This window comes from Enterobacter sichuanensis (assembly GCF_009036245.1).
GTDB classification, from domain to species: Bacteria; Pseudomonadota; Gammaproteobacteria; order Enterobacterales; family Enterobacteriaceae; genus Enterobacter; species Enterobacter sichuanensis.
The window spans coordinates 744,023-801,693 of sequence record NZ_CP027986.1; the positions used below are offsets into that span (position 1 = coordinate 744,023).

Genomic DNA, 57,671 nt, shown 5'->3' on the forward strand with positions numbered 1-57,671 from the left:
AGGCACAGACTGACGGCAAACGGATAAGCTACGTTGATTTGCGCTATGACTCAGGCGCAGCAGTCGGTTGGGTACCGGCTCCGGTCGAGGAACCTAATCAGCAACAGAATCAGGCACAGGTACAGGCAGAACAACAATGATCAAGGCGACGGACAGAAAACTGGTAGTTGGACTGGAGATTGGCACCGCGAAGGTTGCCGCTTTAGTAGGGGAAGTTCTGCCCGACGGTATGGTCAATATCATTGGCGTAGGCAGTTGCCCGTCCCGTGGTATGGATAAAGGTGGGGTAAACGATCTTGAATCGGTGGTGAAATGCGTCCAGCGCGCCATCGATCAGGCTGAATTGATGGCCGATTGCCAGATTTCTTCTGTCTATCTGGCCCTTTCTGGCAAGCACATTAGCTGCCAGAACGAAATCGGTATGGTGCCGATTTCCGAAGAAGAAGTGACGCAGGAAGACGTTGAAAATGTTGTGCATACGGCGAAGTCCGTGCGTGTGCGCGATGAGCATCGCGTGCTGCATGTGATCCCGCAGGAATACGCGATTGACTACCAGGAAGGCATTAAAAACCCGGTCGGTCTCTCCGGCGTACGTATGCAGGCAAAAGTGCACCTGATCACATGTCACAACGATATGGCGAAGAACATTGTAAAAGCCGTTGAACGTTGTGGCCTGAAAGTTGACCAACTTATTTTCGCCGGTCTTGCAGCAAGTTATTCCGTGCTGACCGAAGATGAACGTGAACTGGGCGTCTGTGTGGTCGATATTGGTGGTGGTACAATGGACATGGCCGTGTATACCGGCGGTGCGCTGCGCCACACCAAAGTGATCCCTTATGCCGGGAACGTGGTGACCAGCGATATCGCTTACGCTTTTGGTACGCCACCGAGCGATGCAGAAGCGATCAAAGTGCGCCATGGCTGTGCGCTGGGGTCTATCGTTGGCAAAGATGAGAGCGTTGAAGTGCCAAGCGTCGGTGGTCGTCCACCGCGTAGCCTGCAGCGCCAGACGTTGGCAGAGGTCATTGAGCCGCGCTATACCGAGCTGCTCAACCTGGTCAACGAAGAGATTTTACAGTTACAGGAACAGCTTCGTCAGCAGGGCGTGAAACATCATCTTGCGGCGGGGATTGTATTAACCGGCGGTGCAGCGCAAATTGAAGGTCTTGCGGCCTGTGCGCAGCGCGTGTTCCATACGCAAGTACGTATTGGCGCGCCGCTGAATATCACCGGTTTAACGGATTATGCTCAGGAGCCGTATTATTCAACGGCTGTTGGCCTGCTCCACTACGGGAAGGAAACGCATCTCAGTGGTGAAGCAGAAGTGGAAAAACGCGTCTCAGTGGGGTCGTGGGTCAAACGACTGAACAACTGGCTGCGAAAAGAGTTTTAATTTTTTTAAGAGACCGGAGAGAATTAGCGGTCTCGGGCGACAGGCACAACGGAGAGAGAAATTATGTTTGAACCTATGGAACTGACCAACGACGCGGTGATTAAAGTCATCGGCGTCGGTGGCGGCGGCGGTAACGCCGTAGAGCATATGGTGCGTGAACGCATTGAAGGTGTTGAATTCTTTGCAGTTAACACCGATGCGCAGGCACTGCGTAAGACGGCTGTAGGCCAGACTATCCAGATCGGCGGTGGTATCACCAAAGGGCTGGGAGCCGGGGCTAACCCGGAAGTGGGTCGCAATGCGGCTGAAGAAGATCGCGAAGCGCTGCGCGCTGCACTGGAAGGTGCAGACATGGTCTTCATCGCAGCAGGTATGGGTGGCGGTACCGGTACCGGCGCAGCACCTGTTGTGGCTGAAGTGGCGAAAGATTTAGGGATCCTGACCGTTGCTGTCGTGACCAAGCCTTTCAATTTTGAAGGCAAGAAGCGTATGGCCTTCGCGGAGCAGGGTATCACCGAGCTGTCCAAGCATGTGGACTCACTGATCACCATCCCGAACGACAAACTGTTGAAAGTTCTGGGCCGCGGTATCTCTCTGCTGGATGCGTTCGGTGCAGCAAACGACGTGCTGAAAGGCGCGGTGCAGGGTATCGCTGAACTGATTACCCGTCCTGGCCTGATGAACGTTGACTTTGCTGACGTTCGCACCGTGATGTCCGAAATGGGCTACGCGATGATGGGCTCTGGCGTGGCGAGCGGTGAAGACCGTGCAGAAGAAGCGGCTGAAATGGCTATCTCTTCTCCACTGCTGGAAGATATCGATCTGTCTGGCGCGCGCGGTGTGCTGGTCAACATTACCGCTGGCTTTGACCTGCGTCTGGATGAGTTCGAAACCGTGGGTAATACCATCCGTGCGTTCGCCTCTGACAATGCGACAGTGGTAATCGGTACGTCTCTTGACCCTGAAATGAACGACGAACTGCGCGTAACTGTTGTGGCGACCGGTATCGGCATGGACAAGCGTCCTGAGATCACCCTGGTGACCAACAAACAGACTCAGCAACCGGTAATGGATCGTTACCAGCAGCACGGGATGTCTCCTCTGACTCAGGAGCAGAAACCGGCCGCGAAAGTGGTGAACGACCCAACGCCGCAAACGGCGAAAGAGCCAGATTATCTGGATATCCCGGCGTTCCTGCGTAAGCAAGCTGACTAAGAATTGGCTGGAATTTGGGGATTTGCGCTCTTTGTGCTAAACTGGCCCACCGTTAGTGATATACACTCTCGGTTGGATAGTTAATTTGGCGAGATTATACGATGATCAAACAAAGGACACTTAAACGTATCGTTCAGGCGACGGGTGTCGGTTTACATACCGGCAAGAAAGTCACACTGACGTTACGCCCTGCGCCGGCCAATACCGGGGTCATCTATCGTCGCACTGACTTGAATCCACCGGTAGATTTTCCGGCCGATGCCAAATCTGTGCGTGATACTATGCTCTGTACTTGTCTGGTGAACGAGCATGACGTGCGGATTTCTACCGTAGAGCACCTGAACGCCGCCCTGGCGGGGCTGGGTATCGACAACATTATTGTTGAAGTCGATGCACCAGAAATCCCGATTATGGATGGCAGTGCTGCTCCGTTCGTTTATCTGTTGCTGGATGCCGGCATCGAAGAACTGAACTGCGCGAAGAAATTTGTTCGCATCAAAGAGACCGTTCGCGTCGAAGATGGCGACAAATGGGCTGAATTCAAACCGTACAATGGTTTCTCGTTGGACTTTACCATCGACTTTAACCATCCGGCGATTGATGCAAGCACCCAACGCTATGCGATGAACTTCTCTGCCGATGCGTTTATGCGTCAGATCAGCCGAGCCCGTACATTTGGCTTCATGCGTGATATCGAATATCTGCAGTCCCGCGGCCTGTGCCTGGGCGGCAGCTTCGATTGTGCCATCGTTGTTGACGATTATCGCGTACTGAACGAAGACGGCCTGCGTTTTGAAGATGAATTCGTTCGTCACAAAATGCTGGACGCTATCGGCGACCTGTTCATGTGTGGTCACAACATCATTGGTGCATTTACCGCGTTCAAATCCGGTCATGCACTGAACAACAAATTGTTGCAGGCCGTCCTGGCTAAACAGGAAGCCTGGGAATATGTGACCTTTGAAGACGAAGCGGAACTGCCGCTGGCTTTCAAAGCACCAAACATGGTTCTGGCGTAACGGTTCATCCCGTTTCGTAAAAAAAATCGACTGGTTAACCTGGTACTCTCTCCGACCAGGAAGACCAGTCGTTTTTATTTTTACCCTTCGTTGATTGCCCCCTGCGTTATCCCTTATTTACTCTGCGCAGAAAATGTGTGCGTTAGCTGCATTCTTGACCGTTTTTCCCCGCGGCGGCACCTCATTCCTGCTGATGTGTATTGGCTTTAGTGGTAATATCTGGGCGCTTAAAAAAATAACTGAATTCAGCCTGTACCGGGCTGGCTTATGTGGTGGAGCAAGTGAGCGGAATACTGACGCGCTGGCGACAATTTGGCAGACGTTACTTCTGGCCGCATCTCTTATTAGGGATGGTCGCGGCGAGTCTCGGCTTGCCTGCGCTCAGCAACAGTGCCGAAGCGGCGACGCCGGCGAAGACCTCCACAACCAAACACGATCTCAACACGCGAGTTAACTTTACTAACCTTGCGTGGCTTGAAGCCAATCGCCGCCCAAATTTCTCCGTTGATTACTGGCACCAGCATGCAATCCGAACGGTAATTCGTCATCTGTCATTTGCAATGGCACCGCAGGCGATGCCTGTTGCTGAAGAGACGCTGCCGGTGCAGGCGCAGCATCTTGCCCTGCTGGACACGCTTAACGCGTTGCTCACGCAGGACAGTCAGCCGCCGCTCATGGTTCGCCAGTCAGCGCAACGTGCGCTCGTTTCTCCCGTCTTATTCTCTGTCACAACATGGATTAGCCAGGCTCACGGCATTCGCGCCGGGCCTCAGCGCCTCAGCTAAATTAACTTTTTCAATACCTTAATTTATCTGCCCACAATGGGGCGTTTGAGAATTTATTATGCTAATCAAATTGTTAACTAAAGTTTTTGGTAGTCGTAACGATCGTACCCTGCGCCGTATGCGCAAAGCTGTTGCTGTCATCAACGGTATGGAACCGGCGATGGAGAAACTCTCTGATGATGAGCTGAAAGCGAAAACGGCAGAATTCCGCGCGCGTCTGGAAAAAGGCGAAACCTTAGAAAGCCTGATCCCGGAAGCGTTCGCCGTGGTGCGTGAAGCGAGTAAGCGTGTATTTGGCATGCGTCACTTCGACGTTCAGTTGCTGGGCGGTATGGTGCTCAATGAGCGCTGCATCGCGGAAATGCGTACCGGTGAAGGTAAAACCCTGACCGCAACGCTGCCGGCATACCTGAACGCCCTGACCGGTAAAGGCGTACACGTCGTCACCGTCAACGACTATCTGGCACAGCGTGACGCCGAAAACAACCGTCCACTGTTCGAATTCCTCGGGATGACGGTGGGTATCAACATGTCCGGTCTGCCCGCGCCAGCTAAACGTGAAGCGTACAACGCGGATATCACCTACGGCACCAACAACGAATACGGCTTCGATTACCTGCGTGACAACATGGCGTTTAGCCCTGAAGAGCGCGTCCAGCGTAAACTGCACTATGCTCTGGTGGATGAGGTGGACTCCATCCTGATCGATGAAGCGCGTACACCGCTGATCATCTCCGGCCCGGCTGAAGACAGCTCTGATATGTACCGTAAAGTCGACAAAATCATTCCACACCTGCTGCGTCAGGAAAAAGAAGACTCCGACACCTTCCAGGGTGAAGGCCACTTCTCCGTAGATGAAAAAGCGCGCCAGGTGAACCTGACCGAACGTGGTCTGGTGAAAATTGAAGAACTGCTGGTGGCTGAAGGCATCATGGAAGAGGGAGAATCTCTCTATTCCCCGAGCAACATCATGCTGATGCACCACGTGACTGCCGCCCTGCGCGCCCATGCGCTGTTCACCCGCGATGTCGACTACATCGTGAAAGACGGCGAAGTGATTATCGTTGATGAACACACCGGCCGTACCATGCAGGGACGTCGCTGGTCTGACGGTCTGCACCAGGCCGTTGAAGCCAAAGAAGGCGTGGATATTCAAAACGAAAACCAGACGCTGGCCTCCATCACCTTCCAGAACTACTTCCGCCTTTACGAGAAGCTGGCAGGGATGACCGGTACGGCTGATACCGAAGCGTTTGAATTCAGCTCCATCTACAAGCTGGACACCGTGGTCGTTCCAACCAACCGCCCAATGATCCGTAAGGACATGCCGGACCTGGTGTACATGACCGAAGCGGAAAAAATTCAGGCCATCATCGAAGATATTCGCGAGCGTACCGCGAAAGGCCAGCCGGTGCTGGTGGGGACCATCTCCATCGAAAAATCCGAAGTGGTCTCTCACGAGCTGACGAAAGCGGGTATCAAACACAACGTTCTGAACGCTAAATTCCACGCCAAAGAAGCGGAAATCGTTGCACAGGCGGGTTATCCGGCTGCGGTGACCATCGCCACCAACATGGCGGGTCGTGGTACCGATATTATGCTGGGCGGTAGCTGGCAGGCGGAAGTGGCAGAGCTGGAAAACCCAACCCCTGAACAGATTGCGCAGATCAAGGCCGACTGGCAGGTTCGTCATGACGCGGTTCTGGCCTCCGGTGGTCTGCATATCATCGGTACCGAGCGTCACGAATCTCGTCGTATCGATAACCAGCTGCGTGGTCGTGCTGGACGTCAGGGGGATGCCGGTTCTTCCCGCTTCTACCTGTCGATGGAAGATGCGCTGATGCGTATTTTCGCCTCCGACCGTGTGTCCGGCATGATGCGTAAGCTGGGTATGAAACCTGGCGAAGCTATCGAGCACCCGTGGGTCACCAAAGCGATTGCTAACGCACAGCGTAAAGTGGAAAGCCGCAACTTCGATATTCGTAAGCAGCTGCTGGAATATGACGATGTGGCTAACGATCAGCGTCGCGCAATTTACACCCAGCGTAACGAACTGCTGGACGTGTCTGACGTAAGCGAAACCATCAACAGCATCCGTGAGGATGTGTTTAAGGCGACAATCGATGCGCATATTCCACCGCAGTCTCTGGAAGAGATGTGGGATATCGAAGGCCTGCAGGAACGTCTGAAAAACGACTTTGACCTCGATCTGCCAATCAAAGAGTGGCTGGACAAAGAGCCTGAACTGCATGAAGAAACCCTGCGCGAACGTATCTTTGAAACCGCGCTGGACGTATACAAGCGTAAGGAAGAGGTCGTTGGCGCTGAGATGATGCGTCACTTCGAAAAAGGTGTGATGCTGCAGACCCTGGACTCCCTGTGGAAAGAGCACCTGGCCGCGATGGACTATCTGCGTCAGGGGATCCACCTGCGTGGCTATGCGCAGAAAGATCCTAAACAGGAATACAAGCGTGAATCCTTCGCTATGTTTGCCTCTATGCTGGAGTCGCTGAAGTATGAAGTGATCAGCACCCTGAGCAAGGTTCAGGTGCGTATGCCGGAAGAAGTGGAAGCGATGGAGCAGCAGCGTCGTGAAGAAGCTGAGCGTCTGGCACAGATGCAGCAGCTGAGCCACCAGACTGACGACAGCGAAGCCGCCGCAGCGATCGCCGCGCAGACCGGGGATCGTAAAGTGGGTCGTAACGATCCGTGCCCATGTGGATCCGGTAAAAAGTACAAGGCGTGCCACGGCCGCCTGAACTAAGTTCATAAAAAAACAAAAAGGCGCAGACATCTGCGCCTTTTTTATGGAAGTGACAATATGAAAATACTGCAAATTGCCGTCGGGATTATTCGCAACCCGCAAAACCAAATCTTCATTACCCAGCGCGCTGCCGACGCCCATATGGCAAACAAATGGGAGTTTCCCGGCGGAAAAATCGAGTCAGGTGAAACGCCGGAACAGGCGCTGGTTCGCGAGCTTCAGGAAGAGGTGGGGATCACTCCGCTTGGCGCCACGCTGTTTGATAAGCTCGAGTACCAGTTCCCGGACAGGCACATCACGCTGTGGTTCTGGCTGGTGGAAAACTGGGAAGGCGAACCCTGGGGAAAAGAGGGGCAGCCGGGTAACTGGGTTGAACTTCAGGCAAGTGATGCCGAAAAATTCCCGCCGGCCAATGAGCCTGTGATCCTGCGGTTAGTCGCACAACCGTAGGCCTGCTAAGCGAAGCGCCAGCAGGCTTTACAGACTACTGCTGGTTTTCACTCCAGTCATCGCTGTCCGAGAGATCGCCTTCGCTTGGAATACGTTTCTCTTCCGCCGCCCATTCACCCAGATCAATGAGCTGACAGCGTTTGCAGCAGAATGGGCGGAACGGACTCACTTCGCCCCAGACAACGGTTTTGCCACAGGTTGGGCAGTTAACGGTGGTGATATCAGACATCGGCACTCCTTAACAACAGGCCAGTTCAAAATCGAGACGTTCCGGCACGGTGCCATTCTCACTGTCCAGCGGCATAAAGCGAATTGCAAAACGGCTCTTATGCCCGGAAATCTGTGGGTAAAGCTGTTCGCCAAGCGATACATTCAGGCGCAAAAGATCGGCATCATCGCCGTTATCCTGGTAGAAACCATTCAGGCTGGTTTGTTTGCGGAACGGCGCTGAGTTACGGATCAGATCGAGGATCAGCGACAGCGTCTGTTGCATGGGCTCCAGGCTTTTCAGCCAGCTGTTTACCTGTGCGTCACGCTGCGCTTGCGGCATATGTAGCCACATGTGAAGCGTCGGCAAATCGAAGCTACAGCAGCCGCCAGGGATGCTCAGGCGCTGGCGCACCAGACCGATCAGACGATCTTCACGCAAAAACTGCCCGACGCGCGGCGCAGCCATCAGGTTGCTGCTGCTGGTTTTAAGCTGCTGACGAAGGGAATCGATACGGCTTACATCCACTCCCGGAACTTCAGCCCATGCCTGCAATTTACGCTGCTGGCGCTCCAGTTCTTTGAGCAACTCTGTGCGGACATCGCCGCGCTCAATCACATCCAGTAGATCGCCCACGTTGCGGAAGAAGTGCAGCGCCGTGGCATGATCGTTAACAGGCAAATGTTGTGAAAGCTGTTGAATGAGGAATTCGATGCGCAGCCAGGTACGCATTTTTTCGTTGAGCGGATGCTCAAAAAGGATGTGTGTCGACATTATGGTTTTTCCTGTGCAACGGCCTGCGCGGCGAACGTCAGATACTGCGCGTGCAGACGGGCAACATCCGATGCAATGGCATCTGGTGCGCCGTTATTATTAATGACATCATCCGCAACGGCAAGGCGCTGAGCGCGCGTGGCCTGGGCGGCAAGAATTTGTTCAGCATGCTCACGTGAGACGTGGTCACGCGTCATGGTTCGCTGGATCTGCGTTTCGGGAGAGACATCAACCACCAGCACCCGATCGGCTCTCTTCTGCAGCTGATTTTCCACCAGCAGTGGAACGACCCACACTACGTAGGGAGAGTTGGCCGCAGCAATCTGACGCTGGGTTTCCTGGTGGATAATGGGGTGGAGCAGGGCATTAAGCCAGCGCTTTTCCGACGCGTCAGCAAAAATACGCTCACGAAGCTGGCGGCGATTAAGCGTGCCATCCGCAGTGAGGATGCTCTGACCAAAGTGGTTTTCGATAGCCTTTAGCGCGGGTGTACCTGGTTCTACCACCTGACGGGCAATGATATCGGCATCAATAATCGTGATACCCAGACGAGAGAACGCGTCCGCAACGGTACTTTTACCACTACCGATGCCGCCGGTTAATGCAACGATATACCCCATTAAATCAAATCCTGGGAATTATTCATTATTAAAATCAGTTGATTAAAACTCTAAGGTGCGCCAGCAACTGTTTAGCCCTGTTTACCGGCTTTTTACCAGGTAAATTTATAGGATTGTAGCGTAAAAAAAGAGAATTTCGCAGTCTTGCGGAGCAGGTATTAGTGCGTATGATAACGTCACTGGAGTTGTGCTTTTAACATATTTGCCTCTAACCCCAGGAATCCGCACATGCGTATCGAAGAAGATCTGAAGTTAGGTTTCAAAGACGTTCTCATCCGCCCTAAACGCTCTACACTGAAAAGTCGCTCAGACGTTGAACTCGAACGTCAGTTCACCTTTAAGCATTCCGGTCAGACCTGGTCTGGCGTGCCGATCATCGCTGCCAACATGGATACTGTGGGAACCTTTGAGATGGCAACCGCCCTGGCACAGTTCGACATTCTGACTGCCGTACACAAACATTACAGCCCTGAAGAGTGGAATGCATTTGTTGCGTCCGCGTCTGCTGATGTGGTGAAGCATGTAATGGTCTCCACCGGTACCTCTGATGCCGATTTCGAAAAGACCAAACAGATCCTGAATGCGAACCCGGCACTCAGCTTCGTTTGTATTGATGTGGCGAATGGTTACTCCGAGCACTTCGTGCAGTTCGTCAGCAAGGCGCGTGAAGCCTGGCCGACGAAAACCATCATCGCGGGCAACGTGGTGACCGGCGAAATGTGTGAAGAACTGATCCTCTCCGGTGCAGATATCGTGAAAGTGGGCATTGGTCCGGGCTCCGTGTGCACCACGCGCGTTAAGACCGGCGTCGGTTATCCTCAGCTCTCCGCGGTCATTGAATGTGCCGATGCGGCGCACGGGCTGGGCGGCCAGATCATCAGCGACGGCGGGTGCACCATGCCGGGTGATGTGGCAAAGGCCTTCGGCGGCGGCGCGGACTTCGTGATGCTCGGCGGTATGCTGGCAGGTCACGAAGAGAGCGGTGGTACCGTGGTTGAAGAGAACGGCGAGAAATTTATGCTGTTCTATGGAATGAGCTCTGAGTCTGCAATGACCCGTCATGTTGGTGGCGTGGCAAAATACCGCGCGGCAGAAGGCAAAACCGTTAAGCTGCCCCTGCGCGGCCCGGTTGAAAATACCGCACGTGATATCCTCGGTGGCCTGCGTTCCGCCTGCACCTACGTGGGGGCATCCCGCCTGAAAGAGCTGACGAAACGCACGACGTTTATTCGCGTTCAGGAACAGGAAAACCGCGTTTTCAACAGCCTGTAAGGGCTTTTGCTGGCGCATCTCCGTGCGCCAGCACGTCAGCACTATCCCGCACTCATCGCATCCCCCAGATGGAAAATCGGCAGGTACATGGCGACCACCAGCGTGCCGATGATGACTCCCGTTACAATCAGAAGCAATGGCTCCAGAAGCGCCGCCAGATTATCGGCCCGTTGCAAGGTCTGTTCCGTGTGATGGCGGGCCAGGTTTGCCAGCATGCTGTCCAGCGCGCCAGACATTTCACCGGTTCGTAAAAGCTGGATACACAGCGGGGTAAACATGGCCGCTCTCTGAAAGGATGACCAGACGGGGAAACCTTTTTCAACGTCCTCCCGAATCGTGCGGAGTATTCCCTGCCAGTACCGACTATCAACGGTCTCCTCTGCGCTCTCCAGCCCCTGCAAAAAGGCGATCCCCGCCTGCTGCGTGAGCGACAGAACGGTAAAAATGTGTCCCAGCTTTTGGCCCTGTGCCAGCGTCCCCATCACTGGCATATGCATCAGAATGCGCTGCCAGCGAGGGTTCTGCCGCAGAGCCCACGCGCCAGTGACGGTTGCCAGTATCACGGCAAACAACGCGAGGGCGTAGGACTGCATAAATGCTGCCATTCCCATGACCTTTTGTGTCAGCCACGGGAGTGGAGTGTTAAATGTTTTGTAGATCGCGGCGAACTCGGGCAAGACCAGGGTGACCATCGCCAGCACGACGAGGACGGCCAGCGTCAGAACGATCGCCGGATAGCGCAGCGCCTTTTTCACTTTCGCACTGAGTTGCTGCTGCGCTTTTTGTTGCTGCGCGAGTTGACGACAGCACGCCTCAAGCTTCCCGGTTAGTTCTCCGACCTTTACCATCGAGACATGCAGTGGGCTAAAAACCGCAGGCCATTTTTTGAGTGACTCAGAAAAGGGGCATCCTTCACTGAGTTCATCAGCAAGACTTTGCAGCAGCGCCTGCCAGGGTTTTGACGGATGCTGGTCTGCCAGCATTTGCAGGCTGTGGGACAACGTCAGCCCAGCCTGCAGCAGCGTGGCGAGCTGGCGAAACATCTCATAGCAGTGATGTGGCTGCCAGCGGTGTCTCTCTGTGCAGCGGGTCAGCGTCAGAGGATGAAGATCGTGACGCATCAACCTGCTGTAGGCTGCATTGCGGTCTGTAGCCCAGAGCGTCCCGCTTCGGGGTTCTCCTTCTTTGGTGAGCGCCCGCCAGCGCCAGAGTCGGTTAGCAGGCATCGGGCATGCCCAGGACGCGAATCAACTCTTCAATCGTGGTCAACCCTTCTTCAACAGCCATGCAGCCGTGCTCAAAAAGAGAAACCATTCCCGCCTGCCGGGCGCTCGCCTCGATTACCTCTGTTCCCGCTCCGCGGGCAATGGCCTGTCGCAGGTCATTGTCGATCGCGAGCACTTCAAAAATGGCCACCCGGCCATAAAAACCGTGATAACAGCGATCGCAGCCGGTGGGCTGCCAGCGGGGAAGCGGTCTGGGCCACACTGCGCGAGGTAAATCCGCATGCTCGCTGGCTTCCCGACGACAATGGGGACACAGACGCCGGACCAGCCGCTGGGCAATTACCATCGAGAGTGCGGAAGATATCATCCAGCGCGCCACGCCCATCTGCTCCAGACGCGTCAGGGCTTCCGTTGTTGAGTTCGTGTGCAGTGTCGACAGCACCAGGTGTCCGGTCTGCGCGGCGTTAATGGCAATCCCGGCCGTTTCACCGTCACGAATTTCACCAACCATAATGATGTCGGGATCCTGACGCAGCAGCGCCCTGAGCACGCTCTGAAAGGTTAAACCCGCCCGGGGATTTATCTGTGTCTGGTTTAACCCCGCCAGGGGGATCTCAATGGGATCCTCCACGCTGCAGATGTTGACCTCCGGAGTATTACGCGCCTGCAACGCGCTGTAGAGCGTCACGGTTTTGCCGCTGCCGGTGGGGCCGGTGACCAGAATCAACCCCTGCGGCTGGTGGAGTACCCCATTAAAACGGGCCAGTTGTTCAGCGCTCATGCCGAGCGCTTTCGGTTCCAGCGCCTGCTGAACCTGATGCAGAAGACGCAGTACAATTTTCTCGCCACCGCTGCAGGGAAGTGTGGCAATCCGAAATGAGACCGGCTCGTTTGCCAGCTCAATCGTGAACTGACCGTCCTGCGGTAAGCGGCGCTCTGCAATATCCAGATTACCCAGCACTTTTAAACGTGCGCTGAACTGGCTGACCAGCGAGGCGGAAAGCGGAGGTTGTGGGTAAAGCACCCCGTCGATACGTAAACGGATCTGGCAGGCATGCTCTCCCGGTTCGATATGAATGTCGGATGCGCGCTGGTTTATTGCCTGCTGCAGCGTGTGGTTGAGGATATCGACCGTTGAGTGTGTTTGCGAAACGACGGGCAGATGCGATTGCGACATGAGCTGCCGGTGTTTTTCCATGCGCTCTGCGCTCCAGCACTCGATATCAATCCGTTTCTGGGTCGCGAAGCGCAGGGCTTCCATCAGTTCACTGGCGGGGGTTCCCACGACGGCGATGCTTACCCTGTCACTGTCGCTGGTGAGCAGCAGAGCATGATGGCGCAGACAAAGTGCCACCAGTTGATCGGTTTTCATTAGCCGCTCCTCAGTTATTGTCGAAGCGGAAAACGTCATCGCAGGCCTGTTTGAGCTCGCTGTCGTTACTGATATTGCAGCTACGTTTCCAGCCCGTCATACCGTTGCCGCTGCTCCACTGGGGCGTCATCACCACCTCCAGCCCGGTCAGGCTCTCCTGGCCCGTTAATGACACGACGCCCTGCGTTACGCTCATTCCCGAGATATAACGTGTTGTCGTCGGGGAAGGGATGCCGTTGCTGCCGCCGTCACAGCCTGTCACGCCGCCATGATCCAGTGCGCACAGCTCAATGGCGGTGCGGTAGGGGACGAAGGTTTGCAACATATCGGTCAGCGCCGCTTTGCGCAGGTAGTTCTGATAGGCGGGGACGCCGATGGCGCTCAGAATCGCAATAATGCCAATGACCACCATCAACTCAATGAGCGTGAATCCGTGTTGTTTGTCCATATCTGCTCCTTAGGTTAAGTGGCGCTACTCTGTCAGCGCGAAAGGGCAGAAACGAGGGGCAAAAAAGGGAACGGGAAAGGGGCTTCAGAGAATTCATTCTGCGTTGCAGGGAGGTACAACGGAATTGCGAGCGGGGCAGACATTCCCCTCTCCGGGTGGAGAGGGGTGCCATCATTATTTGAAACGCATGGAGAGGTCGAGAGCGCGAACGTGTTTGGTCAGAGCCCCGACGGAGATGTAATCCACGCCCGTCTCGGCGAACTCACGGATCGTGTCGAAGGTGACGTTCCCGGACACTTCAAGCTGTGCCTGGCCGTTGGTGAGCTTGACGGCTTCGCGCATCTGCTCTGTTTCGAAGTTATCGAGCATGATGATATCAGCCCCGGCCTTAATTGCCTGGTCGAGCTCCTCCAGGTTTTCGACCTCCACTTCAACGGGCACGTCCGGGTGCAGCCAGAAGGCTTTCTCCACCGCCTGACGCACGGAGCCAGAGGCAATAATGTGGTTTTCTTTAATCAGGAAGGCGTCAGATAATCCCAGACGATGGTTTGCGCCACCGCCGCAGAGTACCGCATATTTCAGCGCTGTACGCAGACCCGGCAGCGTTTTGCGGGTGTCCAGCAGCTGGGTACGGGTGCCAGCCAGCAGGTTAACGTAGCGACGGACTTCACTTGCCACACCGGACAAGGTCTGGACGAAGTTAAGGGCGGTACGTTCGCCGGTCAGCAGCACGCGGGACGGGCCGTCGAGTTCAAACAGCGGCTGGTTTGCGGCGATCGCATCGCCGTCTTCAACATGCCAGACGATCTGCACATCATCGCCCGCCAGCTGGGTAAAGACCTCTTCAACCCAGCGCTTGCCACAAAAAACGCCCTCTTCACGGGTGATAATCACCGCGTGAGAGCGTGTCTCTTTTGGCAACAATTGTGCGGTAATATCCTTTTCGGCATTCACGTCGCCGCCCAGGTCTTCTTTCAGGGCATGGGCGACGCTTGCCGGAATATCCATATTAATACGTTCCAGAAGCGCTTCACGTCGGTGGTCGGGGTTGTAGCGGCGAGGCGGCATGATAAAACTCCAAATTGGTAACGAATCATAATATTGAAACATGCTACTCTGAACCGAGTAACAGCACCATACATAAGGAGTTCCAGCATGTTGTTAGAAAACGGATGGCTGGTGGATGCGCGGCATGTACCCTCGCCGCACCACGACTGCCGCCCGGAGGATGAAAAGCCCACACTGCTGGTTATTCATAATATTAGTCTCCCGCCGGGTGAATTTGGCGGTCCATGGATCGACGCGTTATTCACGGGAACGATAGATCCCGATGCGCATCCTTTCTTCGCTGAGATTGCGCATCTGCGCGTGTCGGCTCACTGCCTGATTCGCCGTGATGGTGAAGTGGTTCAGTACGTTCCTTTTGATAAGCGCGCCTGGCATGCCGGGGTGTCGTTGTATCATGGGCGCGAACGCTGCAACGATTTCTCCATCGGCATCGAACTGGAAGGCACGGATACCACGCCCTACACCGATTCACAGTATCAACAATTAGTGGCCGTAACCCGCGCGCTTATCGGGCGCTATCCGGCCATCGCCGACAATATTACGGGACACAGTGATATTGCCCCGACGCGAAAAACCGATCCTGGCCCGGCCTTTGACTGGCCCCGGTTTCGCGCCATGCTCAACGCGTCGTCAGAATAAGGAGATACCATGACGTTGTTTACCATGCTGCTGGTTATCATCGCTGAACGCCTGTTCAAACTCGGCGAGCACTGGCATCTGGACCACCGGCTGGAGGTGTTTTTCCGCCGGATTAGGCACTTTTCTATGCTGCGTACGCTGCTGATGATGGCCGGGGTGATGGTCATTACCTTCCTGCTGCTGCGCTCGCTGTACGGGCTGTTTTTCAACGTGCCGCTGCTGGTGGTGTGGATCCTGCTCGGTGTCCTGTGCATTGGCGCAGGGAAGGTGCGTTTGCACTATCACGCTTATCTTAAAGCCGCATCGCGTGATGATGCCCACGCGCGCGGTGCCATGGCGAGCGAACTGACGCTGATCCACGGCGTGCCGCCGGATTGCGATGAACGCGAATTCCTGCGCGAGCTGCAAAACGCGCTGCTGTGGATTAACTTCCGCTACTACCTGGCTCCGCTGTTCTGGTTTGTGGTGGGCGGGCCGTGGGGACCGGTCCTGCTGATGGGTTATGCTTTTCTTCGCGCCTGGCAGACCTGGCTTGCCCGTTACCTGACGCCGCATGAGCGTTTGCTGTCCGGGATTGATGCCATCCTGCATGTGCTCGACTGGCTCCCGGTGCGTCTGGTGGGCGTGGTGTATGCGTTAATTGGCCACGGCGAAAAAGCGCTGCCCGCATGGTTCGCTTCTCTTGCTGACCGCCATACCTCACAGTACCAGGTGTTAACACGTCTGGCGCAGTTCTCCCTGGCGCGCGAGCCGCATACCGACAAGATCGAAACGCCTAAAGCCGCCGTCTCAATGGCGAAGAAGACCTCGTTTGTGGTGGTGGTTGTGGTGGCGCTGCTGACGATTTACGGCACGCTGGTGTAAGCCAGCGTGCCGTAACGATTAAAGCGTATCCGCAGGCGGGATGCCGAAATCAGGCATCCCGTTTTCGTTCCAGCGAACGCGCTTCAGGCGGGTGTGGCGGTTGGGATCGTATAGCGGATCGCCTTCTATTTCGGTGTAGTTTCTGGCGTGATACACCAGCACATCTTCCCCGTCTGGGGTCTTCGTGAAGCTGTTATGGCCCGGCCCGTACTGGCGGTTTTCATAGCTGGTGGCGAATACCGGGCGCGGAGATTTGTGCCAGTTCGCCGGGCTTTGCGGATCGGCGTTGCGGTTTATCCACACCAGACCCATGCAGTAGTTTTCATCGGTGGCGCTGGCGGAATAGCTGATAAACAGCTTATCGTCGTGAACCAGTACCGCCGGGCCTTCGTTGACCCGGAACCCACGGCATTCCCAGTCATATTCCGGCTTGCTGAGCATCACCGGCTCGCCTTTCAGCGTCCACGGGTTCGCCATTTCGCACAGGTAGAGGTTGGAGTTTCCGTTGATATCCGGCGCTTTTTGCGCCCACAGATACCAGCGTTTACCCTGATGAACAAAGGTGGTAGCGTCCAGGGCGAAGGTATCGAACGGGGTTTTGATTTGCCCTTTTTCCACCCACCTGCCGGTAAGCGGATCGCGGTCGGCACATTCAATGGCAAACATGCGGTGCTGGAACATCCCGAGCGCATCGAGCGCCTGCGTGTGCGCCGCCGCAAAATAGATGTACCACTTGCCGTCGATGTGGTGCAGTTCCGGGGCCCAGATGAGCTGACTCATTGGGCCGGTCTCGGGTTTTCGCCAGACCGTCACCTCTTCAGCGTCGCGTAGCCCTTCCAGCGAGTCCGCGCGACGGATCGCCAGTCTGTCGTACTGCGGCACGGAGGCGATAAAATAGTATTGCCCCTCGTGGTGCAAAATATACGGATCGGCGCGTTGTTCAATAAACGGGTTTGGCCAGGTTTGCATGCGACTTTCCTTATTTTGTCTCAGCGACGCTGAGTTCCTGATACTCGTTCAGCTCGCGATAGTTGTTGCGACGCTTCTCCAGGTCCTCCTGGATCCGCTTCATCGTTTCACGGTCAACCTTCAGCAGACGCACCACGCCTGCGGTAATGAGATACCCGACGCCCGGAATGACGGTAAACAGCAGGACAATACCGTTAATCGCATCTGCGCTTTGCGCTTTCGCCCCGGCATCGTAGCCGTACCAGGAGAGCAGGAAGCCGACCATTGCCCCGGCAATCGCCAGGCCCAGCTTCAGGAAGAAGATGTTGCCGGAGAAGCTGATCCCGGTGATGCGTTTCCCGGTTTTCCACTCGCCGTAGTCATCGACGTCGGCCATCAGCGACCAGTGCAGCGGAGATGGGATCTGGTGCAGGATATTCAGCAGGACGTAGAGCACCACAATGGTTAGGGTGGCTTTTGGGTCGAAGAAGTAAAAGGCCGTTGAGAAAATCGCCAGCACGATATTGGTCCAGAAGAAGACCTTCAGCTTACACCAGCGGTCGGTCAGCACTTTCGCCAGCATGCTGCCGAGCATCATGCCCACCACGCCCAGACTGATAAACAGGGTGGCAAAGTGGGTACTCTGGCCCATCACCCAGGTCACGTAATACATGGTAGCCGCCATGCGAATAAAGCCGGGGCAGACGTTGCACAGGGTCAGGAGCAGAATGCGTACCCACTGGTCGTTCTTCCACACGTCTTTCAGGTCGTTTTTCAGCTGGTCATTGGTCTGGACTGCCGGGCGGACACGCTCGCGCACGGTGGCGAAGCAGAACAGGAACATACAGGTTCCAATCAGCGCCAGCACGGTCATTGCCATCTGGTAGCCTTTGGCTTTGTCCTCTCCTCCGAACCAGTCCGCCATCGGCAGCAGCGTCAGGGACAGCAGCAGCGTGGCGATACCGACCAGCACGAAGCGATATGACTGGCAGGCGACGCGCTCTTTAGGGTCGTTGGTAATCACCCCGCCCAGCGAGCAGTAGGGAATATTGATTGCCGTATAGGTCAAAGAGAGCAGGAAGTAGGTGACAAACGCATAGATAACTTTGCTGTTATAGCTCCACTCTGGCGTGGTGAACATCAGGATGCTGAACAGTGCGTAGGGGAAGGCAATCCACAGCAGCCATGGACGAAACCGACCGTATTTGCTGCGGGTACGGTCGGCAATCGCGCCCATAATCGGGTCGGTGACGGCATCAATAACGCGCACGGAGAGCAGCAGTACGCCCACCAGCGCCGGCGCCAGACCAAAAATATCGGTGTAAAAATAGTTCACAAACAACATGATGGCGCCAAAGATGATGTTGCAACCTGCATCGCCCATCCCGTAGCCGATCTTTTCTTTTACTGACAGTTTAGCGTTATCCATAGACTGCTCTCCGGTTTGCGGTATGGAGAGAATTATTTGCTGGCGAAGGAATATATGCGTTGCAGTATCAGGGCGGTGATATGGATAAAAGCGCTGTGGAGGTGAAAGTGTGAGGGAGGTAACAACGTGCGGTACCCGCAAAAGCAGGTACCGCAGAAGGAGGCTTAGTGGGCCTTCATGGCTTTACGGCTTTTCTGGCTGAACAGATAGCCGACGCCGAGCACGGCAATCCAGACCGGGATCAGGTAAACGGAAATCGCCATACCCGGTGTGATCAGCATGATGACCAGCACGGCCGCCATAAACAGCAGGCAAACCCAGTTACCCAGCGGGTAGAACAGGGCAGGGAAGCGCGTGGTGACGCCCTGCTGCTGTTTCGCACGGCGGAACTTGATGTGTGCCAGGCTGATCATCGCCCAGTTGATGACCAGGGCAGAGACCACCAGCGCCATCAGCAGACCAAACGCCGATTCTGGCGCCATGTAGTTGATGAGTACGCACAGCGCGGTCACGATGGCTGATACGATAATGGTGTTTACCGGCACGCCGCGTTTATCGACGTTGAGCAGCGCTTTCGGCGCGTTACCCTGCTGCGCCAGGCCGAACAGCATACGGCTGTTGCAATAGACACAGCTGTTGTAAACGGAGAGCGCCGCCGTCAGTACAACGATGTTAAGCGCATTCGCTACAACGGTATCGCCCAGTTCGTGGAAGATCAGCACAAACGGGCTGGTGTCAGCAGTGACGCGCGTCCACGGCAGCAGGGAGAGCAGTACGGCCAGCGAACCCACATAGAAGATCAGAATACGGTAGATAACCTGGTTAGTGGCTTTGGGAATGCTCTGCTCCGGATTGTCTGCTTCAGCGGCGGTGATCCCCACCAGCTCCAGACCACCAAAGGAGAACATGATGATCGCCATCATCATCACCAGCCCCGTCATGCCGTGAGGCAGGAAGCCGCCCTGTTCCCAGAGGTTGCGAACGGTAGCCTGTGGGCCACCGTTGCCGCTGAACAGCAGCCAGCCGCCAAAGATGATCATCGCCACCACGGCAATCACTTTAATAATCGCAAACCAGAACTCCATTTCACCGAACACTTTTACGTTGGTCAGGTTAATGGCGTTGATAATGACGAAGAAGGCTGCCGCGGAGGCCCAGGTTGGGATCTCGGGGTACCAGAACTGAATGTATTTTCCGACGGCGGTAAGCTCGGCCATCGCAACCAGCACGTACAGTACCCAGTAGTTCCAGCCAGAGGCGAAACCGGCGAAACTGCCCCAGTACTTGTATGCAAAATGGCTGAACGAGCCCGCCACTGGCTCTTCAACGACCATTTCACCCAACTGACGCATAATCAGAAAGGCGATAAAGCCTGCGATGGCGTACCCCAGAATAATGCCTGGACCGGCTGACTGGATAACGGATGCGCTACCCAGAAACAGGCCGGTTCCGATAGCACCGCCCAGTGCGATGAGCTGAATATGGCGGTTTTTAAGCCCGCGCTTTAGCTGATCGCCGTGCTGTTGAGCTTCCATTTGAAACCTCGTGTGTGGTTGTTATGTTCACGCTGAGCGTGTGTAATTATGAATATCCATTTTCTGTATTTATTTCTTTACGGTTAATAAGACCGAAAAAAGCGGAAAACTCTTCCGTAAGCGCCAGAATAGTGGTAAGTGCCTTCGAATGCACCTGCTTTATGACGCACGGATGACGAGTTGAATAAAAAGAAAGCATTTGTAAATCGTTCCGCTCATTCTTCTTATCCCAACCTATAGAATAGAAATTCGCCATAAGTGGGCGAAATTTCATTATTTGCTTTGTTGAATCGCTTCAGATTGCAAAAACCCTCGTTTCATTATGGTTAAAACTTCCTTTTTAGGGGTAATCAACTCATTTGTGCAAAGTTACATTTCTGAAACGTTATTTCTGTAAGGTTGTTAAAATGTGCAGGGTTTACTGATTTCAATCAAAACCAATATGGACAGAAGGTGAATACTTTGTTACTTTAGCGATACGAAATAGAAATTGGTAAGACCAATTGACTCCGGGCAAAAAGGCGTAAGACAGGGAATATGGCCTACAGCAAAATTCGCCAACCAAAACTATCTGATGTGATTGAGCAGCAGCTGGAGTTTTTAATCCTCGAAGGGACTCTGCGCCCGGGTGAGAAACTTCCGCCAGAACGCGAACTGGCAAAACAGTTCGACGTTTCACGTCCCTCTCTGCGTGAGGCGATTCAACGCCTCGAAGCTAAGGGCTTGCTGCTTCGTCGTCAGGGCGGCGGAACTTTTGTGCAAAACAGCCTGTGGCAGAGCTTCAGCGATCCGCTGGTAGAACTTCTCTCTGACCACCCAGAATCCCAGTTTGATCTGCTTGAGACCCGTCACGCGCTTGAAGGTATTGCGGCCTATTACGCCGCCCTTCGCAGCACTGATGAAGATCGCGTGCGTATCCGCGAGCTGCATCAGGCCATTGAACGGGCACAGCAGTCCGGCGATTTAGACGCCGAGTCCAGCGCCGTCGTCCAGTATCAAATCGCCGTCACCGAAGCGGCACACAATGTGGTGCTCCTCCATCTGCTACGCTGCATGGAGCCGATGCTGGCCCAGAACGTTCGTCAAAATTTTGAATTGTTGTATGCCCGTCGGGACATGCTCCCACTGGTAAGCAACCATCGCACCCGAGTATTCGAGGCGATAATGGCCGGGGAACCGGAGCAGGCGCGCGAAGCGTCGCACCGACATCTGGCTTTCATTGAGGAAATCTTGCTGGACCGCAGCCGTGAACAATCGCGTCGCGAACGTTCATTACGCCGCATACAGCAACGAAAGGATTAAGCGCCAGGTACTTTTAGAGCGCGGCAACTAAACGCAGAACCTGTCTTATTGTGTTCTTGCCCAAGAGCACAATGGGACAGGTTCCAGACAAATCAACGTATTAGATAGATAAGGAATACCCCCATGTCAGAACGTCTCCAAAATGACGTGGATCCGATCGAAACTCGCGACTGGCTACAGGCGATCGAATCGGTCATCCGTGAAGAAGGTGTTGAGCGCGCTCAGTATCTGATTGATCAGCTGCTTTCTGAAGCCCGCAAAGGCGGCGTGAAGGTTGCTTCAGGTGCAGGGGCTAGCAACTACGTAAACACGATTGCCGTTGAAGACGAACCGGAATACCCGGGCAATCTGGATCTGGAACGTCGTATCCGTTCTGCAATTCGCTGGAACGCCATCATGACCGTTCTGCGCGCATCCAAGAAAGACCTGGAACTGGGTGGCCACATGGCATCCTTCCAGTCCTCTGCGACCGTTTACGAAGTGTGCTTCAACCACTTCTTCCGTGCAGCGAACGAGAAAGATGGCGGCGATCTGGTGTACTTCCAGGGCCACATCTCTCCGGGCATCTATGCACGTGCATTCCTGGAAGGTCGTCTGACTGAAGAGCAGATGAACAACTTCCGTCAGGAAGTTCACGGTAAAGGTCTGTCTTCTTACCCGCACCCTAAACTGATGCCTGAATTCTGGCAGTTCCCGACCGTATCCATGGGTCTGGGACCAATCGGTGCGATCTATCAGGCTAAATTCCTGAAGTACCTGGAACACCGTGGTCTGAAAGACACCTCTGAGCAGACCGTATACGCCTTCCTGGGCGACGGCGAGATGGATGAGCCAGAATCTAAAGGTGCGATCACCATCGCGACCCGTGAGAAGCTGGACAACCTGTGCTTCATCATCAACTGTAACCTGCAGCGTCTGGATGGTCCGGTAACCGGTAACGGCAAGATCATCAACGAACTGGAAGGCATCTTCTCGGGTGCGGGCTGGAACGTGATCAAAGTCATGTGGGGTTCCCGTTGGGACGAGCTGCTGCGTAAAGATACCAGCGGTAAACTGATCCAGCTGATGAACGAAACCGTTGACGGTGACTACCAGACCTTCAAATCCAAAGACGGTGCCTACGTGCGTGAGCACTTCTTCGGCAAATACCCTGAAACCGCCGCACTGGTTGCAGACTGGACTGATGAGCAGATCTGGGCGCTGAACCGTGGTGGTCACGATCCGAAGAAAATCTACGCAGCACTGAAAAAAGCGCGCGAAACCAAAGGTAAAGCGACCGTTATCCTGGCCCACACCATCAAAGGTTACGGCATGGGTGATACCGCAGAAGGTAAAAACATCGCTCACCAGGTTAAGAAAATGAACATGGACGGCGTGCGCTATATCCGCGACCGTTTCAACGTTCCAGTTACCGATGAGCAGGTAGAAAACCTGTCTTACATCACCTTCCCGGAAGGTTCTGAAGAGTACAAGTACCTGCACGAACGTCGTCAGGCGCTGAAAGGCTACCTGCCAGCTCGTCAGCCTAACTTCACCGAGAAGCTGGAACTGCCAGCACTGGAAGACTTCTCTCAGCTGCTGGAAGAGCAGAACAAAGAGATCTCTACCACTATCGCTTTCGTTCGTGCCCTGAACGTGATGCTGAAGAACAAGTCGATCAAAGATCGTCTGGTGCCAATCATCGCCGACGAAGCGCGTACTTTCGGTATGGAAGGTCTGTTCCGTCAGATCGGTATCTACAGCCCGAACGGCCAGCAGTACACCCCGCAGGACCGTGAGCAGGTTGCATACTACAAAGAAGACGAGAAAGGTCAGATCCTGCAGGAAGGTATCAACGAGCTGGGTGCAGGCGCATCCTGGCTGGCTGCTGCGACCTCTTACAGCACCAACAACCTGCCGATGATCCCGTTCTACATCTACTACTCCATGTTCGGGTTCCAGCGTATCGGTGACCTGTGCTGGCAGGCAGGCGACCAGCAGGCTCGCGGCTTCCTGATTGGTGGAACTTCCGGTCGTACGACCCTGAACGGTGAAGGTCTGCAGCACGAAGATGGCCACAGCCACATTCAGTCTCTGACTATCCCTAACTGTATCTCTTACGACCCGGCTTACGCGTACGAAGTGGCAGTCATCATGCATGACGGTCTGCATCGCATGTACGGTGAAGCGCAAGAGAACATTTACTACTACATCACCACCCTGAACGAAAACTACCACATGCCGGCAATGCCAGCAGGTGCCGAGGAAGGTATCCGTAAAGGTATCTACAAACTCGAAACCCTCGAAGGTAGCAAAGGTAAAGTTCAGCTGCTGGGCTCCGGTTCTATCCTGCGTCACGTACGTGAAGCGGCACAGATCCTGGCGAAGGACTACGGTGTAGGTTCCGACGTGTACAGCGTGACCTCCTTCACTGAACTGGCGCGTGATGGCCAGGATTGTGAGCGCTGGAACATGCTGCACCCACTGGAAACTCCACGCGTTCCGTACATCGCTCAGGTGATGAACGACGCGCCAGCGGTGGCGTCTACTGACTATATGAAACTGTTCGCTGAGCAGGTTCGTACTTACGTTCCAGCTGATGATTATCGCGTTCTGGGTACTGACGGCTTCGGTCGTTCTGACAGCCGCGAAAACCTGCGTCACCACTTCGAAGTTGATGCTTCTTACGTGGTTGTAGCAGCACTGGGCGAACTGGCTAAACGTGGCGAAATCGATAAGAAAGTGGTTGCGGACGCAATCACCAAATTCAACATCGATGCAGAAAAAGTTAACCCGCGTCTGGCGTAAGAGGTAAAAGAATAATGGCTATCGAAATCAATGTACCGGACATCGGGGCTGATGAAGTTGAAATCACCGAGATCCTGGTCAAAGTAGGCGACAAAGTTGAAGCTGAACAGTCGCTGATCACCGTAGAAGGCGACAAAGCCTCTATGGAAGTCCCGTCTCCTCAGGCTGGCATCGTTAAAGAGATCAAAGTCTCTGTTGGCGATAAAACCGAGACCGGCAAACTGATCATGATTTTCGATTCCGCCGACGGTGCAGCAGCTGCTGCACCTGCGCAGGAAGAGAAGAAAGCCGCTCCGGCCGCCGCTGCTCCAGCAGCTGCCGCAGCAGCAAAAGAAGTGAACGTGCCTGACATCGGCGGTGACGAAGTTGAAGTCACTGAGATCCTGGTGAAAGTGGGCGATACCGTAGCGGCTGAGCAGTCTCTGATCACCGTAGAAGGCGACAAAGCCTCTATGGAAGTGCCAGCGCCATTCGCGGGTACCGTTAAAGAGATCAAGATCAACACCGGCGACAAAGTGTCTACCGGCTCCCTGATCATGATCTTCGAAGTGGCGGGTGCTGCACCTGCCGCCGCGCCTGCTCAGGCAGCTGCTCCGGCTCCGGCCGCTGCACCTGCTGCTGCCGGCGGCGTGAAAGACGTTAACGTACCGGACATCGGCGGTGACGAAGTTGAAGTGACCGAAGTGATGGTGAAAGTGGGCGACAAAGTTGCCGCTGAACAGTCACTGATCACCGTAGAAGGCGACAAAGCGTCTATGGAAGTGCCTGCGCCGTTCGCGGGTACCGTTAAAGAGATCAAGATCAGCACCGGCGACAAAGTGTCTACCGGCTCTCTGATCATGGTCTTCGAAGTGGAAGGCGCTGCGCCTGCCGCAGCTCCGGCTGCCGCGGCTGCTCCGGCACCTGCCGCTGCACCGGCTCAGGCTGCTAAACCTGCCGCTGCCCCTGCTGCTAAAGCTGAAAAATCTGAGTTCGCTGAAAATGATGCTTACGTCCACGCGACCCCGCTGATTCGTCGCCTGGCGCGCGAGTTCGGTGTGAACCTGGCGAAAGTGAAAGGGACCGGCCGTAAAGGTCGTATCCTGCGCGAAGACGTTCAGGCCTATGTGAAGGACGCGGTGAAACGCGCCGAAGCTGCACCTGCTGCAGCCGCTGGCGGCGGTATCCCGGGCATGCTGCCATGGCCGAAAGTGGACTTCAGCAAGTTCGGCGAAATCGAAGAAGTGGAACTGGGCCGTATCCAGAAAATTTCTGGTGCGAACCTGAGCCGTAACTGGGTGATGATCCCGCACGTTACGCACTTCGACAAAACCGATATCACCGATCTGGAAGCGTTCCGTAAACAGCAGAACGCGGAAGCTGAGAAGCGTAAACTGGACGTGAAATTCACCCCAGTGGTCTTCATCATGAAAGCCGTTGCCGCTGCCCTTGAGCAGATGCCACGCTTCAACAGCTCTCTGTCCGAAGACGGCCAGAAGCTGACGCTGAAGAAATACATCAACATCGGTGTTGCGGTTGATACGCCAAATGGTCTGGTTGTTCCGGTCTTCAAAGACGTGAACAAGAAGAGCATTACTGAGCTGTCCCGTGAACTGACCACCATCTCCAAAAAAGCGCGTGATGGTAAGCTGACTGCCGGCGAAATGCAGGGCGGCTGCTTCACTATCTCCAGCATCGGCGGCCTGGGTACGACCCACTTCGCACCGATTGTTAACGCGCCGGAAGTGGCGATCCTCGGTGTGTCCAAGTCCGCGATGGAGCCGGTGTGGAATGGCAAAGAGTTCGTGCCGCGTCTGATGATGCCAATCTCTCTGTCCTTCGACCACCGCGTGATCGACGGTGCTGATGGTGCGCGTTTCATCACCATCATCAACAACATGCTGAGCGACATTCGCCGCCTGGTGATGTAATCGAAAAGCCGGCCGGTCGGCCGGCTTTTTTCTGATAATCTCATGGGGTTTATGAGGTTATTGGTGTAAGCGATAATTCGTGAGCCGTTTGTTGTTTCAAAATTGTTAACAATTTTGTAAAATACGGGCGGATAGAACGACCCGGTGGACGACGGGTATAAATTAAGAGGTCATGATGAGCACAGAAATCAAAACTCAGGTCGTAGTACTTGGGGCAGGCCCAGCAGGTTACTCCGCAGCATTCCGCGCAGCGGATTTAGGTCTGGAAACCGTCATCGTAGAACGTTACAGCACTCTCGGCGGTGTTTGTCTGAACGTCGGCTGTATCCCTTCTAAAGCGCTGCTGCACGTAGCGAAAGTTATCGAAGAAGCCAAAGCACTGGCTGAACACGGTATCGTCTTCGGCGAGCCGAAAACCGATATCGACAAGATTCGTACCTGGAAAGAGAAAGTTATCACTCAGCTGACCGGCGGTCTGGCGGGTATGGCCAAAGGCCGTAAAGTGAAAGTGGTTAACGGTCTGGGTAAATTCACCGGTGCGAACACCCTGGAAGTTGAAGGCGAAAACGGCAAAACCGTGATCAACTTCGACAACGCGATCATCGCGGCAGGCTCTCGCCCAATCGAACTGCCATTCATTCCACATGAAGATCCACGCGTGTGGGATTCCACCGATGCACTGGAACTGAAAACCGTTCCAAAACGCCTGCTGGTTATGGGCGGCGGTATCATCGGTCTGGAAATGGGTACCGTATACCATGCGCTGGGTTCAGAGATCGACGTGGTTGAAATGTTCGACCAGGTTATCCCGGCTGCAGACAAAGACATCGTTAAAGTCTTCACCAAACGCATCAGCAAGAAATTCAACCTGATGCTGGAAACCAAAGTGACTGCCGTTGAAGCGAAAGAAGACGGTATTTACGTTTCCATGGAAGGCAAAAAAGCCCCATCTGAACCACAGCGTTACGACGCCGTGCTGGTGGCTATCGGCCGTGTGCCGAACGGTAAAAACCTCGACGCGGGCAAAGCTGGCGTGGAAGTGGACGACCGTGGCTTCATCCGCGTTGACAAACAGCTGCGCACTAACGTGCCGCACATCTTTGCTATCGGCGATATCGTCGGTCAGCCAATGCTGGCGCACAAAGGTGTTCACGAAGGTCACGTTGCCGCTGAAGTTATCGCGGGCATGAAACACTACTTCGATCCGAAAGTGATCCCATCTATCGCTTACACCGAGCCAGAAGTTGCATGGGTGGGTCTGACTGAGAAAGAAGCGAAAGAGAAAGGCATCAGCTACGAAACGGCCACCTTCCCGTGGGCGGCTTCTGGCCGTGCTATCGCGTCCGACTGCGCAGACGGTATGACCAAACTGATCTTCGACAAAGAGACTCACCGCGTTATCGGTGGTGCGATTGTCGGTACCAACGGCGGCGAGCTGCTGGGTGAAATCGGTCTGGCTATCGAAATGGGCTGTGACGCGGAAGACATCGCGCTGACCATCCACGCTCACCCGACTCTGCACGAGTCCGTTGGCCTGGCGGCAGAAGTGTTCGAAGGCAGCATTACCGACCTGCCAAACGCAAAAGCGAAGAAGAAGTAAGTTTCTTCCGTGATTGCCTGACGCCTCCTCTGGAGGCGTTTTTTTTGCCTGAAAACTACCCGTTATGGTAGGTAACTTATTGTTATTTCCCCTAAAAATTTGCGTCTGTCTGCCGATACTTTTTTCACCATTGTGTAGCTACTGGCCGCACGGTTAACGATCTGGATTTTTGATTACACGCAAAAAGGAAATAACATGTCTTTGAAGAAAGTGATGGGGATTGGCTTATTAGCGGCAGTGATGACGCTGACCGGGTGCGGCGCGATGACGACGGCGGTGAAGAAGCGCAACCTGGAAGTAAAAACGCAGATGAGTGAAACCATCTGGCTTGAGCCATCCAGTGAGAAGACGGTCTACATTCAGGTCAAAAATACCTCTGATAAAGACATGAGCAACCTGCAGACGCTGCTGGCAAACGATCTGAGCGCCAAAGGGTACAAAGTCACGTCCTCGCCTGACAGCGCCTACTACTGGGTGCAGGCTAACGTCCTTAAAGCAGACAAAATGGACCTGCGCGAAGCCCAGGGCTATTTGAAAACCGGTTACGAAGGTGCCGCCGTTGGCGCTGCACTGGGTGCCGGTATCACTGCCTATAACAGTAATTCTTCGGGGGCGGCGCTGGGCGTAGGTCTGGCGGCTGGTCTGATCGGCATGGCTGCCGATGCGATGGTGGAAGATGTGAACTACACCATGGTAACCGACCTGCAGATCTCTGAGCGTAGCAAAGCGAAAGTTACTACCGATAACATCGCGGCGCTGCGTCAGGGGACGTCTGGCGTGAAACTGCAGACCAGCAGCGAGCAGGGCGATCGCGCGAAGTATCAGACTCGCGTGGTATCGAACGCTAACAAAGTCAATCTCAAGTTCGAGGAAGCGAAACCGGTTCTCGAAGCGCAGCTGGCGAAATCGGTCGCCAATATTCTGTAAGTTAAAAAGCCGGGTGGCAGCGCTGCCATACCCGGCATATGACACTCAGCCCGTTGGCGGCATTCAGGGCGCTACGGGCTGCCAGGTTTTATCCGGGTTATATGAGGTTAGCGCCTGGGCTTTCTGCGCCGAATCGCTACCGAGATCGGCCTGGTAAACCTTGTCGTCCTGGTTTATCACAAAGCTCATTACGCCCGTCTGGCCATAGCTGACCGGCCAGGCCACCATCGCAAAACCGTTGTGCTCCGGCAGGATCCGGAAGCGATAGCCGTGATAGCCGGTACCCGGCTCTTTCGGGCTAAATGCCGGGCCGAGCGGGCTGGGGGCTTCCCCGGGTGACGCGGGCCAGTACAAACCGTCTTTTTTCCCTTCCGAACTCACAATTTTCTGCGCGTAGGTTTGGTTCATCGCAAAGTAGCTTTGCTGCGCATCAACATAGGCATGTAACGCTTCAATAGCGGCGAGCTCGTTACGTCCGATTTCGCGGGTCAGGATCTCTTCAGCACCTTCTTTGATATCGAATTGCCAGCCAGCGCTGGTTTTAATCACCGGAATAGGAAGCTGCCAGCCGCTGTCGCCAACGACGAGATGCGCCGTATCCCCTTCGACAACGGTGTTATGACGCACTTTCCAGTCGCGCAGGAAACGATCGACTGCATCCGGGTCAACGCCTTCCGGGGGCAGAAAATCGCGCCAGTTCTCGCCAAGCAGATTGCTCATCGCGCGCTCGTTATGCTCGCTTATGGCTTTTGCCAGCGCATCGGTCGCCTGGTCGGGGGTGGTGAAGGCTTGCTGCGCCATCGCCGAAGCGGAAAGCATGAACAACACCAGTCCACTGAGAAGTTTACTTTTCATGTCGGTTCCCTTAGCGATGTCGAATTTCACGGCGTTCAGCGCGTCCAGCAGATGCCTGACGCGTTTGCTGCTGGCGGGCGGCGAGTTGTCTGCTTTGCGCACCACGTTGCTGCTGCGCCTGCCAGTTCGCGGAGCGGCTGTCGTTGCCGCTCAGCGCGTTGGCCCGGGGCTGGCTGTTTCGCTGCTGAAGCGTGCGCTGCTGCGCAGGCTGTGAAACCCGTTTCTCTTGTCTCTGGGTTGCAGCCTGACGGTTTTCTCGCTGCTGCGTGGTGGCGCGCTTCACCGTCTGCGGGTTGGTGTCGTAGCCACGGTAGTTATTGCGTTGCGAAATCTGCTTCAGCTGTTCGCTTGAGGCCTGACGTTGCATATCTTTCGTGGCGGGACGCGCCGTTTGGGGGAAGGTTTTACCCGTTGATTTCTCCATCTGGCTCAGGGCCGCCTGACGCTGGCTATCCCGGTTAACCGGTTTTTGCTGTGTTGAACTTAACCCGGTTGCCGTGCTGGTGGAATGGAATCGCGAGTTGAGCTGATTCGTGGGGTAGGGCACACCTTCCCGATAAGCCGGGTTATGCTGCCAGGTACGGTTGGCGTCCGTCAGCCGCTGCCCGCTGATTTTATTGAAGTTCTCAACGTTAATATTGATGTTGTTATCACCGTTGCGGTTATAGCCGCCGTGATTATCCCAGTCGTCATGGTGATGATCCCAGTCATCGTCATCATCCCAGTCAATGCTGCTGAAAATGGCATAGGTTGTGGCGACACCCAGGCTGAAACCTAAGCCGTTGACGAAGCTGTTACCAAACTGCTCCCCGGGTGACGGTGGGAGATAAGTTGGTGGATAGGCGGTGTTTGGCCAGGTCCCGTAAACCGTATTGGGGTTATAGGTGGGAACGTAAACGACCTGCGGGTCGGCGGATTCAATTTTGATCACCGTTGGGGCGGGCGCAGATGCGGTGGTTGTGGTTGACCCGGCGGTGCTGGTTTTCGCCGGTGCCGGTTTTGTCACGGTGGTGACCGTCTGCTGAGGCGTCGATTGCAGGGCGCCGGTCTTCTGTGCCAGCGCGCGCAGGCGCTGAACGGAATCCATCACATCTTTCGGTTGTGCGAGGAACGCATCACCTAAATTTTGAACCCACGGCGGGTTTTCTCCCATTAGCGACATAAGCTGAGGGAAGGCGACCAGCGATTTTACGCTGGGATCCCATGGCTGGCTGGCGACGGCCTGAATCGCGGCGTCCCCTTCCATTTTAGGGTTATCTTTTGACCACTGAGCCGCCTGGATCACGTTGGCCGGATAAGTCGAGGCCATTAAAATTTGTGACAGCAGGGCGTCCGGGTAGAGCGCGATGGGAGCAACCCACTGATCGATCTGCGCGGCAGAATACGTTGGCGCGACGACAGGGGCGGGTTGTGCTGCGGCAGGCGTAGCCGGTGCAGCCGGTTGTTGTGCGACGGGGGCTGGCGCAACGGGTTCCGTTGCACGGCTTTTGACAAACATGACGCCTGAGGCGGCAAGCAGCCCGGCACTGCAGAGAAGGACAAGCAGATGTGGTTTAAAGGGCAACTTCATAAAATGACTCCAACGAGACCAGCGCTGTGCCGTGAGGCGTTACGGTTGGCGTGAGTATTATTCACCCGTCTTTTACTGTTTTGACTTTTATTGGGAAGCGTCCGGTACGTCCGGATAAAGAGTGTGAGTATTTATTACACAATTATATGCGATGCGGGAAAAACAGCAGGGAATTCAGAAGGCCGCTCTTGCGTGCGTTCCTGTAAAGGCTACGCGGGTTCATTCCCCACCGGGAAAGGCAGAACCAGGCAAATAAGTGTATTGCCGCGTAGGTTACGGAACTGCTCCCGGGCCCGGTGACTGGTTGCTACACCAGCGAAGCAGGCCGGGTGCAACAGTATTACAGTAGGTAAGCGCTGAGAAGCGGGGAAATGCAGTTGCATCCTTTTTCATCCGAAACTGGATGGCGGCTCGTAAACGCCAAAAAGGGACTTGCAGATTTTCTTACTGAAGAGCAATATTAGTGTCGAGTGTATTGCCGCAAATCTGCCAGCCCGGTGTGCTACCACCGCACGGCAACAAATTAACCGCTGTGAGGCGGTTTTTTTGTACCCAAAATTCGCCTCATCTCTCCGCTACACCATGCTTAACGATTCAGCAAACTTTTTAATGTTGCTTTTTTGTAAACGGATTAACACTGTGCAGAAATCCTGCTATGCTGCCCGACGCGGTATCGGGCATTTACCCTACAAACTGCTGTCTCACAGGAGCGTGAAGAGAACGCCCGCCGCATATGACAATGAGAGCGAGGAGAACCGTCGTGCTAGAAGAATACCGTAAGCACGTAGCAGAACGTGCCGCCGAGGGAATTGTACCCAAACCGTTAGATGCAACCCAAATGGCCGCGCTCGTCGAGCTGCTGAAGAACCCGCCTAAGGGCGAAGAAGAATTCCTGTTAGATCTGTTGATCAACCGCGTACCGCCTGGCGTAGATGAAGCTGCCTACGTAAAAGCCGGATTCCTTGCTGCTATCGCCAAAGGCGAAGCCACCTCCCCACTGGTTACTCCTGAAAAAGCCATTGAACTGCTCGGCACCATGCAGGGTGGTTACAACATTCATCCGTTGATTGACGCGCTGGATAACGACAAGCTGGCTCCGATTGCCGCTAAAGCGCTCTCTTCCACGCTGCTGATGTTCGATAACTTCTACGATGTGGAAGAAAAAGCCAAAGCAGGCAACGTCTATGCGAAGCAGGTCATGCAGTCCTGGGCTGATGCCGAATGGTTCCTGAACCGTCCTGCTCTGGCTGAAAAAATTACCGTCACTGTTTTCAAAGTCACCGGTGAAACCAACACCGATGACCTCTCACCGGCGCCGGATGCGTGGTCTCGCCCGGATATCCCTCTGCACGCTCTGGCGATGCTGAAAAACGCCCGTGAAGGTATCGAACCGGATCAGCCTGGCGTTGTCGGTCCGATCAAACAGATCGAAGCCTTACAGAAAAAAGGTTTCCCGCTGGCCTACGTGGGTGATGTTGTGGGGACCGGTTCTTCCCGTAAATCTGCGACCAACTCCGTGCTGTGGTTTATGGGTGACGACATTCCGCATGTGCCGAACAAACGCGGTGGCGGTCTGTGCCTGGGTGGTAAGATTGCCCCGATCTTCTTCAACACCATGGAAGATGCTGGCGCACTGCCGATCGAAGTGGATGTTTCTAACCTGAATATGGGCGACGTGATTGACGTTTACCCGTACAAAGGGGAAGTGCGTAACCACGAAACTAACGAACTGCTGGCGAGCTTTGCGCTGAAAACCGACGTGCTGATCGATGAAGTGCGCGCCGGTGGCCGTATTCCACTGATCATCGGCCGTGGCCTGACGACCAAAGCGCGTGAAGCGCTGGGTCTGCCGCACTCAGACGTTTTCCGTCGCGCGAAAGACGTCGCGGAAAGCAATCGCGGTTACTCGCTGGCGCAGAAAATGGTGGGCCGCGCGTGCGGCGTCGCTGGCATTCGTCCGGGCGCTTACTGCGAACCTAAGATGACCTCCGTCGGTTCTCAGGACACCACTGGCCCAATGACCCGTGACGAGCTGAAAGACCTGGCGTGCCTGGGCTTCTCGTCTGACCTGGTGATGCAGTCCTTCTGTCACACCGCGGCATATCCGAAACCGGTTGACGTGACCACGCACCACACGCTGCCAGACTTCATCATGAACCGTGGCGGCGTTTCCCTGCGTCCGGGCGACGGCGTGATCCACTCCTGGCTGAACCGTATGCTGCTGCCGGATACTGTGGGTACCGGCGGTGACTCCCATACCCGTTTCCCAATTGGTATCTCCTTCCCGGCGGGCTCTGGTCTGGTGGCGTTCGCGGCGGCGACCGGCGTGATGCCGCTGGATATGCCTGAATCCGTACTCGTGCGTTTCAAAGGCAAAATGCAGCCGGGTATCACCCTGCGCGACCTGGTTCACGCGATCCCGCTGTATGCGATTAAACAGGGCCTGCTGACCGTTGAGAAGAAAGGTAAGAAAAACATCTTCTCTGGCCGCATTCTGGAGATTGAAGGTCTGCCGGATCTGAAAGTTGAGCAGGCATTCGAGCTGACCGATGCGTCCGCTGAGCGTTCCGCTGCGGGTTGTACCATCAAGCTGAACAAAGAGCCGATTATCGAGTATCTGAACTCGAACATCGTGCTGCTGAAGTGGATGATTGCAGAAGGCTACGGCGACCGTCGTACGCTGGAGCGTCGTATCCAGGGCATGGAAAAATGGCTGGCCGATCCGCAGCTGCTGGAAGCCGATGCTGACGCTGAGTACGCGGCGGTGATCGACATCGATCTGGCGGATATCAAAGAGCCTATCCTGTGTGCGCCAAACGATCCGGACGACGCGCGTCCGCTCTCTGAAGTTCAGGGGGAGAAGATCGACGAAGTGTTCATCGGATCCTGTATGACCAACATCGGTCACTTCCGTGCTGCCGGTAAACTGCTGGATACCCATAAAGGCCAGTTGCCAACCCGTCTGTGGGTGGCGCCGCCAACCCGTATGGACGCGGCTCAGCTGACCGAAGAGGGTTACTACAGCGTGTTTGGTAAGAGCGGTGCGCGCATTGAAATTCCTGGATGTTCCCTGTGTATGGGTAACCAGGCGCGCGTAGCCGACGGTGCGACGGTGGTCTCCACCTCGACCCGTAACTTCCCGAACCGTTTAGGCACCGGTGCGAACGTTTACCTGGCGTCTGCAGAGCTGGCGGCGGTTGCGGCGCTGATTGGCAAACTGCCAACGCCGGAAGAGTACCAGACCTTCGTGGCTCAGGTTGATAAGACCGCGGTGGATACCTATCGCTATCTGAACTTCGACCAGCTCTCTCAGTACACCGAGAAGGCTGACGGGGTTATCTTCCAGACGGCGGTATAAACAGCAAAACCGTCTCTGCGAGACGGTTTTTAGTATTTGCACCCTCTCCCGTGGGAGAGGGACGGGGTGAGGGCATCAGGCCGCAGGGCCTTGCTCTCACCTTTTTATTTTCATTCCTCCCACCTCTCACGCTTTTTTTCTTCCTCTCTGCTGCGATAATTACCGTAATGGCTTTGCAGAGGAAAACACTATGGATTACGAATTTCTGCGCGACATCACTGGGGTGGTGAAAGTGCGTATGTCGATGGGCCACGAAGCCGTAGGACACTGGTTTAACGAAGAGGTGAAAGAGAATCTCACCCTGCTTGATGAAGTTGAACAGGCGGCAAATACGGTGAAAGGCAGTGAACGTTCCTGGCAACGTGCCGGACACGAATACACGCTGTGGATGGATGGTGAAGAGGTGATGGTACGTGCCAACCAGCTTGAATTTTCGGGTGATGAGATGGAAGAAGGGATGAGCTACTACGACGAAGAGAGCCTGTCGCTGTGCGGCGTAGAGGACTTTCTGCAGGTTGTGGCGGCGTACCGGGCGTTCATGAAACAGAAATAGCTTACCGGAGCGTCCTTGCTCCTCGTGCGTTTTACACGGCCGGAATATTGCGGCCGTAGTAGATTTCGCGCATCTCTTTCCAGAGCAGGTCTGTGATGACCTTGCGCTCCTCTTCGCTCAAGTCTTCTGGCCGGGTATGGAACATGTAATGCTTCAGGTCGAACTCCTTCAGCAACATCTTGGTGTGGAAGATGTTTTCCTGATAGACGTTCACGTCCACCATGTCGTACAGCGATTTCATGTCGTCGGACATAAAGTTCTGAATGGAGTTGATTTCATGGTCGATGAAATGCTTCATCCCGTTGATATCACGGGTAAAACCACGCACGCGATAATCAATCGTGACGATATCCGATTCCAGCTGGTGGATTAAATAGTTCAGCGCGTTTAGCGGAGAAATCACGCCGCAGGTCGACACTTCGATATCGGCGCGGAACGTGCACAGCCCACCTTCCGGATGACTTTCCGGGTAGGTATGTACGCAGATGTGGCTTTTATCAAGGTGGGCCACAACCACTTCCGGCAGCGGGCCCGGATGTTCAGTTTTGTCGATGAGCTTCGGATCGACCGGCTCTTCACTGACCAGTATGGTCACGCTGGCGCCCTGGGGTTCATAATCCTGTCGGGCGATATTCAGGATGTTTGCGCCGATGATCGAACAGGTTTCTGTCAGGATCTCTGTCAGACGGTTGGCGTTGTAGAGTTCATCGATATAGGCGATGTAACCATCGCGCTCTTCCGCTGTTTTGGCATAGCAGATATCGTAAATACAAAAACTCAGGCTTTTGGTCAGGTTGTTAAAGCCATGCAGTTTAAGCTTTTTCAATTAGTTCACCCCCTGGGAGGACAGTGCATCTTGCAGGTACTGCGGCAAGGCAAAGGCTGCGGTATGGACCGCCGGATTGTAATAACGGCACGTGAGCGCCGCCTGATGGAAGCGTGCCTGGATAATTTCGGTGGAGAGATGGCGCAGGACATCGTTATCCGTGGCCCAGGCAAAGGTCATGATCCCACCGTAGTAGGTTGGAATAGCGGCCTGATAGAAGCTGACATCGCCGAAATAGGTGCTCAGCTTACGATGGCTGTCGAGCGCTTCATCCTGCTGCAGGAAGCAGACGCCATTTTGCGCCACGAAGATCCCGCCTGGGTTCAGGCAACGCTTGCAGCCTTCGTAGAAGGAGGAGGTAAACAGCGACGCGCCAGGACCGATCGGGTCGGTACAGTCGGAGATAATGACGTCAAAGGTCTGGGTTGTCTGGTTAACGAAGTTGACACCATCGTCAATCACCAGCCTGAAACGCGGATCGTCGTAGCTACCGGCATTGTGGTTGGGCAGATACTGACGGCAGAAAGAGACCACGCCCGCATCGATCTCCACCATGGTGATGGTTTCAATGGACTGATGACGGGAAACTTCGCGCAGCATTGCGCCGTCGCCACCGCCGATAATCAGCACGTGTTTTGCGTGCCCGTGCGCCAGAAGCGGGACGTGGGTCATCATCTCATGATAGATAAACTCATCGCGTTCGGTGGTTTGCACCACGCCGTCCAGCGCCATGACGCGGCCAAAGGCGGCATTCTCGAAGATGATCAGATCCTGATGATCGGTTTTTTCATGATAAAGCACGTTATCAACGGCAAAGTACTGACCAAACTGGTCATGCAGTGTTTCATGCCACAACGTGTGGTCGGCCATACGCGGACTCCTCCTTTGTTAACATCCGTTACACTCACAAAAAATGAGCGAAACATGATAGCTAACTATAACCGCGGTTGCACGGCTATAGGTTCAACAAGGGGCGTCGGGAAGGTTATTTCACGTAGGCGAGCAGGCTGAGTGAATCGCGAGCCAGCGCTTTGCATTTTTTTGCAGTGGGGATGCCGATACCGCTTAAGTCACGGTAGCTGTCTTCACCGAGCGCCTTCATGTCGAAGCTGTCGTAGTTGCTGAGATCCCACTGGTTCTGTTGGGCAAAAAAGACCAGTGCGCGGCGAATCTGGCCGTTGGGTAAATTCTGGTAGCCACAATCATTTTTCAGGAATACAAAAACCGCCGTTAAGTCGGCCATATCTTCCGCTTCATTTTCACTTAGCGCATAGCTGTTCGCACACATTGCCATCAGGCTACTGAACAAAATTGTCCTGAAAAACGTCTTCATTGCTTCTACCACTGCTTCACGGAAAATTAACGTTAGCATACTTGATGCCAGTGCGACGATCTTTATTATTGCCGCTTTACTTGACCTTCCGGTAAGGGGAGGGTTTATGCTCAAAAGATCGCCTGCTGGAAATAAGGAAATGAACATGCAACGTCGTGATTTTTTGAAATATTCCATCGCGCTGGGAGCTGCCAGCGCTTTACCCCTCTGGAGTCGCGCGGTTTTTGCGGCTGACAGACCTGCCTTGCCCATTCCCGACTTACTGACCGCTGACGCCCGTAGCCGTATCCAGCTTGTTGTTCAGTCCGGTAAAACGACGTTCGGCGCACACAGCGCCACCACGTGGGGTTATAACGGCAATCTGCTCGGTCCGGCGCTTCAGTTACGCAAAGGGCAGGCGGTGACGGTAGATATCCACAACACGCTCGCCGAAGAGACGACGCTGCACTGGCACGGTCTGGAAGTGCCGGGCGAGGTGGACGGCGGGCCGCAGGGGGTCATCAAGGCGGGCGGCAAGCGCAGCGTCACCTTTACGCCGGAACAGCGCGCCGCAACCTGTTGGTTTCACCCGCACCAGCATGGCAAAACCGGCCATCAGGTAGCGATGGGGCTGGCGGGGCTGGTGCTGATTGAAGACGACGAAAGCCGTCTGCTGCGCCTGCCTGAACAGTGGGGCATCGACGACGTGCCGGTGATTGTGCAGGACAAGAAATTCACCACTGACGGGGAAATTGACTACAGGCTTGACGTCATGAGCGCGGCGGTCGGCTGGTTTGGCGATACGCTGCTGACCAACGGTGCGATTTACCCTCAGCACGCCGCACCGAAAGGCTGGCTGCGCCTGCGCCTGCTCAACGGGTGTAACGCACGCTCACTCAATTTCGCCACCAGCGATAAACGTCCTTTGTACGTGGTAGCCAGCGACGGGGGACTGCTGCCTGAGCCGGTGAAGGTCAATGAATTACCGATGCTGATGGGGGAACGTTTTGAAGTGCTGGTGGATATCAGCGACGGCAAAGCGTTTGACCTGGTGACGCTGCCGGTTAGCCAGATGGGGATGGCGGTTGCGCCCTTCGACAAGGCGCATCCGGTGCTGCGTATTCAGCCGCTGCAGGTGACGGCCTCCGGTACGCTGCCGGATACCCTGACTACGCTCCCGGCACTACCGTCCCTCGAAGGGTTAACCCAGCGGAAGCTCCAGCTCGCCATGGACCCGATGCTCGACATGATGGGTATGCAGGCCCTGATGAAGAAATACGGTAATCAGGCGATGGCGGGAATGCATCACGGACAGATGATGGGCCACATGAATATGGACCACGGCAAAATGGGCGGTATGGGGAACATGAACCACGGTGACCATGGCTTTGATTTCCACAACGCTAATATGATCAACGGCAAAGCGTTTGACATGAACACGCCAATGTTTGCTGCCGCAAAAGGGCAGTTTGAGCGCTGGATGATTTCAGGTGAAGGGGACATGATGCTGCATCCGTTCCATATCCACGGTACCCAGTTCCGCATTCTCTCTGAGAACGGCAAAGCGCCGGATGCGCATCGCGCGGGCTGGAAGGATACGGTGCGAGTGGAAGGCGGCGTCAGTGAGGTGCTGGTGAAGTTTGAGCACGATGCACCGAAAGAGTTTGCCTACATGGCGCACTGTCATCTGCTTGAGCATGAGGATACGGGGATGATGCTGGGGTTCACCGTATAAAGCGGTGCGGCCTGATGCCCTCATCCTGACCCTCTCCCACGGGGAGAGGGAACAAACACTAAAAACGGCAACTTTCGTTGCCGTTTTGCATTTATTTGGCATCGTCCGGCAACGCATACGCGACAATATAGTCGCCCATCTTCGTGCCAAACGAACCGTGACCTCCCGCGGAGATGACAACGTACTGCTTGCCATTCACTTCATAGGTCATCGGCGTCGCTTGTCCACCGGCTGGCAGACGGCCTTGCCACAGTTTCTCACCGTTGGTCATGTTGTACGCGCGCAGGTAGTTATCTGCGGTTGCCGCGATGAACAGCACGTTACCGGCGGTAGAGATTGGGCCACCCAGCATTGGCATACCCATATTGAACGGCACCGGAACCGGCATCGGGAACGGCATGCTGTCCTGCGGGGTACCAATACGTTTTTTCCACACGATCTCGTTGGTTTTCAGATCCAGACCGGAGATATAACCCCAGGCAGGCTGTTTACACGGCAGACCAAACGGAGACAGGAACGGATTCAGCGTCACGCCAAACGGCACGCCGTACTGCGGCTGAATACCGGCTTCGGTACCGCTGCCTTTCGCGTCTTTCGGCTGCTCCATCGGGTTACCAGGACCGCGCGGGATCAGCTTAGAGACAAACGGCAGCGCCATTGGGTTGGCAATTGCCACCTGACGGTTCGGGTCAACGGAGATCCCGCCCCATTCGAACATCCCCAGGTTACCCGGGAAGACCAGCGTGCCCTGCTCAGACGGCGGTGTGAAGATACCTTCATAGCGCAGCTGATGGAACATCACGCGGCACACCAGCTGGTCAAACATGGTGGCACCCCACATGTCTGCTCCGCTGAGGTCTTTCTTCGGACGGAAGCTCAGGTCAGAGAACGGCTGCGTCCTGGTGACGTAGTCGCCTTTTGCTGCACCCTGCGGAACCGGTTTTTCCGGCGCAGGGACGACCAGCTCGCCGTTACGACGGTCCAGCACGAAGATGTTACCGGTTTTCGCCGGAGCATAAATTACCGGCACGGTTTTACCGTTAACGGTAATGTCCGCCAGCGTCGGCTGGGACGGCATGTCCATGTCCCACAGGTCGTGGTGAACAGTCTGATAGCTCCAGGCCAGTTTACCGGTGGTCGCGTTCAGCGCCACGATGGAGCTGGCATAACGCTCCTGCTCCGGTGTGCGATTTCCGCCCCAGATATCCGGCGTGGTCACACCCATAGGCAGGTAGACCAGATCCAGCTTCGCGTCATACGCGGCCGGTGCCCAGGAGTTCGGCGAGTTAAAGGTAAAGGTGTGTTCATCCGACGGGATCGCGTTTGGATCTTTCGCGCCCGGATCGAAGGCCCACAGCAGTTTACCGGTGTTCACGTCGAAACCACGAATAACGCCAGAGGTTTCGCGGGTGGAGAAGTTATCCGTAACCGAACCCGCAATCACGATGGTTTTATCGGTGATGATGGGCGGTGAAGTCGGTTCATACAGACCCGGCGTGGTGTCCGGCATGTTGGTCTGCAGATTGAGGATACCTTTGTTGGCAAAAGTTTCGCACAGCTTGCCCGTTTCGGCGTTAATCGCGAACAGGCGACCATCGTTCACCGGCAGCATAATGCGGCGAGGACAGTCGGCAATAACCTCTGGGCTCGCATTATCCGCACGCGCTTCGTGGTAAGAAACGCCACGGCAGGTGACGTGCTGGAAGGATGGGTTAGAGTTCAGCTGCGGATCGAAGTGCCATTTCTCTTTACCGGTGGCCGCGTCGAGCGCGAACAGACGCTGGTGCGCCGTACACAGATAAAGCATGTTGCCCACTTTAATCGGCGTGACTTCGTTGGTCAGTTCACCCGGATCGTTCGGCATCTTCAGATCGCCGGTACGGAATACCCAGGCTTCTTTCAGGTTTTTAACGTTGTCAGCGTTGATCTGCTTCAGCGGGGAGTAACGCTGGCCTTCCTGATTACGCCCGTAGGCTGGCCAGTCACCGTCAGCGACCTGCGAGATCGCCGCCGCAGGCGTGGATTCTGCATTCAGCGTCCCGTTGATCTCCTGCGGGTCGTTAAAGCCGGCCCAGGTCAGAATGCCGCCGCTGATTAACAGGGCTACCACCAGCGCCGCAACGGCACCACTGGACGGCACAATCAGGCGACGCCAGACGAACGGCAGGATCAGCCAGATACCGAAGAACACCAGAATGTCGCTGCGCGGCGTCAGTGCCCAGAAGTCGAAGCCGACTTCCCAGACGCCCCAGATCATGGTTGCGAGGAGTAATGCGGCGTAAAGCCACAGTGCGGATTGTTTTTTACGCCAGAGCAGGACGGTTACGCCAAGCATAACCAGGCCCGCAATCGGGTAGTACCAGGAGCCGCCGATCGCGACCAGCCAGACGCCACCGATTAACAGGTACAGGCCGCAGAAGGCGGCGAATAGCGCTGTTAGTGTCACCAGTAGACGCGGCTGTTTAGAGTTTGTTTCAGCCATAGAAAGTGTACTCGTCAGTTTTTGTTAATAATTTGCTAGCATCTAATTATAGGTATTAACAAGTGTGATCGGAATCACAATATTTGCTTTTTATAACTCATGCGCCAGCCGTAGCCATTTACTGGTATAATGGTTGGCTTGCGTATCGATGTCGGAATACCCTGTATTCGCATTGAGAGATTTTCATCAAAATCATGTGGTTAGTAATATGAAACATACTGTTGAAGTGATGATCCCGGAAGCCGAGATCAAAGCGCGTATCGCCGAACTGGGTCGTCAAATCACCGAACATTACAAGGACAGCGGCAGCGAAATGGTGCTGGTCGGTCTGTTGCGTGGCTCTTTCATGTTCATGGCAGACCTGTGCCGTGAAGTGCAGGTGCCGCACGAAGTCGATTTTATGACCGCCTCCAGCTACGGCAGCGGCATGTCCACAACCCGTGATGTGAAAATCCTGAAAGATCTGGATGAAGATATTCGTGGCAAAGATGTGTTGATCGTCGAAGACATCATCGACTCCGGCAATACGCTCTCAAAAGTGCGCGAGATCCTTGGCCTGCGTGAGCCAAAATCGCTGGCTATCTGCACCCTGCTGGATAAACCAGACCGCCGTGAAGTGCAGGTGCCGGTCGAGTTTGTGGGTTTCTCTATCCCGGATGAGTTCGTTGTCGGTTACGGCATCGACTATGCGCAGCGTTATCGTCATCTGCCGTATGTTGGGAAAGTGGTATTGCTGGACGAGTAATTGCGGCCCCGGCCCTCTCCCTGTGGGAGAGGGAGAAAACCCCCGGCTTTATTTATGGTTCACATGCTTAAGCTTGAGGTTGGCAATTCCTGAACGGTAACGCTGCTCCAGCGTTTCCCGGTTGGTGGCGGTGACTTCCAGGTTACGTAGCAGACCATCGTGAATGCCGTACGCCCAGCCGTGGATAGAGACCTTCTGCCCGCGCTTCCATGCTGATTGCATGATCGTCGAGTGGCCCAGGTTATACACCTGCTCCATCACGTTGAGTTCGCAAAGGGTATCCATACGACGTTCCTGCGGCATTTCGCCCAGCAGTGAGCTATGTTTGAACCAGATATCACGGATGTGAAGCAGCCAGTTATCAATGAGCCCCAGTTCCGGGTTTTCGACCGCCGCCTGCACGCCGCCGCAGCCGTAGTGGCCGCAAATGATGATGTGCTCAACTTCCAGAACATCAACGGCATACTGCACAACAGAAAGACAGTTGAGATCGGTATGAATCACCAGGTTGGCGACGTTGCGGTGAACAAACAGTTCGCCGGGCTCAAGACCTGTCAGGCGCTCTGCCGGCACCCGGCTGTCGGAACATCCAATCCAGAGAAAGCGTGGGTTCTGCGCTTGCGCGAGCTTTCCAAAAAATCCGGGGTCTTCCTCCACCAGCATTTTTGACCATAGTGCATTGTTGCTGATGAGTGTATCTATGTTGTTCATGGAGGTTAGCGACCTGTAACCGAGTAATTGCGTTGCGCTACTATAGGGTAACCCGACTTTTAATGAAACCACACAACGTGTGTCAGAACCTAAGGTAAGTTTATTTCATGGCGATTGCACTGGAGCTTGAGCAGCTAAAAAAAACCTATCCGGGCGGCGTTCAGGCGCTACGCGGGATAGATCTGAAAGTAGAGGCGGGGGATTTCTACGCGCTTCTGGGGCCGAACGGGGCGGGGAAATCGACCACCATTGGTATCATTAGCTCGCTGGTGAATAAAACGTCCGGCAGGGTGAGCGTCTTTGGCTACGATCTGCAAAAAGATGTGGTGAACGCCAAGCGCCAGCTCGGGCTGGTCCCGCAGGAGTTCAACTTCAACCCGTTTGAGACGGTGCAGCAAATCGTCGTCAACCAGGCGGGTTATTACGGCGTTGAGCGAAAAGAGGCGTTGGCACGCAGTGAAAAATACCTCAAACAGCTCGATCTGTGGGAAAAGCGTAACGAACGTGCGCGTATGCTGTCCGGCGGGATGAAGCGCCGCCTGATGATTGCCCGTGCGCTGATGCACGAGCCAAAACTGCTTATTCTCGATGAACCGACTGCGGGCGTGGATATCGAACTGCGTCGTTCCATGTGGGGCTTTCTGAAAGACCTCAACGACAAAGGCACCACCATTATTTTGACCACCCACTATCTTGAAGAGGCGGAAATGCTGTGCCGCAACATCGGCATCATTCAGCACGGCGAGCTGGTGGAAAATACCTCGATGAAGAATCTGCTCTCCAAGCTCAAATCAGAGACCTTCATTCTCGATCTGGCGGCAAAAAGCCCGCTACCGAAGCTTGAAGGGTACCAGTATCGTCTGGTGGATACCTCGACGCTGGAAGTGGAAGTCTTGCGCGAGCAGGGAATTAACAGCGTGTTCTCGCAACTGAGCGCGCAGGGCATTCAGGTTTTAAGTATGCGTAACAAAGCGAACCGACTGGAAGAGCTGTTTGTCTCTCTGGTGCAGGATAAACAAGGAGACAAGGCATGACGCATCTTTACTGGGTCGCGCTGAAAAGTATCTGGGCGAAAGAGATTAACCGCTTTATGCGCATCTGGGTGCAAACCCTGGTGCCGCCGGTGATCACCATGACCCTCTATTTCATCATCTTCGGTAACCTGATTGGTTCCCGTATTGGTGAAATGCACGGCTTTACCTATATGCAGTTTATCGTGCCGGGCCTGATCATGATGGCGGTGATCACCAACGCCTATGCTAACGTGGCGTCATCGTTCTTTAGCGCCAAGTTCCAGCGCAATATTGAGGAACTGCTGGTGGCACCGGTGCCAACGCATGTGATCATTGCGGGTTACGTCGGTGGCGGCGTGGCGCGCGGTTTGTGTGTCGGGATCCTGGTGACGGCCATTTCGCTGTTCTTCGTGCCGTTCCAGGTGCACTCCTGGCTGTTTGTGGCCCTGACGCTGCTGCTGACGGCGATCCTCTTCTCGCTGGCCGGTCTGCTGAACGCGGTGTTTGCCAAAACGTTTGACGATATCAGCCTGATACCGACCTTTGTGCTGACGCCGCTGACCTATCTGGGCGGGGTGTTCTATTCCCTGACGCTGCTGCCGCCATTCTGGCAGGCGCTGTCGCACCTGAACCCGATTGTCTACATGATCAGCGGTTTCCGCTTTGGCTTCCTCGGGATCACCGATGTGCCGCTGTTTACCACGGTGGCGGTGCTGGTGGTGTTCATCATCGCCTTCTACCTGCTGTGCTGGTATCTGATCCAGCGCGGGCGCGGTCTGCGCAGCTAATCTTCTGCCCGGCGACATTCTGTTTGCCGGGCGCTTTTCTTTGACAGTTATCACCGAAAGCTAACCTTCACTCCGCTAAACTACTTGCCTGCTAAGGAGAGAGTTATGCTGGGATGGGTTATCACCTGCCTCGATGAACACGCGCAGGATATGCTGGACAAGCTTGAAGCCAGGTTTGGTCCGCTGGTGCAATGTCGGGCCGTCAATTACTGGCGCGGTTTGAGCACCAACATGCTCAGCCGAATGATGTGCGATGCCCTGCATGAAACGGACACCGGTGACGGCGTTATTTTTCTTACCGATAAATCAGGTGCGGCGCCATATCGCGCAGCGGCCCTGTTGAGCCACAAACACGACTGCTGTGAGGTCATCTCGGGAATTAATCTCGCCTTACTCGAGTTGATGTATCCCCGGCGAGAGTCATTGAGCAGCGCAGAATTTCGTGATGCCATCGTGGCGCAGGGCGAACCCGGCGTGACCAGTTTATGGCATCAGCAGCAAAAAAATCCGCCCTTTGTCCTGTTTCACGAACGCGACAACCACTGAACTTTTTGCTATTCATAATCCATCAAAAAGGTGGCTGCTGCATTAAAATCGCCCGCTTTAATCGCCCCGCCATCGGATAACAGTTGGGCTGAAAAGTGAAGATTCTCCAGTGATGACCAGTCACTGCTGCGATCAATATCGGTACTGGTTTCACTGTTTGGGATCATCACGCTGGCAGTATCCGTGTTAATGATCCTGACGGCGACCCCTGCCGCGCTCCCGCTACTCAGTCCTAACATGCTTTGATCCGGAGAAACAAAGGCCGATGTCATCTTCACCCTGAGCTTGGGGGTATAACAGCTTGCAAGCGAGATTGAGAAGGGAATAACCGGCGTGTTGTTGTTTTTAATATCATCTATCCAGTAATCACCCAGCGCAACGTTATTACCCGAGACGGTATCACCCTGCGCGACACCAAATGAGCAACTGCTTGCCGGGACCGTAAATTTCAGCGTGCTGGTTGTGGCACTGAAGATAATTTTAGGCTGACTGCTTGTTCCAATTTGGAAATAGGCAATCGTACCGGCGAGTGAGTTTCCGGTATTGATACCTTTCTGCGGTTTAAATTGTGGCGTGATCCAGAGCGTAAATTTGAGCTTCCATTGGCTGTCGGCATCGGCATAGGGAGCCCCACTGCTTTGTGATGGCACCGTATTATCCGTGCCATTTCCTCCCTTCAGATAGAGATCAATCGTTGGATGCGATGAACCGCAACCATCTGATACGTAACACATTAACTCGACAGTGTAGTCAATGCCCGGCACCGTGGTTTTAAGCAGAGCGTTGCCCTCTGGCGTGGTGTATTGCGTATCGAGCAAATTCCCTGCGGCATTCGTAAAGTGGACGGTATTGTCGTAGGGGTTCCAGTTTTTACAGCCTATTGGGTTGCTGGTAATAAACTGGATCACATACGTGGATGTCACATCCAGGCTCGTTGGCGTGGAAACTTTATTTGTCGAGAGGTTAAGAAGCGATGAGCTTCCGGTGGTATACGTGCCCGCGTTATTGCTTTCGATATAACAGCTTTGATCGGCCAATGCCGGGCGGCACAGCATTCCAAAGGCGGCAAATACCAGAAGCATCACCAGGGCATTGAAAGCACTCTTTTTTATCATAAGTTGAAATCTACGCAGAAAAAGAAAGGAACTGCCGGCATCCGTCCGGACAATTCCTCTCTGGTTTCACTGATAGGTCACCATGAACGTTACCAGGGATGTCACCGCACCAGGCGTAACATCGGCAATGGTTTTTCCATCGGCAATAACAATACGCGCATTCATATCCAGCGAACCGGAACCCGAACTGATCGTCACGTTTTGGGTGGGTTGGGTGGTGCAATTGAGAACGGTGCCGGTGTCGGCAAGACCTTTCCAGACTTCGAAAGCCGTTCCGTGTGTTGAACCAAATTTGTCGCTGGATCCGGTAGAACAGGTTGTGCCTGCGCCCGGGGTGGCCTGCACGGTGGCGCTTTTCACCCCCGAACAGTTGCTGAAATTCAGTTTAAAGGCTTCGATACGGCTTTTCGCCGTCAGATCGGACTTGAACACATCGCCAAAATTAATTTCTGTCGATGCATTGCCTGTGGAATCCTGAATTTCTGCGGTACAGGTGCCAGGCACAACATTGGTTTCAAATGTTGCCGTCAGACTGGATGTACCGCTGATCTGTGCCTGTGAGGCGAAGGACAACAGTCCACCGCAAATCGCCATTGTTAAAGCCGTCAGATGTTTACGCATTACTCGCTCCTTTCCCTGTACCGTTATTCGTAACTGAAGTTAAACGTCGCAATGGCTCTGAATGAGCCCGTTGTGGCTTGATTGGCTACGGTTTCTACCATCGTGGCCACGAGTCCAACTTCTTTTGCGCTGATTTCTGCTGGTGTCCATACCAGCCGTTTACTGTCATCTGTCGAGTTGATGACAAAAGGGGCATCCGGAGCAGAGACACGCGCAATAGACAGCCCCGTATTGGCGGCTCCTCCTGCTGATGAGTCGATGCCGTTCGCGATAGCGGTGTTGACGCTACCTGAAGCGGTACCTGCCACTTCCGTCTTTAATGAAACCAGACTGGAAGGGCACTCGGTGATCACCAGTTTGAAGTTTTCTTTTGCTTCTCCCGTTGCAATCGTATCTACACGGGTATTCCCGTTAGCGCCAATCGTAATGGTATTATTTGTGCCATCACCTGTTCCCCCATCAATTTTAATATCACAGGTTGTTTCCCGGATATTTGCGCTGAAGGTCAGGTCGAGGTTCTCTGCTGCTCTGACGCCGCACGTCGCCGAAAATAAAACGGCAACCAGCGCGGTATGGACGAGAAATCGCTTTTTATCAAAAGCAGTTACGTTATTTTCCATATTTAATGTTTCCTTTGCATAATGCATGTTTGGTTATGGAGGATGGTGGTTAAACCCACCTTCTGTTCATCAGTACCAAAATGATAATTTACTGAGCAGGTTTCATCCGTTCCTGCTCCCCATACTACGGTTAATTTACCTGTTTCATTTACCCCCCTGACATATGCTTGCCCTGCCTGGCCTACGCTTCCGATGATGTCTCCCTTTTCATTCATGACGTCTGCGCCCAGCGGAATAAACCCGCTATCTGAACGCGTTAATTCGAGCACCGCCGAGCGACCCTCATTCGTTTTAAAATCAACCATCACCACCGCGCCATTACGCGGTACCTCCACGGTGCTGTTATTTTCAACGGCGACATCCTCCGTTAAGGTACTGGTATCCAGGGTGATCCGATTTTCGCGGTACGCAGAGAGATAAGGCATGACGACATACCCTGAGTCACTGATTTCGCCACGGCTGTTGCTCACATGGGCTCCCTTTGCGCCACTGGCCTTAATGAGCGCCAGCGCGTCATTTTCACCAATGCTGCCGGGCGTGAAGGTGATTCCGCCACCGTGAATAATCGCTCCGCCACTGTAGCTGGCAGAGTACTGTTGGCTGTTTTGTGAATCTGACGACGCGGAAAGGCTAAGAGGGCCATAGTCGCTGTTATAGCTGCCATAGGCGCTCACCTGACTTAAATTTTCAGCGGTGCTTTGGCTGTAACTCGTCGTCACACTGTAGTTATAGCGACTGTCTTGCGAAGCACCGTTAGCGGTCATATTGAGGTTATGTGAATGTCTCAGGTCTGAGCTCATTCCCATATTCACGTTGTTAAAACCGGCGAGACTGTTTTTATTTTTTAAAAACGAGTCAAACGGTATGCTGAAATTTAAATAGAGGCTGTTATCTGCTTCGCCAAATGCATCATAGGTCCGTTGCAGAGACACGTTATAACTGCCATAACGAAAATTGTTGCTGTAGCCCATCGCATAACTGGCCGTCTGGTTATTCCCGTTCCACCAGCTTTGCCAGCTGCCGTTAATATAAAGAGAACCATAGTTCTGTTTATTTATGTCCAGCGGTTGGTTCAGGTTAATTTGTAACTGGTTCTTCATTTGCTGAAGGTTTTGTTTTGCTTCGTCCGCACTCTGGCCATCATACTGAATGTGATCCTGCAACTGGGCGGCGTCATCCAGGCTGAGATAGTCCTGCGTTGAAAAGCGCAGCGCTGCGACATTCAGGGACGTATCCGTCTGGTCAACGGTCTTGTTCCAGGAGAGACGGTAGCTCTGGCCTTTCATTGCCGGAATCGTATCAATCTGTGCTGAAGAGCGGGTCACATCAAAGGCAAACGCCCCCAGAGGCGTGTTCATGGCGATGCCAGCCAGAACTGCAGAAAAACCCATATCGGTATCTTGCAGTCCGGTATAACCGGTAAAAAGGTTATTGAGGCCATAATAGAGTGTGCCAAACGCCAGTCTGGGTGAACGATGCAAAGCCTCATCCTGCAACTCACCCACCCCGGCCTCCCAGCGGGCATAGCCTGGCCGTAACATCTGTGTGACCGAGGAGAAGGGAACGGTAAAAGCGTGTTGGCTACCGTCAGCCTCTTCTATGGTCACGGTGAGGTCTTGTCCATAACCGGTGGCATTCAGATCGTTAATCTCAAATGCCCCTGGGGGAACGGTGGTTTCGTAGATTTTATTCCCGCTCTGGGTGACGGTGATTTTGGCATTGGTGTTAGCCGTACCGCGGATCACGGGAGCGTAACTGGACATTCCGCCAGGCAGCATTCGGTCATCGTTAAACAGACGGCCACCCCGAAGATGGATGGCATCGAAGGCATCCCCACGTGTCCAGGAATCGCCCATCACCATCTGCGCCTTGAGCGGCGTAATATCCCTTTGCAGATAAATATCCTGGTTATCGTAGCGGGTACCGCTCTGCTGATCCCAGTTCAGGCTTCCGTTTGAGCGCAACCGCCACGGACCGTAGTTAACACCATAGTGAAGCCCGGCATAGGCGCTGTCGCGCTGCGACTGCTGGCCCTGGTTATGCCAGGCATTCATATCGTAAGACAGCAACCCCGCGGGAATACCCTCGTCCCAAAGTGACGGGTCGATATAGCCCGCCGCGTGTTTCAGCAGAAACAGTTGCGGCAGGCTGACGTTCAGCGCCTGGCTTGTGGTGTCAAAATCAACCGTCGAACCTGGATATAACGTGGCGATATCCAGGCACGTATCGTCGTTATCGTCGATTTTGAGATGAGAAATATCTACATCCATCTGCTTTAGTATTTTGAGGGGAATACAGGGTGTGGCACGGGCGGTACCGTTATCGGTAAATTGAACATCCGTCACCGCTTTTGTTATGCCGTTAACAACAAGCGTTACGCGATGAATACCGGGCGTAACAGGATTACCTCGGGAAAAACGATGGACATCAATATTCCCGTCAGTAGTAAATAAAAACTGATCGTTAAACTCAATATCATTATTTTCGCCTCCGGTAACAGACGATGCAGCATGTTCTTCTGCGTGTGCATTCAGGGCGGCACACAGCAGAAGAGAGAATAATGCGTATCGGAATAACATATTTCACGGTCAGGCTTGTCTGTAATATGTATTGATTAACGCGCAATGGCGATTTGATGATTTTCAGAACCGCCAAAATCATTAATTGATACAAAATTAAGCATGCCGGAGGTCCCGTTCAGGGTACCCTTGATTTTCATATTTTCACTGGAGAACGGTTTAACCGAATGGCTCTCAATAGAATACCTTTTCCCCTCAGCGCTCAGTTCTGCACTGGCAATCGAAATATTAAAAGGTGAGTCATTTTTTGCTGTCACGACGCTGCTACCTGCAGCAGCGTTCAGAGACCAATTAAGATTTTTTACGGCTTCTGCCGCTGTACCTTTTAATCCCTCCGGGCGGAAAAATAATTTAATGCGGGTGCGGAAAGCCACCTGCAAAAGGTTTTTCTTATCCGCCCCTTGCGCTTTGGGTGGGACTTCCAGAACGTTAAACCAGTACAATGACTCTCGGTCCTGAGGCATATTTTGGCCCAGCCAGGTAATGCGAATCGCCTGGCCTTTATGTGCATCCACACGCGTGACGGGAGGAGTAACAATAAAAGGGAGTTTTAGCTGCTGGGGATTAACGTTATCGCGTCCGTCATCCAGCCACGACTGAACCAGTAAAGGTTTATTGCCTTTGTTCTGCAGGTTGATCGTCACATCTTTTGCCGTGGAAGGATAAACGATACGCGTCCCGGAAATGATAATGTCGGCACAAGCATGAAAGGAAATAAGACCAGCCAATAACAGTGCTGACGCCTTTGCAACGTTAAGTTTGATACCTGACATAAAATCCCGCCTCAGTTCTACCTATTTATTACATCAATTGTTTTGCTGCTAATTATACTAATGGCACGTGTTTTGTTATTGGATTTCGTTTTTCTTAGGTGCCTGTTAAGTTTGACTAAATAACTTGCGAGTCTCTGTTTTTTGCGAGTAAATACAGCGGGTTGTTATTGTATGCGTTACCGGGGAAATGAAATAAAAGTGATTTAGAGGTTTTTTTTATTCTCGTTTTAAGAAAGAGCTTAGCCAGAGGGACATTAAAGCAGAGTTATGAGAACCATTATGTTACAATGGTGAAAGATGAATGTTGAAGGCTTATAGGGTTCATGTTTATTCGATTTGTCCTGGTCCTGATGATGTTTTCCTGTAGCGCGTCCGCCAGCCTGCTCAGCGACCAAAAGGCAGTAGCACAATACATGCAAACCACGGAAGACGCGGCGATCTGGGCACAGGTTGGAAACGCGGTTGTTAACGTTGGCAACGTGCGTGCGGGACAGATACTGGGCGTGGTTCCTGCCGCTGCAGATTACTACGAATTTCGCTTCGGTTTTGGGACTGGCTTTATCGACAAGGGGCACCTTGAGCCGGTTCAGGGGAAACAGCGCGTCGAGGATAGCCTCGGCGATCTGAATAAACCCCTGAGCAACCAGAACCTTATCACCTGGAAAGACACGCCGGTGTTTAATGCGCCTTCCAGCGGGAGTGCGCCGTTCGGCACATTAAGCGCCAACCTTCGCTATCCGATACTGAACAAGCTGAAAGACCGTCTGAATCAGACCTGGTATCAGATCCGCATCGGCAACCGCCTGGCGTGGGTCAGTAGCCTGGATGCACAGGAAGATAATGGGATCCCGGTTCTGACCTACCATCATATTCTGCGTGATGAAGAGAACACCCGTTTTCGTCATACCTCTACCACGACCAGCGTACGTGCCTTTAACAACCAGATGGCCTGGCTGCGCGATCAGGGATACACCACCCTGACGATGTATCAGCTGGAAGGGTATGTGCGTAACAAACTGAATCTGCCTGCCAAATCGGTGGTGATCACCTTTGACGACGGGCTGAAATCGGTGAGCCGCTATGCGTATCCGGTTCTGAAAGAGTACGGCTTTAACGCCACGGCGTTTATTATTTCGTCACGCATTAAGCGCCATCCGCAGAAGTGGGATCCTAAATCGCTGCAGTTTATGAGCGTTCAGGAGCTGAAGGGTATCCAGGACGTGTTTGATATTCAGTCCCATACGCACTTCCTGCACCGCGTCGATGGTAACAAACATCCGATTTTACTCAGCCGTAGCTATCACGTGATCCTCTTCGATTTTGAACGCTCGCGCCGGGGGCTGGCGCAGTTCAACCCGCGCGTGTTGTATCTCTCCTATCCGTTTGGGAGTTACGACACGAAAGCGATTAAAGCAGCAAATGACGCCGGTTTTCACCTGGCGGTGACAACGATGAAAGGGAAGGTCAAGCCGGGGGATAATCCGTTCTTACTGAAACGCCTCTATATCTTAAGAACGGATTCGCTGGAGACGATGTCGCGGCTGATCAGCAATCAGCCGCAGGGGTAAATCAGGCAACCTGAACCGGGATCGCTTTCGCGGTGCGTTTCATCTCGTTGTCGCCCTCGAAGTAGGCCACTTTCGGCTGCCAGCGGCGCGCTTCTTCGTCAGACATCATCACGAAGCTGGCGATGATAACAATGTCGCCCACGTCCGCGCAGTGCGCAGCCGCGCCGTTCACGGAGATGATCTTTGACCCGCGCTCGGCGGCAATGGCATAGGTAGAGAAACGTTTGCCGTTGTTCACGTTCCAGATATCAATGGCTTCGTTTTCGAGAATACCCGCCGCGTCGAGAAAATCCTGATCGATCGCGCAGGAGCCTTCATAGTGCAGGTCGGCCTGGGTGACTTTCACACGGTGAAGCTTACCTTGCAGCATTTTGCGAATCATTACGTTTACCTTTCATTTTCCGGGTAGAAAAACTACGCCAGTTCAACCACTTTGTTGTCGATGAGACGGGCCTGGCCAAGCCATGCCGCCACCAGAATGACCGCGCGTTTGCTGGTCTCTGCAAGCGCCAGAAGCGTGTCGGCATCGCGGATTTGAATATCGTCAGCGCGGAAGCCTTTGTCGTTCAGCGCCTGTTCAGCCAGAGCAATAATCTCTTCAGCAGTTAACTCTTTCGCCAGAAGCTGCTCCGCCATGGTGTTCATGACTTTGCTTAATCCCGGGGCGATCTTACGCTGCTCTGCGGTCAGGTAGCCGTTACGGGAGCTGAGCGCCAGACCGTCTTTGGCGCGCACAATCGGTACGCCCACGATCTCGATATCATAGCCCATGTCGGCCACCATCTTGCGAATAAGCGCCAGCTGCTGGAAATCTTTCTCACCAAAGCAGGCAACGTCAGGCTGCACCAGGTTGAACAGCTTGCTGACGATGGTCGATACGCCACGGAAATGGCCCGGGCGGCTTGCGCCTTCGAGCATGGTGGAGATACCCGGTACGTCAACGTAGGTTGCCTCTTCCGTACCCTGTGGATATACGTCCGCCGGTGCCGGCGCGAAGACGATGTCCGCATGGCGTTTTTTCAGCTTCTCGCAGTCTTCCTGCAGGGTGCGCGGATAGCGTGCCAGGTCGTCGGCCCGGTCAAACTGCATTGGGTTAACGAAGATACTGACCACCACGATATCTGCACGGGCTCTCGCTTCGTCGACCAGCTTCATATGGCCATCATGCAGGTTGCCCATGGTCGGGACCAGTGCAATACGTTTACCTTCCTGACGCGCGCGACGGATATGCTGGCGAAGTAGCGGCAGGGTTTCAATGATTAGCACAACGAGACTCCTTAATGGAAACTGTGTTCTTCACCCGGGTAAACACCGGATTCAACGTCGGCAATATACTGCCTGACCGCGGCGCGCATGTCGCCCGCTTCCGCGAGGAAATTTTTGGCAAATTTCGGGATATGCCCACCGGTGATGCCAAAGGCGTCATGCATCACCAGGATCTGACCATCGGTCACGTTGCCCGCGCCAATACCAATCACCGGAATCGACAGCGCGTCGGTGATGCGTTTCGCCAGTTCAACCGGCACGCACTCCAGAACCAACAGCTGCGCGCCTGCAGCTTCCAGCGCCAGGGCATCCTCAAACAGCGTCTGGGCCGCATCGCCACGGCCTTGTACCTTATACCCGCCAAAGATATTCACGGATTGCGGCGTCAGGCCGAGATGACCGCACACCGGCACGGCGCGCTCGGTGAGCATTTTCACCGTCTCCACCAGCCAGGCGCCGCCTTCAATTTTGACCATATTCGCCCCGGCACGCATGACCGTTGCCGCATTGTCGAATGCCTGCTCTGGTGTGGCGTAGGCCATAAACGGCAGGTCGGAAAGCAGCAGGCAGGCCGGTGCGCCACGACGCACGGCGCGGGTATGGTAAGCAATATCCTCAACCGTCACCGGAAGGGTGGAATCATGTCCTTGTACCGTCATCCCTAACGAATCTCCGACCAGCATGACGTTGATACCCTCTTCGGCAAACAGTTTGGCGAAGCTGTAGTCATACGCGGTGATGGTGGCGAAGCGTTTTTTTTCCTGTTTGCATTTCTGCAGTAAGGAGATGGTGGTTGGTTTCATACTGTTTCCTGATAGCCCAAAGCGAATCTTTGCGCATTCTAACAGTAACATTCGGGGGAACAATGATTTTAGGTCGTCGATTAGCCACATTTATTTTGTGGCTAACAGGCTTACCAGCGAGCGGGTCTTTCCGCGTGGAGGTTGTCCAGAATGTCCCTGAGCGGGATGCCGTCGGGGAAGGTGAGATCGGGCGCGACTTCAAACAGCGGCCAGAGCATAAACCCGCGATTTTTCATATCGTAATGCGGAACGGTGAGGCGGTCGGTATTAATGACGTCATGACCAAACAGCATAATGTCGAGATCCAGCGTGCGCGGTCCCCAGCGTTCGGCTTTGCGTACACGACCCTGCTGCAGCTCGATACACTGAGTGTTATCCAGCAACGTTTCGGCGTCCAGAGCGGTTTCCAGTACCACGGCGGCGTTCAGGTAATCCGGCTGATCCTGCGGTCCCAGCGGTGGCGTGCGGTAGAAAGAGGAGACCGCCACGATCCTGCTTTGCGGGATCTCCCCCAGCGCCTGAACGGCAGCATTCACCTGCTCCAGCGGAGAGGCTAAATTGCTGCCGATAGCGATATACGCGAGGGTCATGCCGTGCCTTCGCGACGCGGGGCGCGTTTGCGTGGACGACGGTGGCGGCGACGCGGGGCCGGCTCTTCATCAAGGCCGGTGAGCATATCTTTCTGCTCCGGCGGCGCGGAGACCTGGAACTCGGCCCACCACTGTGCCAGACGCTGTAGCTCCTGATTGCGTTCCACTTCAGCACGCAGTGACAGCAGATCAAACGCCGCGCGGAACTTAGGATGCTCCATCAGCTTCCAGGCGCGTTTGCCCTGACGACGGGACATACGCAGCTGAAGCTGCCAGATATCGCGCACCAGGGTGGTAATACGTTTCGGAATAGCCAGCGTACGGCAGCCCTCGTCCAGCACGTCGTTTGCGGCCAGCGCGAAAGCATCGTAATAGGCGAGACCGCTCTCCTGGGTAATACGCTGGGCCGTTTCCAGCAGCGGATACCAGAACATCGCCGCGAACAGGAACGCCGGGTTCACGCGCATGTCATTGCGGATACGGGTGTCGGTATTCTTCAGCACCTGGGCAATCATCCGCTCCATTGGGCTATCACCGTTTTCGGTGAAGTAGCGGGTAATGGTCGGGAACAGCGGCTGGAACAGGTTGTATTCACGCAGCAGATTATAGGTTTCAAAGCCGTAACCGGCCTGCAGCAGCTTCAGCGCCTCTTCAAACAGGCGGGCTGGCGGCACGTCATTGATCAGCGTCGCCAGACGCGGAATAGGCTCGGCCGTTTCCGGGCTGATGCGCATATTCAGCTTGGCGGCGAAGCGCACGGCGCGCAGCATACGCACGGGATCTTCACGATAGCGCGTTTCCGGCGTGCCAATCAGACGGATCAGACCTTCTTGCAGGTCCTGCATGCCGCCGACGTAATCGCGCACGGTGAAATCTGCCACGCTGTAATAAAGGCTGTTGATGGTGAAGTCGCGACGCTGGGCATCTTCTTCGATAGAGCCAAAGATATTATCGCGCAGCAGCATGCCATTCTGGCCACGCTGTGACGTGGTGCGATCGGACGCGCCCGCTTCATGGTGCCCGCGGAAGGTCGCCACTTCGATGATCTCTGGCCCAAACATCACGTGAGCCAGACGGAAACGGCGACCGACAAGACGGCAGTTACGGAATAATTTGCGCACCTGCTCAGGTGTGGCGCTGGTCGTCACGTCGAAATCTTTCGGTTTTTTGCCCAGCAGTAAATCACGTACTCCACCGCCGACGAGATAGGCCTCGTAGCCCGCTTTATTCAGACGATAGAGCACCTTGAGGGCATTTTCACTGATATCTTTGCGGGAAATAGTGTGCTGCTCACGCGGAATAACCGACATGTGTGGCTGCGCAATAGCATCGTTCGCCATGCTCTCTTCGCGGCTTAGCACTTTACGGCAAAAATTAGCGACTCGGGTAAAAATGGTACACCTCGTAGTGTGTTTTGTTATGAAAAAAGCGGCTAATCATAGCTCAGCGCAACGCATTTGAGAATGCTGGATTTTTGGCACATCCCTGAGCGTCCAGTTGGTGATGGCCATTTTCAGCAGTTCGTCAATACGCAGATCCTGCCATTCGTTGGTTACATTCTGGTTGAGAAATCGCAGCGCGTCGATCAAAACAGGCCGCGGATCGCCGTCTGGCAGGGCAGGGGCGTGATTCTGCTTTGACAGCTTACAGCCCTGCTCGTTGACCGCCAGCGGCAGATGAATGTAATCCGGCGCCGTCCAGCCAAACTGGTGATAAAGCGAGATTTGTCGCACGGTAGGCTCGACCAGGTCCGCCCCGCGCACAATTTCCGTTATGCCCTGAAAATGATCGTCCACCACCACGGCCAGGTTATAGGCAAAAAGGCCATCACGACGGTGAATAATAAAATCCTCAGCGGCAAGACGCGCATCGGCGAAGATCTCGCCGGAGAGTAAATCGTTAAACCGCGTCACCGGGGCGCGCTGCCTGATGCGCACGGCGGCATTCTCTGGAGGAAGATTACGCGTGCGGCAGTGGCCGTCATAGACGCCTCCCACGCTCTGGATACGCGCGCGGGTGCAGGTGCAGTTATAGGAAAGCCCCTGAGCGCTTAGCCAGGCCAGGCGTTCGCGATAAGCGTCGTGACGTGTTGACTGCCAGAGAACTTCGTCATCCCAGTGAAGACCGTAATGTTCCAGCTGACGCAGAATGGTTTCTGCTGCACCGGGAACTTCACGCGGAGGGTCAATATCTTCAATGCGAACGAGCCATTTGCCCTGGCTGGCGCGAGCCTGCAGGTAGCTGCCGAGCGCGGCAATTAATGAGCCGAAGTGTAATTCACCGGAGGGAGATGGCGCGAAGCGCCCAATATAGTGTGATTCAGACATATCAACAGTAACAAGGCGGGAGAGACTCCCGCCTTTGGAGTGTGTAAACAGCGCTGGTATTAACCGGCCATCTGTTTTTCGCGGATTTCGGCCAGCGTTTTACAGTCGATGCACAGATCGGCGGTTGGACGCGCTTCCAGGCGACGAATACCAATTTCAACACCGCAGGATTCGCAGTAGCCAAAATCTTCGTCTTCGACTTTTTTCAGCGTTTTCTCGATCTTTTTGATCAGTTTGCGTTCGCGGTCACGGTTACGCAGTTCGAGGCTGAACTCTTCTTCCTGAGCGGCACGGTCTACCGGATCCGGGAAGTTAGCAGCTTCATCCTGCATATGAGTAACGGTGCGATCGACTTCATCC

General features: G+C 54.4%; 52 protein-coding genes (2 of these 52 running past the window's edge). 23 read left to right on the top strand and 29 right to left on the bottom strand.

Annotated features, from left to right (window positions below; translation table 11 throughout):
• The 7 genes from ftsQ to mutT form a co-directional block, all read left to right on the top strand.
• Nucleotides 1–140 carry the 3' portion of a cell division protein FtsQ gene (gene ftsQ, locus C1N69_RS03525; RefSeq protein ID WP_025756756.1) on the top strand. The gene continues 703 nt to the left of window position 1, outside the view, so only the last 140 of its 843 coding nucleotides appear in the window; its start codon lies beyond the left edge, outside the window; the stop codon is at nt 138–140.
• The gene (gene ftsA / locus C1N69_RS03530) at nt 137–1,393 is read left to right on the top strand and encodes a cell division protein FtsA (RefSeq protein ID WP_025756757.1); all 1,257 of its coding nucleotides are present in this window, start codon (nt 137–139) and stop codon (nt 1,391–1,393) included. Before ftsQ ends, ftsA begins: the two co-directional genes overlap by 4 nt.
• 63 nt (nt 1,394–1,456) lie before the next feature.
• Nucleotides 1,457–2,608 (top strand): cell division protein FtsZ, encoded by a 1,152-nt coding sequence (ftsZ, locus tag C1N69_RS03535; RefSeq protein ID WP_008501978.1) that lies wholly within the window; start codon nt 1,457–1,459, stop codon nt 2,606–2,608.
• Nucleotides 2,609–2,709: 101 nt separating this feature from the next.
• On the top strand, nt 2,710–3,627 hold the full coding sequence (lpxC, locus tag C1N69_RS03540; RefSeq protein WP_025756758.1) for a UDP-3-O-acyl-N-acetylglucosamine deacetylase: 918 nt from the start codon (nt 2,710–2,712) through the stop codon (nt 3,625–3,627).
• A 281-nt stretch (nt 3,628–3,908) separates the two neighbouring features.
• Nucleotides 3,909–4,412, top strand: a complete 504-nt coding sequence (secM, locus tag C1N69_RS03545) for a secA translation cis-regulator SecM (RefSeq protein WP_167514956.1) — start codon at nt 3,909–3,911, stop codon at nt 4,410–4,412.
• A 58-nt stretch (nt 4,413–4,470) separates the two neighbouring features.
• Nucleotides 4,471–7,176, top strand: a complete 2,706-nt coding sequence (secA, locus tag C1N69_RS03550) for a preprotein translocase subunit SecA (protein ID WP_047957754.1) — start codon at nt 4,471–4,473, stop codon at nt 7,174–7,176.
• Nucleotides 7,177–7,233: 57 nt separating this feature from the next.
• Nucleotides 7,234–7,626, top strand: a complete 393-nt coding sequence (gene mutT, locus C1N69_RS03555) for an 8-oxo-dGTP diphosphatase MutT (protein ID WP_025756761.1) — start codon at nt 7,234–7,236, stop codon at nt 7,624–7,626.
• Nucleotides 7,627–7,660: 34 nt separating this feature from the next.
• On the opposite strand, the gene yacG is transcribed toward mutT, so the two are convergent.
• Genes yacG through coaE form a run of 3 tightly spaced genes read right to left on the bottom strand, consistent with a single transcriptional unit; the run spans nt 7,661 to nt 9,228 of the window.
• A complete protein-coding gene (gene yacG / locus C1N69_RS03560; protein ID WP_025756762.1) occupies nt 7,661–7,855 on the bottom strand; it encodes a DNA gyrase inhibitor YacG in 195 nt (64 codons plus the stop codon).
• Nucleotides 7,856–7,864: 9 nt separating this feature from the next.
• Nucleotides 7,865–8,608, bottom strand: a complete 744-nt coding sequence (gene zapD, locus C1N69_RS03565; RefSeq protein WP_045284792.1) for a cell division protein ZapD — start codon at nt 8,606–8,608, stop codon at nt 7,865–7,867.
• Complete coding sequence (gene coaE / locus C1N69_RS03570) at nt 8,608–9,228, bottom strand: dephospho-CoA kinase (RefSeq protein WP_047957755.1); 621 nt, start codon at nt 9,226–9,228, stop codon at nt 8,608–8,610. The genes zapD and coaE overlap by 1 nt, the downstream gene beginning before the upstream one ends.
• 228 nt (nt 9,229–9,456) lie before the next feature.
• Between coaE and C1N69_RS03575 the strand changes: the two genes are divergently transcribed.
• Nucleotides 9,457–10,500, top strand: a complete 1,044-nt coding sequence (locus tag C1N69_RS03575; RefSeq protein ID WP_025756765.1) for a GMP reductase — start codon at nt 9,457–9,459, stop codon at nt 10,498–10,500.
• A gap of 41 nt (nt 10,501–10,541) precedes the next feature.
• On the opposite strand, the gene hofC is transcribed toward C1N69_RS03575, so the two are convergent.
• The 4 genes from hofC to nadC all read right to left on the bottom strand — a co-directional run bounded on the left by hofC (nt 10,542) and on the right by nadC (nt 14,614).
• Nucleotides 10,542–11,726, bottom strand: a complete 1,185-nt coding sequence (gene hofC / locus C1N69_RS03580) for a protein transport protein HofC (protein WP_094917933.1) — start codon at nt 11,724–11,726, stop codon at nt 10,542–10,544.
• Complete coding sequence (gene gspE / locus C1N69_RS03585) at nt 11,716–13,098, bottom strand: type II secretion system protein GspE (RefSeq protein ID WP_155030694.1); 1,383 nt, start codon at nt 13,096–13,098, stop codon at nt 11,716–11,718. The genes hofC and gspE overlap by 11 nt, the downstream gene beginning before the upstream one ends.
• 10 nt (nt 13,099–13,108) lie before the next feature.
• Entirely contained in the window at nt 13,109–13,546 is a 438-nt protein-coding gene (gene ppdD, locus C1N69_RS03590; RefSeq protein ID WP_155030695.1) for a prepilin peptidase-dependent pilin, read from the bottom strand.
• Nucleotides 13,547–13,720: 174 nt separating this feature from the next.
• Entirely contained in the window at nt 13,721–14,614 is an 894-nt protein-coding gene (nadC, locus tag C1N69_RS03595; RefSeq protein ID WP_045284787.1) for a carboxylating nicotinate-nucleotide diphosphorylase, read from the bottom strand.
• Between the two features lie 87 nt (nt 14,615–14,701).
• On the opposite strand from nadC, the gene ampD reads away from it, so the two are divergent.
• Nucleotides 14,702–15,253, top strand: coding sequence for a 1,6-anhydro-N-acetylmuramyl-L-alanine amidase AmpD (gene ampD, locus C1N69_RS03600; protein WP_047957759.1), 552 nt, complete (start codon nt 14,702–14,704; stop codon nt 15,251–15,253).
• 9 nt (nt 15,254–15,262) lie between these two features.
• Nucleotides 15,263–16,117 (top strand): beta-lactamase regulator AmpE, encoded by an 855-nt coding sequence (gene ampE, locus C1N69_RS03605; RefSeq protein ID WP_095451934.1) that lies wholly within the window; start codon nt 15,263–15,265, stop codon nt 16,115–16,117.
• 18 nt (nt 16,118–16,135) lie between these two features.
• On the opposite strand, the gene C1N69_RS03610 is transcribed toward ampE, so the two are convergent.
• The 3 genes from C1N69_RS03610 to aroP all read right to left on the bottom strand — a co-directional run bounded on the left by C1N69_RS03610 (nt 16,136) and on the right by aroP (nt 20,029).
• A complete protein-coding gene (locus tag C1N69_RS03610; RefSeq protein WP_155030696.1) occupies nt 16,136–17,086 on the bottom strand; it encodes a glycoside hydrolase family 43 protein in 951 nt (316 codons plus the stop codon).
• Between the two features lie 10 nt (nt 17,087–17,096).
• Nucleotides 17,097–18,494: a glycoside-pentoside-hexuronide (GPH):cation symporter gene (locus C1N69_RS03615; RefSeq protein WP_025756773.1), complete on the bottom strand. Its 1,398-nt coding sequence runs from the start codon at nt 18,492–18,494 to the stop codon at nt 17,097–17,099.
• Between the two features lie 164 nt (nt 18,495–18,658).
• Entirely contained in the window at nt 18,659–20,029 is a 1,371-nt protein-coding gene (gene aroP / locus C1N69_RS03620; RefSeq protein ID WP_045284782.1) for an aromatic amino acid transporter AroP, read from the bottom strand.
• Nucleotides 20,030–20,566: 537 nt separating this feature from the next.
• On the opposite strand from aroP, the gene pdhR reads away from it, so the two are divergent.
• The 5 genes from pdhR to traT all read left to right on the top strand — a co-directional run bounded on the left by pdhR (nt 20,567) and on the right by traT (nt 28,555).
• Nucleotides 20,567–21,331: a pyruvate dehydrogenase complex transcriptional repressor PdhR gene (gene pdhR / locus C1N69_RS03630; protein ID WP_008501960.1), complete on the top strand. Its 765-nt coding sequence runs from the start codon at nt 20,567–20,569 to the stop codon at nt 21,329–21,331.
• Nucleotides 21,332–21,454: 123 nt separating this feature from the next.
• On the top strand, nt 21,455–24,118 hold the full coding sequence (aceE, locus tag C1N69_RS03635) for a pyruvate dehydrogenase (acetyl-transferring), homodimeric type (protein ID WP_155030698.1): 2,664 nt from the start codon (nt 21,455–21,457) through the stop codon (nt 24,116–24,118).
• A 14-nt stretch (nt 24,119–24,132) separates the two neighbouring features.
• Nucleotides 24,133–26,028, top strand: coding sequence for a pyruvate dehydrogenase complex dihydrolipoyllysine-residue acetyltransferase (gene aceF, locus C1N69_RS03640; RefSeq protein ID WP_025756776.1), 1,896 nt, complete (start codon nt 24,133–24,135; stop codon nt 26,026–26,028).
• A gap of 175 nt (nt 26,029–26,203) precedes the next feature.
• Nucleotides 26,204–27,628: a dihydrolipoyl dehydrogenase gene (lpdA, locus tag C1N69_RS03645; RefSeq protein WP_003856313.1), complete on the top strand. Its 1,425-nt coding sequence runs from the start codon at nt 26,204–26,206 to the stop codon at nt 27,626–27,628.
• Nucleotides 27,629–27,823: 195 nt separating this feature from the next.
• Nucleotides 27,824–28,555: a conjugal transfer complement resistance protein TraT gene (traT, locus tag C1N69_RS03650; RefSeq protein WP_025756777.1), complete on the top strand. Its 732-nt coding sequence runs from the start codon at nt 27,824–27,826 to the stop codon at nt 28,553–28,555.
• Between the two features lie 63 nt (nt 28,556–28,618).
• On the opposite strand, the gene C1N69_RS03655 is transcribed toward traT, so the two are convergent.
• Nucleotides 28,619–29,410 (bottom strand): DUF2950 family protein, encoded by a 792-nt coding sequence (locus tag C1N69_RS03655; protein WP_094917949.1) that lies wholly within the window; start codon nt 29,408–29,410, stop codon nt 28,619–28,621.
• 10 nt (nt 29,411–29,420) lie between these two features.
• Entirely contained in the window at nt 29,421–30,980 is a 1,560-nt protein-coding gene (locus C1N69_RS03660; RefSeq protein ID WP_155030699.1) for a DUF3300 domain-containing protein, read from the bottom strand.
• A 760-nt stretch (nt 30,981–31,740) separates the two neighbouring features.
• Between C1N69_RS03660 and acnB the strand changes: the two genes are divergently transcribed.
• Both acnB and yacL read left to right on the top strand, forming a co-directional pair.
• Nucleotides 31,741–34,338 carry a bifunctional aconitate hydratase 2/2-methylisocitrate dehydratase gene (gene acnB, locus C1N69_RS03665; protein ID WP_053060134.1) on the top strand — a complete coding sequence of 866 codons (2,598 nt, stop codon included), beginning with the start codon at nt 31,741–31,743 and terminating at the stop codon, nt 34,336–34,338.
• Nucleotides 34,339–34,528: 190 nt separating this feature from the next.
• Complete coding sequence (yacL, locus tag C1N69_RS03670) at nt 34,529–34,891, top strand: protein YacL (RefSeq protein WP_059385843.1); 363 nt, start codon at nt 34,529–34,531, stop codon at nt 34,889–34,891.
• Between the two features lie 31 nt (nt 34,892–34,922).
• On the opposite strand, the gene speD is transcribed toward yacL, so the two are convergent.
• The 3 genes from speD to C1N69_RS03685 all read right to left on the bottom strand — a co-directional run bounded on the left by speD (nt 34,923) and on the right by C1N69_RS03685 (nt 37,050).
• A complete protein-coding gene (speD, locus tag C1N69_RS03675) occupies nt 34,923–35,717 on the bottom strand; it encodes an adenosylmethionine decarboxylase (RefSeq protein WP_025756782.1) in 795 nt (264 codons plus the stop codon).
• Nucleotides 35,718–36,587: a polyamine aminopropyltransferase gene (gene speE, locus C1N69_RS03680; protein WP_025756783.1), complete on the bottom strand. Its 870-nt coding sequence runs from the start codon at nt 36,585–36,587 to the stop codon at nt 35,718–35,720.
• Nucleotides 36,588–36,702: 115 nt separating this feature from the next.
• The gene (locus C1N69_RS03685) at nt 36,703–37,050 is read right to left on the bottom strand and encodes a YacC family pilotin-like protein (RefSeq protein ID WP_025756784.1); all 348 of its coding nucleotides are present in this window, start codon (nt 37,048–37,050) and stop codon (nt 36,703–36,705) included.
• Nucleotides 37,051–37,195: 145 nt separating this feature from the next.
• Here C1N69_RS03685 and cueO point away from each other — a divergent pair, with 145 nt between their 5' ends.
• A complete protein-coding gene (cueO, locus tag C1N69_RS03690; RefSeq protein ID WP_155030700.1) occupies nt 37,196–38,764 on the top strand; it encodes a multicopper oxidase CueO in 1,569 nt (522 codons plus the stop codon).
• 91 nt (nt 38,765–38,855) lie between these two features.
• Here the strand turns inward: cueO and C1N69_RS03695 are convergent, their stop codons facing one another.
• Nucleotides 38,856–41,246: a glucose/quinate/shikimate family membrane-bound PQQ-dependent dehydrogenase gene (locus C1N69_RS03695; protein WP_059385840.1), complete on the bottom strand. Its 2,391-nt coding sequence runs from the start codon at nt 41,244–41,246 to the stop codon at nt 38,856–38,858.
• Nucleotides 41,247–41,454: 208 nt separating this feature from the next.
• On the opposite strand from C1N69_RS03695, the gene hpt reads away from it, so the two are divergent.
• The gene (gene hpt, locus C1N69_RS03700; RefSeq protein WP_025756787.1) at nt 41,455–41,991 is read left to right on the top strand and encodes a hypoxanthine phosphoribosyltransferase; all 537 of its coding nucleotides are present in this window, start codon (nt 41,455–41,457) and stop codon (nt 41,989–41,991) included.
• Nucleotides 41,992–42,039: 48 nt separating this feature from the next.
• Here the strand turns inward: hpt and can are convergent, their stop codons facing one another.
• Entirely contained in the window at nt 42,040–42,702 is a 663-nt protein-coding gene (gene can / locus C1N69_RS03705) for a carbonate dehydratase (RefSeq protein WP_013095615.1), read from the bottom strand.
• A 107-nt stretch (nt 42,703–42,809) separates the two neighbouring features.
• On the opposite strand from can, the gene C1N69_RS03710 reads away from it, so the two are divergent.
• The 3 genes from C1N69_RS03710 to C1N69_RS03720 all read left to right on the top strand — a co-directional run bounded on the left by C1N69_RS03710 (nt 42,810) and on the right by C1N69_RS03720 (nt 45,049).
• Entirely contained in the window at nt 42,810–43,736 is a 927-nt protein-coding gene (locus tag C1N69_RS03710; protein ID WP_045285856.1) for an ABC transporter ATP-binding protein, read from the top strand.
• Entirely contained in the window at nt 43,733–44,503 is a 771-nt protein-coding gene (locus tag C1N69_RS03715; RefSeq protein WP_023334536.1) for an ABC transporter permease, read from the top strand. Before C1N69_RS03710 ends, C1N69_RS03715 begins: the two co-directional genes overlap by 4 nt.
• A gap of 105 nt (nt 44,504–44,608) precedes the next feature.
• The gene (locus C1N69_RS03720) at nt 44,609–45,049 is read left to right on the top strand and encodes a PTS sugar transporter subunit IIA (protein WP_155030701.1); all 441 of its coding nucleotides are present in this window, start codon (nt 44,609–44,611) and stop codon (nt 45,047–45,049) included.
• An 8-nt stretch (nt 45,050–45,057) separates the two neighbouring features.
• Here the strand turns inward: C1N69_RS03720 and C1N69_RS03725 are convergent, their stop codons facing one another.
• From C1N69_RS03725 to C1N69_RS03745, 5 genes are all read right to left on the bottom strand, one after another.
• Complete coding sequence (locus C1N69_RS03725) at nt 45,058–46,164, bottom strand: fimbrial protein (RefSeq protein WP_155030702.1); 1,107 nt, start codon at nt 46,162–46,164, stop codon at nt 45,058–45,060.
• Nucleotides 46,165–46,230: 66 nt separating this feature from the next.
• Nucleotides 46,231–46,785 (bottom strand): fimbrial protein, encoded by a 555-nt coding sequence (locus tag C1N69_RS03730; protein WP_059385837.1) that lies wholly within the window; start codon nt 46,783–46,785, stop codon nt 46,231–46,233.
• A gap of 23 nt (nt 46,786–46,808) precedes the next feature.
• On the bottom strand, nt 46,809–47,405 hold the full coding sequence (locus C1N69_RS03735) for a fimbrial protein (protein ID WP_045285858.1): 597 nt from the start codon (nt 47,403–47,405) through the stop codon (nt 46,809–46,811).
• Nucleotides 47,406–47,407: 2 nt separating this feature from the next.
• A complete protein-coding gene (locus C1N69_RS03740) occupies nt 47,408–49,984 on the bottom strand; it encodes an outer membrane usher protein (RefSeq protein WP_155030703.1) in 2,577 nt (858 codons plus the stop codon).
• A 35-nt stretch (nt 49,985–50,019) separates the two neighbouring features.
• Complete coding sequence (locus C1N69_RS03745) at nt 50,020–50,757, bottom strand: fimbrial chaperone (protein ID WP_155030704.1); 738 nt, start codon at nt 50,755–50,757, stop codon at nt 50,020–50,022.
• Nucleotides 50,758–51,080: 323 nt separating this feature from the next.
• Between C1N69_RS03745 and C1N69_RS03750 the strand changes: the two genes are divergently transcribed.
• Nucleotides 51,081–52,325 carry a polysaccharide deacetylase family protein gene (locus tag C1N69_RS03750; RefSeq protein ID WP_104556633.1) on the top strand — a complete coding sequence of 415 codons (1,245 nt, stop codon included), beginning with the start codon at nt 51,081–51,083 and terminating at the stop codon, nt 52,323–52,325.
• Between the two features lies 1 nt (nt 52,326).
• Here C1N69_RS03750 and panD read toward each other — a convergent pair whose 3' ends face one another.
• From panD to dksA, 7 genes are all read right to left on the bottom strand, one after another.
• A complete protein-coding gene (panD, locus tag C1N69_RS03755; protein WP_003856284.1) occupies nt 52,327–52,707 on the bottom strand; it encodes an aspartate 1-decarboxylase in 381 nt (126 codons plus the stop codon).
• Nucleotides 52,708–52,739: 32 nt separating this feature from the next.
• On the bottom strand, nt 52,740–53,591 hold the full coding sequence (gene panC, locus C1N69_RS03760; RefSeq protein ID WP_025756795.1) for a pantoate--beta-alanine ligase: 852 nt from the start codon (nt 53,589–53,591) through the stop codon (nt 52,740–52,742).
• A gap of 11 nt (nt 53,592–53,602) precedes the next feature.
• On the bottom strand, nt 53,603–54,394 hold the full coding sequence (panB, locus tag C1N69_RS03765) for a 3-methyl-2-oxobutanoate hydroxymethyltransferase (RefSeq protein ID WP_025756796.1): 792 nt from the start codon (nt 54,392–54,394) through the stop codon (nt 53,603–53,605).
• Nucleotides 54,395–54,504: 110 nt separating this feature from the next.
• A complete protein-coding gene (folK, locus tag C1N69_RS03770; RefSeq protein WP_155030705.1) occupies nt 54,505–54,984 on the bottom strand; it encodes a 2-amino-4-hydroxy-6-hydroxymethyldihydropteridine diphosphokinase in 480 nt (159 codons plus the stop codon).
• On the bottom strand, nt 54,981–56,378 hold the full coding sequence (pcnB, locus tag C1N69_RS03775) for a polynucleotide adenylyltransferase PcnB (RefSeq protein ID WP_195759419.1): 1,398 nt from the start codon (nt 56,376–56,378) through the stop codon (nt 54,981–54,983). Before pcnB ends, folK begins: the two co-directional genes overlap by 4 nt.
• A 42-nt stretch (nt 56,379–56,420) precedes the next feature.
• On the bottom strand, nt 56,421–57,311 hold the full coding sequence (gene gluQRS, locus C1N69_RS03780; protein ID WP_047957773.1) for a tRNA glutamyl-Q(34) synthetase GluQRS: 891 nt from the start codon (nt 57,309–57,311) through the stop codon (nt 56,421–56,423).
• A gap of 59 nt (nt 57,312–57,370) precedes the next feature.
• A protein-coding gene (gene dksA / locus C1N69_RS03785; RefSeq protein ID WP_001155232.1) for an RNA polymerase-binding protein DksA crosses the window boundary here: on the bottom strand, nt 57,371–57,671 show its 3' portion. Its footprint extends 155 nt past the window's final position; 301 of the gene's 456 nt are visible here — the last part of the coding sequence; its start codon lies off the right edge, out of view — the gene reads right to left on this strand; its stop codon occupies nt 57,371–57,373.

Bases quoted from the DNA above. Each gene is read 5' to 3' on its own strand.
- C1N69_RS03750 (WP_104556633.1), top strand. From the start codon at position 51,081: ATGTTTATTCGATTTGTCCTGGTCCTGATGATGTTTTCCTGTAGCGCG.
- panB (WP_025756796.1), bottom strand. From the start codon at position 54,394: ATGAAACCAACCACCATCTCCTTACTGCAGAAATGCAAACAGGAAAAA.
- cueO (WP_155030700.1), top strand. From the start codon at position 37,196: ATGCAACGTCGTGATTTTTTGAAATATTCCATCGCGCTGGGAGCTGCC.
- lpdA (WP_003856313.1), top strand. From the start codon at position 26,204: ATGAGCACAGAAATCAAAACTCAGGTCGTAGTACTTGGGGCAGGCCCA.
- C1N69_RS03735 (WP_045285858.1), bottom strand. From the start codon at position 47,405: ATGGAAAATAACGTAACTGCTTTTGATAAAAAGCGATTTCTCGTCCAT.
- C1N69_RS03730 (WP_059385837.1), bottom strand. From the start codon at position 46,785: ATGCGTAAACATCTGACGGCTTTAACAATGGCGATTTGCGGTGGACTG.
- C1N69_RS03725 (WP_155030702.1), bottom strand. From the start codon at position 46,164: ATGATAAAAAAGAGTGCTTTCAATGCCCTGGTGATGCTTCTGGTATTT.
- aceE (WP_155030698.1), top strand. From the start codon at position 21,455: ATGTCAGAACGTCTCCAAAATGACGTGGATCCGATCGAAACTCGCGAC.
- hofC (WP_094917933.1), bottom strand. From the start codon at position 11,726: ATGCCTGCTAACCGACTCTGGCGCTGGCGGGCGCTCACCAAAGAAGGA.
- aceF (WP_025756776.1), top strand. From the start codon at position 24,133: ATGGCTATCGAAATCAATGTACCGGACATCGGGGCTGATGAAGTTGAA.
- C1N69_RS03715 (WP_023334536.1), top strand. From the start codon at position 43,733: ATGACGCATCTTTACTGGGTCGCGCTGAAAAGTATCTGGGCGAAAGAG.
- C1N69_RS03610 (WP_155030696.1), bottom strand. From the start codon at position 17,086: ATGCAAACCTGGCCAAACCCGTTTATTGAACAACGCGCCGATCCGTAT.
- C1N69_RS03720 (WP_155030701.1), top strand. From the start codon at position 44,609: ATGCTGGGATGGGTTATCACCTGCCTCGATGAACACGCGCAGGATATG.
- ftsZ (WP_008501978.1), top strand. From the start codon at position 1,457: ATGTTTGAACCTATGGAACTGACCAACGACGCGGTGATTAAAGTCATC.
- zapD (WP_045284792.1), bottom strand. From the start codon at position 8,608: ATGTCGACACACATCCTTTTTGAGCATCCGCTCAACGAAAAAATGCGT.
- can (WP_013095615.1), bottom strand. From the start codon at position 42,702: ATGAACAACATAGATACACTCATCAGCAACAATGCACTATGGTCAAAA.
- gspE (WP_155030694.1), bottom strand. From the start codon at position 13,098: ATGAAAACCGATCAACTGGTGGCACTTTGTCTGCGCCATCATGCTCTG.
- secA (WP_047957754.1), top strand. From the start codon at position 4,471: ATGCTAATCAAATTGTTAACTAAAGTTTTTGGTAGTCGTAACGATCGT.
- C1N69_RS03615 (WP_025756773.1), bottom strand. From the start codon at position 18,494: ATGGATAACGCTAAACTGTCAGTAAAAGAAAAGATCGGCTACGGGATG.
- yacG (WP_025756762.1), bottom strand. From the start codon at position 7,855: ATGTCTGATATCACCACCGTTAACTGCCCAACCTGTGGCAAAACCGTT.
- ftsA (WP_025756757.1), top strand. From the start codon at position 137: ATGATCAAGGCGACGGACAGAAAACTGGTAGTTGGACTGGAGATTGGC.
- C1N69_RS03575 (WP_025756765.1), top strand. From the start codon at position 9,457: ATGCGTATCGAAGAAGATCTGAAGTTAGGTTTCAAAGACGTTCTCATC.
- pdhR (WP_008501960.1), top strand. From the start codon at position 20,567: ATGGCCTACAGCAAAATTCGCCAACCAAAACTATCTGATGTGATTGAG.
- panD (WP_003856284.1), bottom strand. From the start codon at position 52,707: ATGATTCGCAAAATGCTGCAAGGTAAGCTTCACCGTGTGAAAGTCACC.
- traT (WP_025756777.1), top strand. From the start codon at position 27,824: ATGTCTTTGAAGAAAGTGATGGGGATTGGCTTATTAGCGGCAGTGATG.
- gluQRS (WP_047957773.1), bottom strand. From the start codon at position 57,311: ATGTCTGAATCACACTATATTGGGCGCTTCGCGCCATCTCCCTCCGGT.
- C1N69_RS03695 (WP_059385840.1), bottom strand. From the start codon at position 41,246: ATGGCTGAAACAAACTCTAAACAGCCGCGTCTACTGGTGACACTAACA.
- ampE (WP_095451934.1), top strand. From the start codon at position 15,263: ATGACGTTGTTTACCATGCTGCTGGTTATCATCGCTGAACGCCTGTTC.
- folK (WP_155030705.1), bottom strand. From the start codon at position 54,984: ATGACCCTCGCGTATATCGCTATCGGCAGCAATTTAGCCTCTCCGCTG.
- hpt (WP_025756787.1), top strand. From the start codon at position 41,455: ATGAAACATACTGTTGAAGTGATGATCCCGGAAGCCGAGATCAAAGCG.
- coaE (WP_047957755.1), bottom strand. From the start codon at position 9,228: ATGGGGTATATCGTTGCATTAACCGGCGGCATCGGTAGTGGTAAAAGT.
- yacL (WP_059385843.1), top strand. From the start codon at position 34,529: ATGGATTACGAATTTCTGCGCGACATCACTGGGGTGGTGAAAGTGCGT.
- speE (WP_025756783.1), bottom strand. From the start codon at position 36,587: ATGGCCGACCACACGTTGTGGCATGAAACACTGCATGACCAGTTTGGT.
- lpxC (WP_025756758.1), top strand. From the start codon at position 2,710: ATGATCAAACAAAGGACACTTAAACGTATCGTTCAGGCGACGGGTGTC.
- mutT (WP_025756761.1), top strand. From the start codon at position 7,234: ATGAAAATACTGCAAATTGCCGTCGGGATTATTCGCAACCCGCAAAAC.
- C1N69_RS03740 (WP_155030703.1), bottom strand. From the start codon at position 49,984: ATGTTATTCCGATACGCATTATTCTCTCTTCTGCTGTGTGCCGCCCTG.
- C1N69_RS03660 (WP_155030699.1), bottom strand. From the start codon at position 30,980: ATGAAGTTGCCCTTTAAACCACATCTGCTTGTCCTTCTCTGCAGTGCC.
- nadC (WP_045284787.1), bottom strand. From the start codon at position 14,614: ATGCCGCCTCGCCGCTACAACCCCGACCACCGACGTGAAGCGCTTCTG.
- C1N69_RS03710 (WP_045285856.1), top strand. From the start codon at position 42,810: ATGGCGATTGCACTGGAGCTTGAGCAGCTAAAAAAAACCTATCCGGGC.
- ppdD (WP_155030695.1), bottom strand. From the start codon at position 13,546: ATGGACAAACAACACGGATTCACGCTCATTGAGTTGATGGTGGTCATT.
- C1N69_RS03685 (WP_025756784.1), bottom strand. From the start codon at position 37,050: ATGAAGACGTTTTTCAGGACAATTTTGTTCAGTAGCCTGATGGCAATG.
- aroP (WP_045284782.1), bottom strand. From the start codon at position 20,029: ATGGAAGCTCAACAGCACGGCGATCAGCTAAAGCGCGGGCTTAAAAAC.
- C1N69_RS03745 (WP_155030704.1), bottom strand. From the start codon at position 50,757: ATGTCAGGTATCAAACTTAACGTTGCAAAGGCGTCAGCACTGTTATTG.
- C1N69_RS03655 (WP_094917949.1), bottom strand. From the start codon at position 29,410: ATGAAAAGTAAACTTCTCAGTGGACTGGTGTTGTTCATGCTTTCCGCT.
- ampD (WP_047957759.1), top strand. From the start codon at position 14,702: ATGTTGTTAGAAAACGGATGGCTGGTGGATGCGCGGCATGTACCCTCG.